The sequence below is a fragment of the Pseudomonas sp. OV226 genome, assembly GCF_003148705.1.
GTDB lineage: Bacteria > Pseudomonadota > Gammaproteobacteria > Pseudomonadales > Pseudomonadaceae > Aquipseudomonas.
On sequence record NZ_QGGS01000035.1, the window covers coordinates 1 to 46,299 of the forward strand.

The following is a 46,299-nucleotide window of genomic DNA, read 5'->3' on the forward strand; positions in this document are numbered from 1 at the left end:
ATTTCGGGGTCGACGCGACGTTCGCCCATCATGACTTCCACCGGGTCGCCTGGAATCATGCGAATCAGCGCGAAAGTCAGCAAGGTGATGCCGAAGAACGTGGGGATCAATAACCCCAATCGGCGGGTAATAAAACTCAGCATTAGGGCTTATCACTCTTTATTATTTTTGTAATGCCGGTCAGCGTGCTGGCCGTTCTCAGCAATTTAGGCTGCGTGAGTAAAGGCTCCGGCTCGACGTTTCCCGGTGTGGCGCTTAATTTTTTTCGTTGTAGCAGGTGAGAAAGTCCTCGCCGGTCTGGCGCCGGCTCGAGGAAGGCGAAGGGGGCCGTTTGGCCGGCCCCTGTCGCTCACTGTTCGTTGTAGACGCCGTAGAAGCTACTGAGTCCGAAGGGGCTGATCTGGAAGTCCTGCACACTGGTGCGCATCGGCTGGTAGACCGTGGAGTGGGCGATCGGGGTCATCGGCACCTGCGCTTTCAGGACATGCTGTGCTTCTTTGTACAGCGCAGTGCGCTTGTCCACATCGGAGGTGGCCTCGGCGGCCTTCACCAGTTTGTCGTAGCCAGCATCGCACCACTTGGAGAAGTTGTTGCCGTTGACCGCGTTGCAGGTGTAGAGGGTGCCCAGCCAGTTGTCCGGGTCACCGTTGTCGCCAGTGAAGCCGATCAGCATGGCGTCGTGCTCGCCGGCGTGGCCGCGCTTGATGTACTCGCCCCACTCATAGCTGACGATGTTGGCCTTGATGCCGATTTTGGCCCAGTCGGCCTGGAGCATTTCGGCCATCAGCTTGGCGTTGGGGTTGTAGGGGCGCTGCACCGGCATGGCCCAGAGGGTGATTTCTGTGCCTTCTTTCACGCCTGCAGCCTTCAGCAACTCCTTGGCCTTCTGCGGGTTGTAGCCGGCGTCCTTGATGGACTCGTCGTAGGACCACTGGGTCGGCGGCAGGCCGTTGACGGCCAACTGGCCGGCGCCCTGGTAAACGGCTTCGATGATGGCTTTCTTGTTTACCGCCATGTCTAGCGCCTGGCGTACTTCGAGCTTGTCGAACGGCTTGTGGGTGAAGTTGTAGGCGATATAGCCAAGATTGAAGCCTGGTTGACTAGGCATCTTGATGTTCTTGTCTTCCTGCAGCGGCTTGATGTCGGCCGGGCGCGGGAAGGAGGTGATCTGACATTCGTTCTTTTTCAGCTTTTGCATGCGCACCGAGGCGTCGGTGGTGATGGCGAAGATCAGATTGTCGATCTTCACGTCTTCAGGCTTCCAGTAATCCTTGTTGCCCTTGTAGCGAATCTGGGCGTCTTTCTGGTACTTGCTGAACACGAACGGGCCAGTGCCGATCGGCTTTTGGTTGATGTCCTGGGCCTTGCCTTCCTTGAGCAACTGGTTGGCGTATTCGGCCGACTGGATCGAGGCGAAGCTCATGGCCAGATTCTGGATGAAGGCTGCGTCGACACCCTTGAGGGTGAACTTGACGGTACGGTCGTCGACTTTTTCGACCTTGGTGATCTTTTCGTTCATCCCCATGTCGGTGAAGTAGGGGAATTCGGTGGGGTAGGCCTTGCGGAACGGCATGTCCTTGTCGAGCATGCGGTTGAAGGTGAACAGCACGTCGTCGGCGTTGAAGTCGCGAGTCGGCTTGAAGTAGTCGGTGGTGTGGAACTTGACCCCGTCACGCAGGTGGAAGGTGTAGGTCAGGCCATCGGGAGAAACGTCCCAGCTGGTTGCCAGGCCCGGGATGACCTTGGTGCCGCCACGTTCAAACTGCGAGAGACGGTTGAATACGGTTTCGGCTGAGGCGTCGAAGTCGGTCCCCGTGGTGTATTGGCCTGGGTCGAAGCCAGCTGGGCTGCCTTCGGAGCAGAACACCAGGTTGCTGGCGGCGTGGGTGAAGCCGGAACCGAGGATCAGGCCGGCGGCGATCATGGTCTTGAGCGTGGTTTTTTTGCGCATGCGAACCTCATTGTTGTTATTTTTGAGGGCGGCAGATCAGGTAGTCCATTCCTGGGGGGATGCACCTGACCCTGCGGCTTTACGGGCTGTAGGCTGCCTGTCATTTGCGAACAGGCAGCCGAAGGCCGACGTCCTGGCTCGGGCGGTAGCGCTGAAGTGGGGAGAGGGACGCTCGCGCCGCCACCGGCCGAGGCAAAAATTAAGTCAATCTAAAATTAATTTCAACTTAAATTAAGTAATACTTACATTTTAAGGGCGCACGGTCAGGCCGCGGGGTGATCGTCGAGCAGGCCGCCCATGGTGGTGACGACCAGCACTTCGGCAACTTCGTTGCCAGAATTGGCGATGGAATGTTGCTTGGTGGAGTCAAAATGCACCGATCCCCCCGGGCCGAGCGGGTAGGTGTGGCCTTCGATGGTGTAGACGATTTGCCCGGAAAGCACATAGGTAAACTCTGCGCCTTCGTGGGAGATGAGCTCGGACTGGTAGCCCACTGCCATGGTCATCTTCATCGCATTGATCAGGTTGCCGGGGAAGTTGCTGGACAGGCGCTCGTAGACCAGCGGCTGGCTGCCGATGGAGTACCGCACGCGCTGGCCCTGGTGGGAGTCGGGCTGGGGCTGGGTGGGCTGGTCGAACAGGGTGTTGAGCGGAATGCCCAAGGCATTTGCGATTCTCGCCAGCGAGGAGATGGACACGCCAGTGAGGTTACGCTCCGCCTGGGACAGGAAGCTGGCTGTGAGGCCTGTTTCAGTGGCGACTTGATTCAGGGTCTTGTTGGCGGCACGGCGGTAGCGGCGCAACCGTTCCCCGATCTGTTCTGCGGTCATTGGCGTGGCTCGTGTGCTGAAAGGCGCCAGTATAACGGGCAGCGCATTGTCGAAAAGGCTTTTCGCCATATTGAAATTAAGTGGGGCTAAAAAAACGTCTTGACCGCTTTTTAAGTCAGGCTTAAATTTCGCGCACTGCAACATAACTCAGGAGAACGAGATGACAGTGGGTGTAGGTGGCAAAACTCCGGAACAGGCGCTGGCCGGCCTGGCGAAGATGACCGCGGGCATGCAGCCCATCGGCCTCGACGAATACCAGTCACGCATTGCCAAGGCCCAGAGCCTGATGCTCGAGCAGGGTATCGCTGCCCTCTACCTGAACGCTGGCAGCAACCTGTGCTACTTCACCGGAGTGAAGTGGAGCCCGAGCGAACGCATGGTCGGCGCCGTGCTGCCCGCCAACGGCCCGCTGGCCTATATCGCCCCGGCCTTCGAAGAGGGCACCATCCGCGACTTCCGCGAGGTGGATGGGGTTATCCATGGTTGGCATGAGCACGAGAGTCCCTACCGCCTGCTGCTCGACATGCTCGCTGGAATGGGCATCGCCGCCGACGCAGTGGTGGGCCTGTGCCCGTCCCTGGCGTTCTTCATGTTCGACGCAATCCGCCGCCTCGGATCGGGCTTCGAGTTCGTAGACGCTTCTTGCGTGATAAACCAGTGTCGCTATCACAAGTCCGCTACAGAGTTGGCGCTGATGCAGCGCGCCAAAGACATGACCCTGGAAGTGCACAAGGCTGCCGCCAGCATCCTGCGCGCAGGTATCAGCACCACCGAGGTTGCCGAGTTCATCCGCGAGGCGCACCGCAAGGTGGGCGCGCCGGGTTCGACCTTCTGCATCGTTCTGTTCGGCGAGGCCAGCGCCTTCCCCCACGGGGTGAAGCACGCGCAGGTGCTCAAGGACGGCGACATGGTGCTGATCGACACGGGCTGCCTGCTCCACGGCTACCAGTCGGATATCACTCGCAGTTACGTGTTCGGCACCCCGAGCGACCGCCAGCGCGCCATGTGGAACCTGGAAAAGGCCGCCCAGCAGGCCGCCTTCGACGCCGCGCGCCTGGGCGAACCCTGCCGGGTGGTGGATGCCGCTGCGCGGCTTAGCCTGGAAGCCGCCGGTCTCGGCCCGGACTATCAGTTACCCGGCCTGCCGCACCGCACCGGACATGGCATCGGCCTGGACATTCACGAAGGGCCCTACCTGGTGCGTGGTGACCAGACGCCGCTGGCCGAGGGCATGTGCTTCTCCAATGAGCCGATGATTTGTGTACCGGGCGAGTTCGGTATTCGCCTGGAGGATCATTTCTATATGACCGCCACTGGCCCGCGCTGGTTTACCCAGCCGAGTCATTCCGTAGACGACCCGTTCGGGTTGGAGGCCTGAGGGAAGGCGATTGTTCGAGGTGGCTCGCTGCCTGTCACGAAGGGTCGGTAGCGGCCCTTCACTTCAGACAGCTATCGGCAAGGAGTGGACACTCGGAAACTCAACCGCGCACCAGGTAGGCCCCTGAAGGAACCCGATATCGCAGCTTCTTGCATTTGCCGGATGCAGGCTGATGCCCCGGCGGGCGATCAGGAAACCAAATTCGGCATTTGCCCGGAGGCGGCATATGGCCGCGGGGAATCTCAAGCTCAGCGTACGCCCGCTCTGGCTCGACATTCACCATTTGCAAGTTTCCTTCGGCCCCGGTTCTGCCAGCCGTCGGTACATCCGAAACCCGATCTGCCCCTGCACTAGCGAAGTTGCCAGCGTCACGCCCGGTGTCCGGAGTGGATGGTTCAACAACCGCCATCTGCGCTTCGCGGCGCCTTTGGGTCTCCTCCTCCAGCCCCTTCTGCACTGCGACCTGGTCCTCTTTGCCAATGGGTGGGGTACCCGAGGATTGGGCCTGCTGCGCCGCCTGGATCAATTGGAAGTTACGGTTGCGCAACTCGACGTTGCGACCAACCCTCATGTTCGAACGCGCCGCCAAGGTTTCAGCCTGCTGGTATTGCCCCTGCTGAAGACGCAATACACCGAGGTAATGCAGCGTCGCGGGATTGTTCGGCTGGATATGCAGGGCACGCTCCAGCGTTGCGGCGGCCTGGTCCAGATGGCCATTTCCATACTGCCGCGAGGCTGTTTCGATCAAGGTGGTTGATGCGCTGTTGCTTTGCGCGGGTGCTCTTCGCTCGGCAGCGACAGAACAAAACGACGCGACGGCACAGAACACCAGGATGAGGCCTGGCAGAAAACTCTTGGTTGGCATCAGGGGGCTGACTCGACTGAACTCGGACGGCGTAAAACAGACCACAGCGCTGCTCGGCATTTCCGATACAGGGCCGCTATTGACCTGGCCAACACCCTGAAGTTCCTGGGGCAACGGGGACTATTTAAGCAACGGTTTCCTAGAACTTTTCCCTATTTATCGGTCTATGTGGATAGGCACATCCGCTCGTAAGCACGCCCCCCCGCAGGCTTACCACAACCAGATCGCCACACGTCCAATTGTCCATCAGAGGTTGCCTTCGCTCATGAAATTCCATGTCCCACGGATAGTGCTCGTCGGCCTGTTCGCGTTCGCGGCAGTGAGCTCGGCATCAGCCACACAGATGAAAACCTCAACCCCGGTTTTCGCCACTGAAGTCACAGCCATTCAATCGCCTGTCCAGGCCGCCGGCAACCCTTGGCCGACCTTGGCCAGTATGACCGGCAAGCAGCCAGGGCCGTTGCTAGCCCATGACGATCGATACTGGCATGACGGCCGTTGGCACGATCGTAGAGACGATTGGCGCCGAGATGAATGGCGCAGAGATAATTGGCGTAGAGAGCAAGCCCGCCGAGAAGCTGAACGTCGTGATTGGGAGCGCCACCAGGATCGGGCCATGCGGCATCGTTACGAGGACGATCACCGTTACTATCGTCGCTAGTGCGAATCCACGGCGTAGAGGACGCTGAAGTTCACGGCTGGGGTAAGCCTGAGGTGGTCACCCCGGCGAAAGGCCCCGCTCAATCCGCAGCCTGCGACGCCGTCGCCACCTCGGCGCCGCCCCCGGCGTGCGTGCCGCGCTCCTTCCTTAGACCCGTGCCTTCAGCTTTGAACGCCAATAGGAGAGGCATGGGACCGTACCCTCACAAAGGCAGCGGTCTATCTGATCTGTTACGCTCGTTCCTTCCTTTCTCTTTCGCCACTTGTGGCCTTTTCAATGACAATACTCACCCCATGACTAACCAAACGCCTGAGCCTCAATCCGTCTACAGCCCCATCTCCAGCAGCGCGATCTTCATCGTTGCAACGGTGGCTCCGGGTAGCGACTGCGCGGAGAAAGTACGGGGCTAGTGCGCAGACATCGCGGCCCTTACGCGATCAGTCGGCAAACGGGTGCCCTCCGGAAAATTGTCGTGCGTCTGCGGCTTTGGTTCCAGTGCCTGGGACTTACTCTTTGGTCAGCCGCGCCCCGCCTCACTCCACCCGTTTCGCGAGTTTGGCACTGAGGGACGTCGCGCGATGGCAACGTCGGGGGACGTTTTGCTGCACATTCGTGCGGACCAGATGGACCTGTGTTTCGAATTGGCGACGCAGTTGCTTTCGGCGCTGGGCGATGCGATTTCAGTCGTTGATGAGGTCCAGGGTTTCCGTTACTTCGACATGCGCAACATGGTCGGCTTTGTGGATGGCACCGAAAACCCGGTGGGTCGGCATGCAGTCGACTTCACAATCATTGGCGATGAAGATCGGGCGTTCAGCGGCGGTAGCAACCTGCCGGATGCCAGCGTGCTCGCCCCCCTGGGCGTGGTCATGCGCAAAACCGAACCGCGCTCGGCCATCGCCGAAAAATGTTTTGCTGAAGCCCGAAAACTGTTTGCAGCAAAGAACCCGATCTAAAGTGTCGCCTGAATTGCCCAGGCCATTTCTTACAATGGTCCCACCTTGCCGAACCCCTGACCTGCAAAAGCCTCAAAACAATCGTTAAATGGCAGAATTGCCTTAACTTGATCCTTTTTGAGGCCACCATGCTTCGCGTGCTTGAACGAAGACTCGACCCTTTCCCACCCGATGAAGCACCGCCGCCACCTGTCGGCCTGGTGCGGTTCCTGTGGGCCTGCACCCGCGGCGCCCGCGGTTATATCCTGGCGTTTGCGCTGCTCAGTGCCAGTGTGTCGATTTACGAAGCCTGGTTGTTTTCCTTTCTCGGGCAGGTCGTGGACCTGCTCTCCACCTGGCAGGCCGGCGGCGATGCACAGGCGCAGGAAAGTCGAGTGCTGTGGGGCATCGGCATCGTACTGATCACCAGCATCGGGTTGGTAGCACTACGCACCATGGTGCAGCACCAGATATTGGCGATTAATCTGCCGCTGCGGCTGCGCTGGGATTTCCATCGCCTGATGCTGCGGCAAAGCCTTTCATTCTTTTCCGATGAGTTCTCCGGCCGGGTGACGACCAAGGTGATGCAGACCGCACTCGGCGTGCGCGAGGTCCTGTTCACCGTCATCGAAATCGCCCCCGGGATCGGGGTTTATTTCATCGCGATCATCGCACTGGCCGGCGGCTTCGACCTGAAACTGATGCTGCCTTTTATTGCCTGGATCGCCTTGTTCGGCCTGGCCATGCTGTACTTTGTGCCACGTTTGGGGCAAGTCGGGCAGGAACAGGCCCATGCGCGGTCGTCGATGACCGGGCGCATCTCGGACGCCTACACCAACATCACCACTGTGAAGCTGTTCTCGCACTCCAATCGCGAGGCACACTTCGCGCGCGCGGCGATGGAGGATTTCAAGCTGACCGGCTTTCGCCAGATGCGTCTGGTCAGCCAGTTCGAGATCGTCAACCAGGCGCTGGTGGTCGCGCTGATTATTGGAGCTGGCGGCTATGCCCTGTGGCTGTGGCACCAGGGCGAAGTCGGCACGGGGGCCGTTGCGGCGATTACCGCCATGGCGCTGCGTATCAACGGCATGTCGCATTGGATCATGTGGCAGATGACCTCGCTGTTCGAAAGCATCGGCACCGTGCAGGATGGCATGGCGACCTTGACCCGTGGCCCCAAGGTGCAGGATGCGCCAGACGCCGGAGTGCTGGTGCCCGCCGGCGGCGCGGTGACCTTCGACAATGTCGGTTTCAACTACAACGGTGAACGCCAGGTGCTCGATGGCCTTAGCTTGAACATCTTCCCGGGCGAAAAAATCGGCCTGGTGGGCCGTTCCGGAGCCGGCAAGTCCACGCTGATCAACCTGCTGCTGCGCTTCTACGACGTGGACAGTGGCGAGATTCGCATCGATGGACAAAACATCGCTCAGGTGACACAAGACAGCCTGCGCAGCGCCATCGGCATGGTCACTCAGGACACCTCCCTGCTGCACCGTTCCATTCGCGACAACATCGCCTACGGTCGCCCGGATGCGACCGACGCGCAAGTCCGCAGGGCCGCCGCCAACGCCCAGGCCGATGGTTTCATCAGTCAACTGAGCGACCGGCAAGGCCATACCGGTTATGACACCCTGGTGGGTGAGCGCGGTATCAAGCTTTCGGGTGGCCAGCGCCAACGCATTGCCATCGCCCGGGTGATGCTCAAGAACGCCCCGATCCTGTTGCTTGACGAGGCCACCAGCGCCCTGGATTCGGAAGTCGAAGTCGCCATCCAGGAAAGCCTCGATGAAATGATGGAGGGCAAGACCGTCATCGCCATCGCCCATCGGCTGTCAACGATCGCGGCCATGGATCGGCTGATTGTCATGGATGACGGACGCATCATCGAACAGGGTACCCATGCCGAATTGCTGCGTAAAAACGGCACCTATGCGCGGCTTTGGCATCATCAGAGCGGTGGGTTTCTGGGCGAGGATCAGGGGGTGGCTGAGACGATGGAGTAGGCATGAGCGGCCGTTGCTGGCGAGACAATCATCCAGCACGACACCCAATCGGACACCCTCAAGAACGTCAGGATGGGTCGAGCGCTGCGCACTTCGAGAGGCAGCAGTCGGCCGATTGTGTTGAAAAAGTCGGCCATGGTTTCCGCAGCTGAAAAGTACGCGTCCGAGATTGAAATCTTTACTTTCGTCAGAGGTTTTCAGACGCAGATTTCACGTAGCAGCGTGTAAAAAAGGCGTTTTCACCGGTCAATGATCAGGCAGTTTTGGATGGCCGACTTTTTCAACAGAATCGGCCAGAAGCGGACACTCACCGATCCCCAGTTATTTTCAGAGGGCGACGGCTGGTAGTAATCGACCGAACAGGATGGAAGGAGCAACCTTTAAGGCTCCTCTTCCCCGCCCTCACTCCCACCAGAGATATTTAAGACAACCGATAGTCGACCTGATGTCGCGCGATGCGTGAATTACCCAACTCCCCTTTCACCCGTAAATGTTCGGGATGGGAAGCGTAGGCGTCCAAGGCTTCCTGGGATTCGAATTCACTGTAGAGCACCACATCGCACGCATAGTCGATGCGGCTGAAGTCGACGCCAACCTCGATTTTCAGAAGCCCAGGTATCAGCCCGGCCAGTCCTTCGAAACGCTCCTTTAGAAACAGGCACGCCTGCCTGTGCGCTTCAGGCGTTTCCCCTTCCAGTTTCCACATCACGATGTGCTTGATCATCGCGGACTCCCCCATCGTGTCGGTCATGCCAGCCATTTCAAACCTTGCTCTTCTGGTAAACATCCACGAATACCGCCGCCAGTAACACGGCGCCCTTGATCATCTGCTGGTAGTCGATGCCGATGCCCATGATCGACATGCCGTTGTTCAGCACACCCATGATGAACGCACCGATCACCACACCGACGACCTTGCCTACCCCACCGGAAGCGGAAGCGCCGCCGATGAACACTGCCGCAATGACATCCAGTTCGAATCCGGAGCCCCCGCGTGGTGTAGCGCTGTTCAGCCGGGCTACAAAAATCAGGCCTGCCACCGCTGCCAGCACGCCCATATTGACGAAGGCAAAGAAGGTCACTCGCGACGTGTTAATCCCCGACAGCTTCGCAGCCTTGAGATTGCCGCCCACAGCGTAAATCCAGCGGCCGATCACGGTGCGGTTCATGATGAAGGTGTACACACCGATCAACACGCTCATGATCACCAGCACCGTAGGTATGCCGCGATACGTAGAAAGCAGGTAGCAGAAGTAAACGATGAGCGCCGTGATCACGCCGTTTTTCAGCGCGAACAACGCCATCGGGGCAGCGTTGCCACCGCTCTTGAGTGTACGTCTGCGACTACGGTATTCGACGATCCAGAACGCTGCCGCAACGGCAATCCCCACCAGCAAGGATGTAATGCGCAGGTGTTCATTGGCAAAGATGTCGGGAATGAAGCCCGAGCTGATCGCCGAAAACGCCGGAGGGAACGGCCCGATCGACTGCCCCTGGGAGATCGCAATGGTCGCGCCACGAAAGATCAGCATGCCCGCCAGGGTGACGATGAATGAAGGCATGCCCCAAATCGCGACCCAGTAGCCCTGTGCGGCGCCAATCAGCGCGCCAGTGGCGAGGCAGATGATGGTGACGGTGAAGAAATCCATCCGGTACTGGACCATGAGTACGGCGGCAATCGAACCGATCACACCGACGACAGAACCAACCGAAAGGTCGATGTGACCGCAGACGATCACCATCAACATCCCCAGCGCCATCACCACGATGTAGCTGTTTTGCAGCAACAGGTTGGTCAAATTGAGCGGCTGCATCAGCGCCCCACCGGTGGCGACCTGGAAGAACACCATGATGACGATCAACGATGCCAGGAGACCGTATTCACGCGCGCCGCGCTTGAATGACGTGAGCGCTGATGGTTTGGATGCGAGAGGTACGCTGACTTCGTTCACTGGATCACCTCGTTTTTCATGATTGCGTGCATGATTTTTTCCTGCGATGCCTCTGCGATCGGAAACTCGCCGACAAAACGCCCTTCGTTCATCACATAAATCCGGTCACAGGTACCGAGCAGCTCCGGCATCTCCGAGGAAATCATCACGACCCCCCTGCCCTCGCTAACCACCTGATTGACCACGCCATAAATCTCGTACTTGGCCCCCACATCGATGCCACGGGTGGGCTCGTCGAGGATCAACACCTTCGGATCGGAAAACAGCCACTTGCCCAGCACCACCTTCTGCTGGTTTCCCCCCGACAGCTTGTCCACCGACTGCAATACGTTGGGGGTACGAATGCGCAGGCGCGTCTGGTAGTCGACGGCCACTTTGGTTTCGGCCAGTTCGTTCATCACCCAGCGTTTGGACACCGCGGCCAGGTTGGCCATACTGGTGTTGCGGGTGATGCTCTCCCCCAGCACCAGGCCGGCACCCTTGCGGTCTTCGGTGGCGTAGGCAAGGCCTTGATCGATGGCCTTGCGCACGGTGCCAAGGTCAACTTCACGTCCTTCCAGGCGAGCCTTGCCGCGAATGTTGGTGCCGTAGGTGCGGCCAAACACACTCATGGCGAACTCGGTACGGCCAGAGCCCATCAGCCCGGCGATGCCCACCACTTCGCCACGGCGCACGTGGAAATTGATATTGCGAATGCGGTCGCGGCCCGGGCGTTCGGGATCGCCCACCGACCAACCTTCGACCTCGAATAGCGTTTCGCCGATCTCGCTGACACGCGACGGGTAACGATCCGACAACTCGCGACCGACCATGGAGCGGATGACCCGAGCTTCGTCGATCGGTTCGGCGCGGCAGTCGATCACGTCGACAGTGCTGCCGTCGCGAATCACCGTGATCTCGTCAGCCACTCGACCAATCTCGTTAAGCTTGTGCGAGATGATGATCGAGGTAATGCCACGCCCCTTGAGTTCAAGCATCAGCTTGAGCAAGGTGTCGCTGTCTTTTTCGTTGAGGCTGGCGGTGGGCTCGTCAAGAATCAGCAGGCGCACGTCCTTGGCCAGCGCCTTGGCGATTTCCACCATCTGCTGCTGACCGATGCCGAGTTTGCCCACCAGGGTTTGTGGGCTTACATCAAGGCCGACACGGGCGAGCAAATCACGGGCCCGCCGGTGCGCCTGGTTCCAGTCGATGACGCCATGCCGGGCAATCTCGTTGCCGAGAAACAGGTTCTCGGTGATCGACAGCATCGGCACCAGCGCCAGCTCCTGGTGAATGATGCAGATACCCAGCGCCTCGCTGTCGCGCAATCCCTGGAAAGTTCTTGGCTTGCCGTCGAAAACAATCTCGCCGGTGAAGCTGCCGTGGGGATAGACCCCGCTGAGGATCTTCATCAGGGTCGATTTGCCGGCACCGTTCTCACCGCAGATCGCATGGATTTCGCCATCGCCGACCTTGAGGTTGACCCGGCTGAGCGCCTTCACCGGGCCAAAGCACTTCTGGATATCACGCATGTCGAGAATTGTTGTTGTCATGTTCTCTCTCCTGCCCGCACGCACCGTACGCCGATCGTCTTAGCGCAACTGTTCCGAGGTGTAGAACTTGGTGTCGTCCACCAGGACTTTCTGCCAGTTGTTGCCGTCGACCAGTTGCGGCGTCAGCAGTTGGGTCGGCACGACCATCACGCCGTTGTCGTAAGACGTGGAGTCATTGACCACCACCGTCTTGCCGCTCAAGGTGGCGTCCATCATCTGCGCAGCGGCTTCAGCCAGTGCACGGGTGTCCTTGAAGATGGTCGAGGACTGATCGCCGCGAATGATTGACTTGATACTGGCGACCTCGGCGTCCTGGCCGGTCACGATCGGCATGGCCGCCTTGCCCGAGCCATAACCCACGCCTCGTAATGAAGACACCACGCCGGTTGCGATTTGGTCGTTCATCGCCAGCACGGCGTCCAGGTGCGCGGTGCTGTAGAAGGCGCTGAGCAGGTTATCCATGCGCGCCTGTGCCTGGGCGCCATCCCAGTTCGGGGTCGCTACCTTCTCCATCGCCTGCTGGCCGCTGCGAATCACCAACTTGCCGCTATCGATGTACGGCTTGAGTTGCGACATCACCCCCGCGTACACCACGTGGGCATTGTTGTCGTCGGTGGAGCCGGCAAAGATTTCCAGGTTGAACGGGCCCTTGCCCTGCGCGAGTTGCAACTTGTCGACGATGGACTGGCCTTGCAGTACACCGGTGCGGTAGTTGTCGAAGGTGACGTAGTAATCGAAATCCTTGGTGTTGCGGATCAGACGGTCATAGGAAATGACCTTGATGCCTTTCTCCTTGGCCTGCTTTAGCACATCGGCCATGGTCGTGCCGTCGATCGGCGCGACAATCAGTCCCTTGATGCCCTTGACCATCATGTTTTCGATTTGCGAGAGCTGGGTCGGTGCTTCGTACTGGGCGTACTGCAAGTCGGTGTCGTAACCGAGCTTCTTCAACGAATCGACGATACTGCTGCCATCCGAAACCCAGCGCGCCTCGGTTTTCGAGGGCATGGCGACGCCGATGGTGCCTTTGGTGCTGGTAGCGCTTTTGTCGCAGGCACTGACGGCCAGTCCCAACAGTAATGCGCCGGCAAGCTTGATGATCGTGTGCATGGTGACCTCTTCTTTTTGTTGTTGGCATTTCTCGGGATGCAGGTCCCCTTCCGACCCTGTAAACAGAGTCGGCCGGGGTATTCGCTAACGGGACTGCGTGTAGCCGATTACTGGGCCAGGATGACTTCCTGGCCGTTCAATTCAGCGGACTCGAACAGCGCTTCGAGAATCACATTGATGTTGTGTGCCTGAGTGGCCGGCACGGTCGAAGGGCTGCCGGTGCGCAACGACTGGACGAAAGCGGCGGCTTCGCGGTCGAAATACACCGGGTTGCCGATCTCGGCGATTTCCGGGGAATAAACCGTTTTGCGCACGGCCCAGATTTCCGGGAAGCTGTTCTCGTTCCAGTGGGTCCAGCCTTGCTGATGGCCGTTCTTGCCATCGTGGTACAGCTTGTACGACGCTGGCATTGGCGTTGAGTGCATAACGCCATGAGTACCGTAAGCGGTAATGTCCCAACTCTCAGTCCAGGGCATTGGGTCCCAGGACATGAAGTCGATGGTGATTAACTTGTCATCGTAGTTGAGCACTGCGCCCACGGCGTCTTCGCGCGCCGAGTCGCTCATCTGCCCGGCGAACTTAGTGATCCGCGCATTGACCGAGTTGGGCATGCCGAAGTGCAGCAGCAAACGATCGATGGTGTGGCAGCCAATCACGTAGAAGGCGCCACCGCGGTCGCCCGGTTGTTTCATGTGGTTGGTGTCGGCTTCATCGTGGGAGCAACCGGCATGGGCGCGCACTTGCAGGACCTTGCCGATTTCTCCGCTTTGCAGCACTTGCTGCATCTTTTCCACCGACGGCGCGTAGCGCCAGCAGTAGCCCACCTGGAACAACCCACCGGTGCGCTCAACCGCTTCGACGATACGCGTGGTATCGATGGTGCCGCGACCCGCCGGTTTTTCGCAAAGCACCGCCTTGCCAGCTTCCAGGGCTTCGATGGTCCAGTCGGCCATCAGGTAGCTTTTAGGGTGTACCAGTACGACGTGCACATTCGGGTCGGCGAGGATTTCTTCCTTGCTGCGCGCCTGCAAGCCCAGGGCATCGCAGAATGGCTCAAGCAAAGGGCTGTCGTCGTAAGCACCGAGGAACTGCGCGCCAGGTATGCGTTTGAACGCTTTGACGCGGCCCGACGTGTGCGGGTGAGTAATCCCCAGGCAGGCCACACCGATGGTGGCGCCACTCTCAAGCTTGTAGGACATGGTGTTCTCCTGATGTTCTTGTCCGAATTGGCGAATGACCGTTCAAGCTCAGAGACGGACTGCGCGCCCGGTCTTGACCGACTCGACGGCGGCATCGGCCAGCTTCAGGGCCTTGAGACCGTCCTGTACGGTGGTCGGCATTGGGCTGCCTTTGACCAGTGCATCGATGTAGGCATCCAGTTCGGCCTTGTAGGCTTGCTGATAACGCTCAAGGAAGAAGTTCAGCAACGGCTCGCGAGCGTCGGTGACGTCCTGGGTCCAGCGACGGATGGTGGTCGGACGCAGGTTGTCCATTTGCAGCATGCCTTTGGAGCCGAACACCTCAATGCGCTGGTCGTAGCCGTAGACCGCCTGACGGCAGTTATTGATGTGGCACTGTTTGCCGGATGCGGTCTGCATCTGCACCATCGCAGTGTCGTAGTCGTCATACTTTTCCATCATTTGCGGGTCGATCAGACGGCTGCCAATGGCAGTCAGTTCGACCGGCTCCTCACCCAGCAGCCAGCGGCCGATGTCCAGGTCGTGGATGGTCATATCGCGGAAGATGCCGCCCGAATGTTCAATATAGTCTTCCGGCGCCAGACCCGGATCGCGGCTGCTGATGATCACCTGACGCACTTCGCCGATATCGCCGGCTTCAATCGCCGCGCGCATTTCTGCGAAGGTGGTCTCGAAGCGGCGGTTGAACGCCAGCATCACCCGGCCGTTGAGGCGCTCCACTTCTTCCACCGCGGCCAAGCTCTTGGCCATGTCCAGATCGATGGGCTTCTCGCACAGCACCGCTTTGCCCTGGCGCACGGCACGCAGCATCAGGCTGATATGAGTGTGGGTCGGGGTGCCGATGACGATGGCCTGAACGTCGTCGCGATCGATCGCTGCTTCACAGTCGGTCATGGCGTCAGCGCCGAGTGCACCGGCCAATTGCTCAGCAGCACTACCAAATGGGTCAGCCACCACCACCAGTTTCGCGAACGGGCTGGCCGCAACGTTGGCTGCGTGAATCTTGCCGATGCGGCCGGCGCCGAGAACTGCGATACCTACCATTGTCTTTCTCCTGAAAAATCTGTTGTTCGTTGTTGAGTACGAGCAAAAATTGACGTCGTGGACCGGTGCATCAATTCGGGAACTTGATGCCTTCGAATTGCGCGATGGTCGTTTCAAAGGTTTTCTTGGCCACCACATCCAGCGGCAGCTTGCGCAGTTCAGCGGAGATCAGCTCCACGCCCCAAGGCCCGTCGTAACCGACGTTGACCACTTGCTGGATGAACTCCGGCACGTCCAGCTGGCCTTCGCCACAGCATTTGCGGTAGTGCGTAGAATCGTTGAACAGGGTTTCGACGATGGCGTGATTGGCGTCGTCCAGTTCGATGGACTTGATCAACTCCAGTGGGATCTTGGCGATTTCATCGAAGCTCATGCCGCCACGCGCCACGTGCCAGGTATCCACCAGAAGGCCGCCGTTGGGGCGCACACCTTCGGCCACGGCGATGGCGAGATCGATGGTATTCACGCTGGAAAACGGCAGGAATTCGATCACCACATTGGTGCCGAAAGGTTGGGCCCGATCGCACAACAGCGCAAAGGTGTCACGCATACGGGCGATGTCGGGCGGCCCGTCTTCGAACAAACCGGCAGCAACCTTGAGGCTACGCGCGTCGAGTTCGCCAGCGACTTCCAGCAATTCATCGCGAACCTTGTCCGACGCCGCACGACGTTCGCCCTCCAGATGCCAGTCCGTCAGGAACTCGACTTCGAGGTGTTTGATGCCGTTGTCCTGAAAGATATTGCGTACGGTGGAAATACCCAGCTTTTCAACGTTGTGCAGGATGTCGGCATGCACCAGCCCCATGCCGCGCCAGCCGGCTTTCGAAGCCGCCTCTGCACGTGCTTGCAGGGAAAACGGGCTGATCTCGCTCGGAGCGCCGGGGTAGGTGTCGCCAGCGAGTGTCCAGTAGGCAGCAAGCAGTTCAATGTTTTTGTTTGGCATGGCGATCACTTATGAGTGAGTGGTTTCAGGACGGTCGATAACAGATGTTGATGATTCAGGCCTGGGTCAGGACAAAGTCCCAATTCACCGCCAGGAACGGCACCTGCAAGTCATAACGACTGGCAAGTTGCGGGTCGGTTTGGGTCGTAAACTCGGCAATCAATTCCTTCTTCACGCCGAACACCGTGTCCTCGTGCAAATACGGGCAATCGGGGGTGAAGATGTGGGTGATGACCTGGTCGTAACCTTCGGCGGTCACAATGAAATGCAAATGCGCGGCGCGGTTGGGATGCCGCCCCAGATCCCCCAGCAACTTGCCTACCGGACCGTCGGCGGGAATCGGGTAGTGACGCGGCTTGACGGTACGGAATGCGTAATAACCATCAGCATCGGTGGTGAACAGACCGCGCAGGTTGTAATCCGGTTGTACGCCTTTTTGCTGCACGTCGTAAAAGCCGTCGTCGTTGGTCTGCCAGATGTCCAGAGTCGCGCCGGCGATCGGGTTGCCCGCGATATCGAGCACCCGACCGCTGACCAGCGTCGGCTCGCCCTTGCCGTCCAGGCAGATGTTCGCGCCATTCTCGTAGCGCGGTGCATCGGCTACGTAGAAAGGCCCAAGGATCGTGTTAGGCGTCGCGCCCTTGGGCCGCCGATGGTTGATCGCATCCACCAGCATGGTCGCGCCCAGCACGTCCGACAGCAGAATGTATTCCTGGCGCCAGTCAGTGCACATCTGCCCGGTCTGGGTCAGGAACTCGATAGCCTTGAACCACTCATCATGGGTCGGTTCGATTTCCTTGATGGCTGCATGCAGATGCCGGGTCAGCACCGACATGACCTCGACCAGCCGCGGGTTCGCGTCGACCGAATTACGGGCATTGACGATCTCGGCGGAGTGTTCCTCTTCGAAAAGGCCGCCGATGGCGATGTCGGTATCCAGATGAGCAGTCATGACTTTTAATCCTTGTTTCATTGTTCTTGAAGGCCGGCAGGCTCTTGATATTTGGACTGCCGGCAGACGCTGGTCGTTCTCAATAAGCTTGAGCGTCGACAGCGCGCCATTTGCGGCCATTGAAACGTTGCTTCATTTGCTGCTCGATTTCTTCCAGGGTCAGGCCCTTGGTTTCCGGCAACCACAACGTGCAGAAGATGATCGAGCCAATGTTCACCACGGCGAACAGGAAGAAGGTCATGCCGCCCAGCACGCTCAGCAACACCGGGAAGACGAAGGCAACGATGGCGTTGAAAATCCAGAACACGCTCACCGAAATGCCATTCATCAAACCGCGTGCATGGGTCGGGAACAGTTCCGACATCAGCAGCCAGTAAACCGGGCCGATGCACATCTGCATGAAGAACAGGAACACCAGCACGCCGGACAGTGCCAGGTAGCTTTGCAGCAGCGAGTGCGGCATGAAGTTGAGCACCACACCGAGGAAGATCTGCGCCAGTACGACGACGGTCAGCCCCAGCAACAACATCGAGCGACGGCCCATGCGGTTGATCACCCACATGCCAATCAACGTGGCGATCACCGAGACCACACCATTGCCGATGGTCGCGATCAGGGCGGCGTTGATGCCCATGCCGGTCTCTTTGAGAATCATCGGCGTGTAGTACATGAACGCGTTGACGCCGGTGAACTGGATGACGAAGCCAAGACCGATACCAATGGCGAGCAGCTTGAGCAGCCAGGGTTCGTTGAGCGTGGCGAGCACACTGGTCTGGCGCGCTTCGACTTTGCACTGGGAGATGATTTCCTTCAGCTCGCGGTCCGCTTCATGCTGCGTATCACGGATGCCGGCTAGTACTGTCTTGGCTTCTGCAACGCGGCCTTTGCTGACCAGCCAGCGCGGCGAGGTGGGGACGAAATGCATGCCGACATAAAGCAGCGCCGCCGGGATCAAGGCGATGGCCAGCATGTAGCGCCAGATCGTCGAGCTGTCGAACAGGTGCGCCAACCCGGCACTGGCGACGTAAGCCAGGCATTGCCCTGAAACAATCATCAGTTCGCTCTGGCACACCAGTCGGCCGCGATGTTTGGGGGCTGCCAGTTCTGCAATCAATACGGGAACGGTGGAAGATGCACCGCCAACGGCGATGCCGAGAATGAAACGCGTAACGACCATGGACCACATATCCGGCGCCAGCGCGGTACCCAGGGCGCCCAATGCAAACAGCAGGGCCAGCGCCTTGAGCACGCCGAGACGACCATAACGGTCGGACAGTTGCCCGGCGAACAGCGCACCTACGGCGCCGCCAAAGATCAACGAGGACGCGACCAGACCTTCCGAGACCGGGGTCAGACCGAGGCCGCCCTGGCTGGCATCCAGTGACATGAAGGGCAGCGCTCCGGAAATGACACCTGTGTCATACCCGAATCCCAATGACCCCATGGTAGTGATGGCTGCAATTCGCCAGAGAATCTTCGACGAAGCACCGACAGTTTGACTGCTAGACATGAGGTCAACCTTTATTGAAGTTATGTGTGCTCTCAGTGGAATCGAGACTACTGCCATTGAATCGGAAAACAAACGCCCTAACGGCAAATGTGTTTTCCACTAGATGGAAAACTGAGAATTCCGGCAGTTAAGTCGCGCGAACGCGCGACTTGGGGGGATGGAGCGGAACGCAGTATCAGCGCGTCCAGAAGCGCTCATATTCATGCTCGGCAAAGTCCGCGAGCAGAAAATCGATGAACACGCGCAGCTTGGTAGGCATGTAGCGTCGGCTCTGGAACGCCATGTTGATCGTCAATCGCGGCAGGTCCCAGTCATCCAGAACCGGGATCAGGCGCCCCGCCACCAGATCGGCGTTGATGATGTACTTGGGCTGCACCAGGATGCCGCCACCGGCCAGGGCCGCTGCCCGGACGATCTGCCCATCGTTGGTTTCCAGCATGGGTTCGACCTTGATCGCGACCTCTTCGTCGCCTTTGGTGAAACGCATGACCCGGGGCTGGTTGGCATGGCTGTAGATCAGTACATCATGTTTAGCCAGATCTTCGATGGTCTTCGGCGTGCCCATGCGTTGCAGGTAACCCGGTGAAGCGGCCAGCACCCTGCGCGTTTCGGCCAGGCGGCGAATGGTGATGTTGGAGTCAGGCTCGTATTCCTTGGTCCTGATCGCCAGGTCTATCTCGCTGTCGATGATGTCGAAATAGCGGTTCTCGCCCAGGACCTTGACGTTGATGTGTGGATATTTCTTGCGAAACGCCGGGATCAGCGGCGCGATATGCAGCATGCAAAACGAAATGGACGAGGTAATGGTCAAGGTGCCGACCGGCTGTACCAGCGATTCGGTCAGCGAAGCCTCGGCTTCCTTCAACTCACCGAGCAGGCTTTTGCAACTGGTATAGAACTGATGACCAGAATGGGTCAGCGCAAGACGACGTGTATTACGATCGATCAACCGGACGTTGAGTCGTTGCTCCAGTGCTACCAGGTGTCGACTGGCGGCGGCGTTCGATAAGCCGAGCAGTTCTGCCGCCTTGCTCAAGGTACCCACTTCCGCCGTCGTGACGAAAAGCTCCAGTTCGGTTAACCGATCCATTGAGTGCTCCGCTTCTACTTTTTCATATATGAAATAAAGATTTTCTTTATCAGTCTTTTTTTGCGTTGTCCGGAACTATAACGTGCAGCGCTATAGCCTGAACAGAGCCGTTGGCGGCACACCCGCGACAGGCAGACAGGGCACAAAAAAACCAAAAAATCCCGGAGTCACGATGCGTAATCTGGACGAAGCCTCCATCACTCAAGCCGTACTGGCGCGCAACAGTGGCACCACGGATGCGCGCCTTTGCGAAATCATGACCAGCCTCGTGCAACATCTGCACGCCTTTGCCCGCGACACCAAACTGACCGAACAGGAATGGCAGCGTGGCATGGACTTTCTCGCCCAAGCGGGCCAAATGAGTTCAGCGGATCGTCAGGAGTTCGTGTTGCTTTCCCATACTTTGGGGCTGTCGACACTGGTGCTGGCACAGAACGACAAGAACCCCAAGGGTTGCACCGAGCCGACAACCTTTGATGTGTTGCAGGCAAAGAACGCCAGAATCTTCGATCTGGGCGCTGACATCAGCGCGGGCCTTGCCGGGCCCAAGTGTCATGTGCGCGGCGTGATTCGCGATGTCAGAGGCAACGTCGTTCCAGGCGCCACCTTGCAGATCTGCATGGCCGGCGGCAGCGGTGCCGATAACTGCAACCAGGCGCTGATTCAAGCCGAGCAGGCGGGTGAGTACCATTTCTGGACCGTCGTACCCGACTGTCAGCCCATCCTCGACGACGGTCCGGTTGGCCAGATGCTTGCGTCGCTCAACCGCCACCCATGGCGCCCCGCGCACCTGCAATTCACCATCAGTGCTCCCGGTTATCAACGCCTGACCACCCAGGTATTTCGTGAAGGCGACCCGTATCTGGATTCCGATGCGGTATTCGGCGTGCGCTCTTCATTAATTACCGAGTGGACTGCCCACGAACCCGGGCTGACTCCCGACGGCACATTCAGCAGTGATGCCTTCCATACCCTCGCCTTCGATTTTGTCCTGACCAAACGTTGAATCGCACCCGTGCGCGAGGAAATCATGCTCGACGAACCTTCCATTACCGCAGTCATCAGTGCACTCGAAGCAGCACGTTACCTGGCCATGCGCCAAGGTGACTTGCAAACCTTCGAACGCCTGTCGCATCCCGAGTTGACCTATGTCCATTCCAATGGGCTCAAGGACAGTCTGGACAGCTATTTGAACAAGTGCCGTGAAGGTCTCTACGTTTATCACCGCATTGATCATCGGCTTGAGGAAGTTCGCTCGTCAGGGAATACCGCCCTCGCCTTTGGTGAAATGTCAGCCGACATCACGTCCCACGGCATCGACAAAACCATTCGCAACCGCACGCTGACGGTCTGGCTCAAGACCGGCCTGCAATGGCAGCTGCTCGTCTATCAACCCACGCCTATGGCAAAGCCCTCAGCGCTTTGATCGCCCCCGGAGAACTGTCTCATGTCCACCCTGCCCTTCATCTACAACGGCCAGCCCTCGCGCGTCATATTCGGCAAAGGCTCGCTGCAACAACTGGAAGCGGAAATCGATCGGTTGGGCGCCAAACGAGCACTGGTGCTCTGCACCCCGGAACAACGGTCCCAGGCTGAACATATCGCGCAATTGCTGGGCAATCGCGCCGCCGATATTTTCGACAAGGCCGTCATGCATGTACCCATCGAAACCGCCCGCCAAGCTCGTGAAGTGGCGAATAAACTGGGTGCCGATTGCGCCATCGCGATCGGCGGTGGCTCGACCACGGGCCTGGGCAAGGCGATCGCCATGGACTCGGGTCTGCCGATCCTGGCGATCCCGACCACCTACGCCGGTTCTGAAATGACACCGGTATTCGGCCTGACCGAAAACGGTCTCAAGCGCACCGGCAAGGACCCGCGCGTCCTGCCAAAAACCGTGATCTACGACCCTGAACTCAGCGTCAGCCTGCCCCTGGACATGTCCATCACCAGCGGCATGAACGCCATCGCTCACGCGGCCGAAGGCCTGTATGCCCAGGATGGCAATCCGGTAATGTCATTGATGGCCGAAGAAGGGATTCGCGCTCTGGCCGAAGGCATGAAAAAGATCAAGCAAAACCCGGCTGATCTCGACGCGCGCGGCGATTGCCTCTACGGTGCCTGGCTGTGCGGCACAGTATTGGGCAACGTCGGCATGGCACTGCATCACAAGCTGTGCCACACCCTGGGCGGCAGCTTCAATCTGCCGCATGCACAAACCCACACCATCGTGCTGCCCCACGCCATTGCGTACAACCAGCCTGCCGCACCAGCACTGTCACGCATCAACCGAGCGCTGGGCGTCGACCATTGCAGTCCCGCCGCCGCATTGTTCGATCTTTCCAGCTCCCTGGGCGCACCGACCCGACTCAAGGATCTTGGCCTGACCGAGGCGGATCTGGATCGCGCCACCGATATCGCTTTGTCCAACCCATACTGGAACCCGAGACCCATCGAAGCGCAGGCAATCCGCCAGTTGCTTCAGGACGCCTATGACGGCGTTCGTCCACAGTAGACCGAATAATGAACACAAAGTCAGATCGAGTGCTTTGTGCACTCGGTTTGCACTCGAACGGACATCCCTAGATAGCTTGCCAAGGATCACCCACCAAAAAGTAGCTGATAGAAAAGCGTCTTCTAAGTCGGATCATTACAAACGACGCTCTACCGTGTCTGTAAGCGCCCATTATGAAAGGCAGCAATCGGCCAAGAGCGGACAGTGACCGAATACATCATTAGGCAAATAGCAACATGCTGGCGTGATCAGCGAGTAGCGCCTTGAACATTAAAGTGGTTGTCGATAATTTCGATGCGTTGATGGCAAAGTGACTTGAGCCGAACGATTTACAAATCCATCGGACTCCCTAGGCTCAGAATGCAGATCCTCGATACGAATAACAGGCTAGACACCTATCCACGGCCGATGAAAACAGGCTGGAATCCGTCTGCGAGCGTTTAACTCCGTCGTTGCGAGCAGCCCATCGACTGCTCAAGGTCGCGCGCACACTGGCGGACCTTGAACAAGCCGACGGGATCAGACGCGAACATTTGGCCGATGGGCTGCAATATCGGCCGACAATGCTCTAGCCGGTGTCACCCCTTGGTCAGATCAACCAACGGCGTCTGCCGCACCTCAGTCTCCCGCCCACCCTGAATCTCGCTCACCTGCTTCAAGGCCTTATCCACAGCAGCCTTATCCGCCAACAAGCTGTAGCTGATGCGGAACTGCTTGTGTTCCTTCGGCCCAATTGTTGGTACCAGGTTCAGTGGCCGCTGATAACGGCGGTTGTAGGAAAAACTTGTCCCTGGCTCCAGCCCCGTGACATAGCCCTGGCCTTGGGTATCGGTGTTTTTCCACAGGGAAAACACGGGCAGTGTCTGAGTGTTGAAGCCGACCGAAACGCCCAGGCTGCCGGCCTTGTTATGCAACACGGTCAACGTATCGCCCTTTGCATCGGCATACGGCACCACGTTGTAAACCGTTTCGTCGTAGTCCTTGGTCGGTGCGCGGTAGGTTTGCCAGTCGGGCAGATCGCCCTTGGCCTTGTCGTTGAACGGCGACACCTGTTTCACCGGCGCGGCGAAATGAGCGCCCTGCTCCAGGAACGGGGTGCTGAAGTTACTGTGATACAGCGCCTGGTATTCCTTCGGATAGTCGCCGTTGTTGGCCAGGGTGTCGTTGAGGGTGAACACTACGCTGCCGGGTTCGGTGACCAGTTCGGTCGCGACGGAGAAGTCGACCTTCTTGAACGCCTGCTCTTTCAGTTCGCCGCGCAGGGTGATGGCGTACGGTGGTTTTTCATCGATGTGCAGGGTGACTTTGTTCGCAGGAATGTTGGCGGCCCGACCGTGCAGGGTCAGCAGTTCGCCGTTGTCGACGCCGGGGTGGCCGACCCATTCGTATCCGCAGCGGGTGACCAGCTCATTGAAACCTTCCAGCCAGCCCAGACCACCGCGGCCATTGAGTTCGATGAAGGACGGATTGACCACTTCCTTGACCGGCGAATCCCAGCCCATGCGCACATTGCCGACCGAGGCCTGCAAGACGTTCATTCCGCGAGTCGGCACTACCGAGAGTTTCATCGTGCCGTTATCGATGTCAACGATGCTGACGCCCTCCTGCCGACCGCCGTGCAAGGTGCGTAGGGTAACGTTGAAGGGTTTGTCGGTTTTTATGCTGAGTTGCTGGCTGGTGATCTGCCAGTTCTGGGCGGCTTTGTCGGTGTCGAGCAAAACGTAATCCCAGGCCATGGCGTGGGAGGCAGCGGACAGTGCGCTGAGGGCAACAAAGAGTTTGAGCGGGGTCATGGCAGCAGCCTTTCTTGGAGTTGTGCCATTTTTATAGACTTGATGAAACGTTTCAGCAAGCTTAAAAAGCGATACCACGCCGGCAAATGCCAAGAAAGATTTGGGACAAATCGAAAAATTGAGTCGATGCCATCGCGAGCAGGCTCGCTTGTATGTTTAGACTTGAAGGTGAGCACAGGTTTTGTGAACATTCGAGATCAACTGTGTGCGAGCCTGCTCGCGATGGCAATCTCGGCAACGACTCAACGGAACCGATCAACCTCATGCCGCAAATCCGCCGCAAGCTTCTCCAGCTCTTTGGCAGTCACCGCCACCGGTTCATCCGGATGCACGCTCAATCCGGCACTGAAGCGTTTCTCGAACAGGCCGCTAAGGCGCTGGGTACTTTCACGCAACGTGCCTTGAAAAGTGCTCAGTTAATCGGCCAGTAACCGCGCCTCGCTCGCCAGATGCTCTTCGCGGGTGGCGAGGTTGGCAGCGTCCAGCGAGCGCAGGGCAAACACGGTAATGCCTCTGATAGCCGAAAGCAGACCTTCGTGAATGTCCGCTTCGGGTCGTTTACTACCCTCCGCGACAGACAGAAAACGGCCCGAATCAGTCAGCATGCCCAGAAACGGCTCGAAGCGATTTTTAGCACCGTCCTGCTACGCTTTTTAATTTCTCGAGTAGATTTAAGGTAATCACTCACAAAATCTTGTTGAGGTTGCGAAACGTGAGAGCCGGATTGATTGGGGCCGCCGTCATCATCACGGTGATGGGTGTAACAACGCAGAGGTTCATGGAGTGGAAATCGTTCGAGAACGAGCGAAAGGAGGCCCTGTGCAGGTCAGTACAGCAGCATATGAAAACCCTGGAAACTCGAGCACGAGCGATGACTGCGGGGCTGTCTATGGAGGCTTACGCCGAGGCGGAGAGTTCTGAGGTGGATGAATTGGTCAGCGCGCTGGATACCGCAAACAATGACGCGGAGGTTGAAGCGGTCATAGACGCACACGCCGCAAAATTGGAGGCAAAGGACGCAGCGACCGATGCAGAACTGAAAAACCTGGGGAGTCAGCATTTTCTCGAACAGCAACTCAAAGAACAGCGAATAACCACGGACATCAAGCAGGAAATCAAACGCACCGAGAAGGCTGTAACTGAGTCCTGTAATTAGTCCTGGCTCCAAGGAGTGAATTCACTATGACCCTGGCCCATAAACTGTTTGTTGGCGTTGCAATGGCCAGCCTGCTACTTGGCGGTTGCACCTCCCAGGTCACTGAGCGCGAGCAGTACTCCGGCTTCCTGTCCAACTACAACAACCTGGAAGAAGTGACCACCGCCACCGGTGAGAAGGCAATGCGTTGGGTGAGCCCGTCCTGGAACCCGAATGCGTATGACACCATCGCGTTCAGAACGCTGGAGTTTTACCCCGCGCCGAAGCCCAATGAACAGGTCAATCAGCAGACGCTGGTCGAATTGCAGGACTACATGTCCAGGAAGGCCAAAATCGTGCTGGGCCAGAAATACCGGAGGGTATCTAACGCGGCCGCTGCACCGGCCGGCTCACGCCCCCTGATCCTGCGTGCGGCGATCACGGGCGTCAGCGCCTCGAACGAAGGCATGAAGTGGTATGAAGTGATGCCGATCGCAGCCGTTGTCGGAGCGACACAGGCAGCCACCGGGCACCGGGATCAAGACACGAATATCTACTTCGAAGCCGAGTTCATTGACGCGAGAACCAATCAGACCATGGCCAAAGTGGTACGCAAGGTATTCGGCAGCCAGCTAGAGAACGAGAGCCAGCGCATCACCACCAAGGACTTTAAAGCCGCTATCGACAAACTGAGTACTGATCTCTGGACGTTCATCCACAGTTGACCGTTACAAACCTTTCAGCTTTTTTTCTCCCTCCTCTGGCATCCTGCCGACGCGGCTAAAGGAGTGTGAGGCTCATGATGAAAACCACTGACAAGTCGGGCGGTACTTCCACTCCTGCGCCAATCCAGAAGGCGTCAACCGGCAATGTCTGGCGCACCCTGCCTGGTGGCATCTGGGCGCTCGGTTTCGTCTCGATGCTGATGGACATCTCCTCAGAGATGATCCATGCATTGTTGCCGCTCTACATGGTGACAATACTGGGTACCTCCGTCCTGGCGGTGGGTCTCATCGAGGGAATAGCCGAGGCTACAGCCTCGATCACCAAGGTATTCTCCGGGGCGCTCAGTGATCGATTGGGCAAACGCAAGCTGCTGGCGGCGCTGGGTTATGGACTGGGGGCGCTGTCCAAACCAATCTTTCCTTTGGCGGGCTCGCTGGACTGGCTGACCGGGGCTCGCTTTATCGACCGTATCGGCAAAGGGATTCGCGGTGCCCCGCGCGATGCATTAGTGGCCGACATCACACCACCCGCGGTACGCGGGGCGGCTTTCGGCCTGCGTCAGACGCTGGATACCGTTGGTGCATTCCTGGGGCCGTTGCTGGCGATTGGTTTGATGTGGCTGACCGCGAACCACTTCCAGACCGTGTTCTGGGTGGCTGTCATCCCGGCCTTCCTCGCCGTCGCTGTGCTGCTTTTGTTCGTTCATGAGCCCAGACAAGTGCAAGGGCCGCAACGGGTGCGTACGCCCTTGAGTCGGCGGGAACTGGCCCGACTGGGCGCCGGTTACTGGTGGGTGGTGGGTGTCTCTGCGGTGTTCACCCTGGCGCGCTTCAGCGAGGCCTTTCTGATCCTGCGCGGCCAGGCTGTTGGGCTGGCGCCGATGTGGGCGCCAGCGGTACTTGTCCTGATGGCAGTGGCGTACTCGCTGTCAGCCTATCCCGCCGGGGCATTGTCTGATCGTGTCAGCCGCGTGCCGGTGCTCGGCATAGGTCTGATATTTCTGATGGCTGCCGATTTGACGCTGGCGTTTGTGCCGGGTATTGCGGGGCTGGTCGTCGGCGTCGTTCTATGGGGGCTGCACATGGGGTTTACCCAGGGGATATTCGCCGCCCTCATCGCCGATTGCGCGCCGGCTGAACTGCGTGGGACGGCATTTGGCATGTTCAATTTGTTGACCGGACTGGCCTTGCTGATGGCGAGTGTCATCGCGGGGGCGCTATGGGATACGGCAGGCTACCAAGCGACCTTCTTGATGGGAGGGGGCTTTGCTGTTTTGACTTTTTTGGGGTTGTGGGTGATCCGATCGAAAGTCCAGGTTCGATAACAACGCCCAGTCACGACCATCAGGACGACAAGTCCGTCTGACGTTGGTCGATTGCAACCCCTCACGACAGGGAGCAAACGGCCAGAAACCGTCAGTGGCCGGAGCAATAACAAATGAGTAGCTATGCTTGGTGTGTTGCCAGACGCTGGTAACGACTTCGTGAATGGAGGGGTTTGAGATGCAACTCATCACGTTGAAAATCGATAAACCGGAAGTGACGAACTTCATTTTAGGTCAGACGCACTTCATCAAGTCCGTCGAGGACATCCACGAAGCGCTGGTCAATGCTGTACCAGGTATCCAGTTTGGCGTGGCCTTTTGTGAAGCCTCTGGCAAATGCCTGGTGCGATGGTCTGGCACCGATACCCCAATGATTGAACTTGCACAGAAGAATGCGAAAGCCATCGCCGCAGGCCATAGCTTCATCATTTTCCTGGGCGACGGTTTCTATCCGCTGAACGTGTTAAACACCATCAAAATGGTTCCAGAGGTCTGCCGTATCTTTTGTGCAACAGCCAATCCAACCGAGGTGATTCTCGCTGAGACGGAACAAGGGCGAGCAATCCTGGGCGTAGTGGATGGCTTTTGTGCCAATGACATTGAAGGCGATGAAGACATTCAGTGGCGCAAGAATCTGTTGCGACAAATTGGCTACAAACAGTGAGTTGCAGGGTTGTCCGATCGACCTATCAGGATGTTCAGGGAACCCAATCGATGGCAAACGATGCAAAAGTCGAATCCAAAAACGAGACGTTTATCGCGCAGGAAACTGAGGCGCTGAGCGCCCCCTCCCCTATCTGGCACAGACGAATCAGAGTCCAGGCGCGCAATCTGAGTCACTCGACCCAGTTTGTCATTGCCGCTGCGGTGATCCTGGGACTGACCATGTTCTTCGTCGGCAATTTGGTGAGCCTACGAATAGAAGGTGCCGCGGTACATAGCGCGGCAGAAGCCGCTGCTCAGTACATGGACACGTTTCTGGAGCCCTATGTGCAGGAGATGAGCCGGGACAACAACCTCTCGGCTGAAAGTGTCCAGGCCCTGGACCGCCTCACGCAAAGTCGTGCGCTAAAACAGCACATTGTTTCGATCAAGATCTGGCGGGCGGATGGCACAGTTGTCTACAGCACGAATAAAGCCATCACCAACCACCAATTCCCCGTGGATGAGATCACCGAGGCATTCAAAGGCAAAGTGGTCACCGACCTTGAAGAGCTGAGCCAGCAGGAGAACGAGTTCGAACGCAAGCTCAACCTGCCGCTCTATGAGATCTACGCGCCTCTGCGGGATTCAAACTCCAGGAAAGTCATCGCGGTGGGCGAGTTTTATGAAAAGGCCGAGAGCCTCAAGCGCGAGATCAATCGTGTCCGACAGCAGGTATGGGAGGTTGTCGGCGCCGCGACGCTGGCAATGCTGACGCTGCTTTTCTTCATCGTGCGACGCGGTGACAAGATTATCCAGCGCCAACAAGTGGCACTGCACTTACGGCTGCAGGAGCAAACCCGTTTACACGTCAGCAATGTCGAACTCCAGCGCAAGATGGCGACAGCGACCCAGGAGTTTTCCCGGGTCAACGAACTCACCTTGCGGCGCATTGGTGCAGACCTGCACGATGGGCCGGCGCAGTTATTGACCTTGATTCTGATCCGGCTCGACGACTTGGCCGAAAACTGCTCCGCAGTCGATCAGGAGTCGATGGAAACCATTCGTGGCGCCGCCACCGACGCATTGCGGGAGGTCCGCGAATTATCACGAGGCCTGGCACTTCCGGAAATCAACGATTTGAGCCTGGTGGAAGAGTTGCAATTGGTGGCGCAACGGCACGAGCAACGCACGGGCACCAAGGTCACGTTAGCCCTGGGGCGACTACCGAAGGCCGCGTCACTACCACTCAAACTCTGTTTGTACCGTTTTGTGCAAGAAGCCCTCAACAACGCTTACCGTCATGCCAACGGCGAGGGTCAGGTCATCCAGGCGCAATACATTGATGAAGTATTGAATATCAGCGTCAGGGACAGGGGTCCCGGCATGACGGAGGACGCCATGCTGCTCGAGACATCCGGCAGAACCCGATTGGGGCTCGCCGGTTTGCGTTATCGCGTTGAATCGCTGGGCGGGTTGTTCAGCATCGACTCTTGCGCCTCGGGTACGTCGGTCAATGCACAGTTCAAGATCTAGTCAGGAGCCATTCCCGGCATCCGCTTGTGTTTTCCCTGCGTCGATGTGAAGCCGCCCGACAGCTTCGTGCGCTCTGTAATGCCGTAGGGCCGTGACCGCTTCGACACGATTTCGGGCGTGCAGTTTCTGCATCACGCAGCCCATGTGATGCTTGACGGTTTTTTCGCTGATCGACAGCTTTGACGCAACCTCTCTATTGGTCAGCCCCTTTGAAACTTCACAAATGACTTCCTCCTCGCGAGGGGTGAGATCAAACGTTTGATTTTCCGCTTTGTGTTTCTTGATGTTATTGAGCAGTTTATTGGCGAATTCGGGGGTGATGTATGACTCGCCCTTGGCAACCGACCTGATCGCCAGGACCAGTTCCGGTCCACTGACACCTTTCAACACATACCCGCGCGCACCGGCCTCCAGTGCCGAAAAGGCGTCATCTTCGGATTCCGAAACGGTCAGCATCAGCACCTTCACTTCCGGCAGCTCAGTGGCAATGAATCGTACCGCCGCGAAAACATCGCCCGGCATATTGACGTCCATCAACATCACGTCCGGACGAACCCTCACGGCAATATCCCTGGCTTCATCCGCATTGGCGCCCTGCTCCACGACCTGAAGATCCGCCCGCCTTTTCAACGTATTGGCAACGCCCTCACGCAACAAAGGATGATCGTCGGCAATGCCGATGCGAATGGATGGACTCATAACGCGCTCCCGAAAGGATTAGCACTCGAACACTCATTGATTAATAGCAGGGAACCAGGGACCCCGCTGGTTATCCGTCGAGTGTCCAAGGCTCCTGGCGTCAAGAAGTCAGACTTAGGTCGGATAAATTTCGATCCTCAGTAAGCAATCACGACGTGGGGATTCTGAACCTCTGTACCCCAACCCATTGTTTTAAAAGGCCGCTACGCCCATCAAAAAACAGACAGTCTCATTCACCCGGATTCATCATTCATTCGACCAACCGTCGCTCTTCTTCGATCAGGCACATACAGCGGCAGCACCGGCCCCGCCTGGACTTGCGTCGACGGGCTACTCGAGTGCGCCCCCAGTGAAATGCGGGTTCACTCTCGCAATCTTGCGGACACAGCCTTGCGCTTTTGCCGCGCCGGCTCATCCTCCGCCAGCGCCTGGCGGACGAGCGCTCGAGCGGCCCAAACGCAGGTGTCGAGCGATTCTTCGATGCTCGCGCCACCGATATCGCGCACGGCGATCAACGCTTCGGTGCCGATCACGATCGACAGCGCCTGTTTCAGTCGCTTGCGTGCGCGGGGTGAGAGCACGTCTTTCAGCGAGTCGACAATCGGCTCGATGTAGCTCATGCGTCGCCCCGGCCGCAAGGATTCGTGGGGTTCCGTTTCGAGCCACACCGTCATGAACGAGCGCTCCATCACATGCAGGCCAATCTCGTCGTCGAGCAGCAGTGTGTTCAACGCGTTCGCCGCCAGGCCGATGCCCTTTACCGGATCATCTCCCGGCCGCCAGAGGTTCTCCAGCGGCGTCATGTCGCGATCGGCCGCCGTCTCGCTGATCAACGCCTCAGGCGAGGGAAAGTAACGATACGCCGTGGCCCGCGACACCATCGCGCGCTCGGCGACTTGCGCGACAGTCGGGTTGTGGCCCTCGTCGCGTAAGGCGATGGCGGCATCGATCAGCGCTTGACGCGTGCGTTGCCGCTGGTTGGCGCGGCCTTGCGTATCAGTATCACGGACAGGCGGGCTTGACTTCGAGGTCGACATGGAATAAATGATACTCCGTCTTGTAATGAGACTTGAGTCTCATAATAGACACGCAACGCAGGATATGCCAATGGCGCTTTGCGAAGCACAATCGGCGCGCCGGGCATAACGATTCCACATCGTTTTTTCAGCAACTGAGCGCGCCTCAGGGCGCATGAGGTGAATGCCATGAATCACAATCCCCGTTCACGGACCTGGTTTCGGCTCGCGGCCCTCTACTTTGCCAGTGGCGTGGCGCTGGGCGTGACGATGGGCGCTTCCGGCGACCATTCACTCTTCGCGGTACATGCCCATATCAATCTGTTGGGGTGGGTGTCGATGGCACTGTTCGGGCTGTTTGGCACGTTGCACCCGTCAATCACTGAAGGACGCATCGCTAGCGCACAGTTCTGGACGTACAACGTTGGCGTACCGGTGATGCTCGGCGCACTGACACTGCGTATCAAGGGCTTCCTCTCAGTCGAGCCATTGATTGCGTTCGCATCAATTCTCATCGGTTTCAGTGTGCTGCTCTTCGTGTGGCAGGTGTTCTCGCGCATCGGCGTAACATTCGAAAATTTTAGCGGTGCGAACGGTGAATCGCGTCAGTCATGACGCAGGTTACTTCTAGTCGTATTTAGGCAGCGTATCGGTGCAGGGTGTGTCCTCCCTGGATCGGATGCTGCCCTTTGCGACCGGGAATCATAGTGATTTCTCACTGTTCTTTGAACACGTCAAAGCGTAGGACGCAGGCGATGATACCGACAGACAGTGATGGTGCAGCCGCTTTCCGCTTATCTCCAGCAGCCCGCGCCACCTGCAGCACCCGCGATTGATTTCCCGAAGATCGATAAAGACCTGGTGAAGACTGACTTCTTCAAGTATCTGGGCTTTGCCTTGCAGTTCGACCCGGCCACACCGGACGAAGTAGCGATCCGCGAGAAACTTGCCCGAATCGGCGTCGGCAAGGACTTCAACTTCCAGAACCTGTCCGCCGAACAGAAAACCGCGGTGGTTCAAGGCCTGCAGGCTGGGTATGCAAAGGTTGAGGAAGGGATTAAAAATCTGGGCACCAGGATTAATGGCTGGAACGTTGTCGGTGCCGGCGGCGACAACGCCTTCTACAATGGCGACTGGCTCAAGCGTGCTGCTGTTGCGCAAGCAGGCATATACGCCAACGATGCCGATGAGGCCACGTACCCGCTGGCCAATACCTTGCCAAATGGCGAACCGCTCGACGGCAACAAGCACAACTACACGATCACCTTTGCTGCCGGACAACTTCCACCGGTTAATGCCTTCTGGTCAGTGACGATGTACGACGGCAAGACGCAATTGCTGATCGAAAACCCGATCAATCGCTACCTCATCAACTCACCAATGTTGCCCGGTATGAAGAAGAATGCGGACGGCTCACTAACGCTCTACCTGCAGAAAAACTCACCCGGCGTGGACAAGGAAAGCAACTGGCTGCCCGCACCGAATGATCGGATCTACCTGGTGATGCGTCTCTATTGGCCGAAGACGCAGGCGCCTTCCATCTTGCCGCCTGGCAAAGGAACGTGGAGCCCGCCGCAGATCGTCAAGGCTTCATAACGTCCGCGACCGTTTGCCATGCGTCGATTGCTGTGCAACGAACCCTCCTCTAACGTCCCTCTCCTTCGGCAAGGCGTATATAGAGATCAGCCCCTTGGACTTCGACACTGTGCAGCTAAAAGTGCGCAGTGTCCGCCTTGGCGACTGGCAGGCTGGTCGAGAGAGGAACGCTCTGCGTGACCTTGGCCATCTGGGTAATTTCCACCTGCAACTGATCCTTGCCGAGCAGGTAGTCGGCCAGCTTCTGCGAAAACGGCCAGTAGTTCAGTTCGGCAGTCACGGTGATCGGCCCGACGGCGTCGGCCGGCACCAGGAAGGAGAACTCCCCAATATCGTAGCCCTTGGGCAGAATGCGGTTGTCCGAGAGAATTTGCGTGGCATTCCAGACTTCGACGTCCAACGGATTGCCGTCCTTGTCGCCAATGTGCACTTTGAAGTTTCGGGTGTTGTCCTCGGTCTTGCCGTCCTTGATCGAACCCAGCCGATAGAGCTCGCGACCACTGGCATCCAGTACCCGGAAATCAATCCACATCTCCCGTCCCTCTGGAAAGCCGGTCGGTAGCTTGTGCCCTGCGCCGACATTCGCAACTTTGACCGCAACCGAGGTGTATTGCCCGGGAATGACAGTTGCCGGCAGTTGCTGGAATTGTATTTGCGCCGCACGCACGAGCATGTCGCGCGCGCGTTGCGCACCCTCGTCCTGACCGAGGTGCTTGAGCATCATGGCGTTGGCTCCGCTGAACCAATGCGAGGCGACTTGCTCGCGGTCCGGCCCCATGATCGCGGCCTTACCCGCAAAACCCTGCATATGGCAACTCTGGCAGGTTACATCGTTAAGGCTGTAGGCACTCTCCTGCCATTCGTCATAGGTTCGCTCGACCGCCACACTGCTGAACGGGTGCGTGACGTTGTGACAAGTGCCGCAAAAGTCCGAGCGCGTGTGCAGAGCGGAATACACGGTGTCGTGATAAGGCGAAACGGCATCTTTACGCGGGCCGAACTTGGTGGGTTTACCGTGCGCTCGAGGGCTCAAGACATAAGCGCCGTTATCGAGGCCCGTGCGGGCACTGATGTTGTGACAGGTCTCGCAATCGACCCCGGGCATTGGATGATGTTGGGTGCTGTCTTCAATCGATGAGCGGTTGATTTCCGAAGTGATCTGACCGGTCGTGAGACCAATCGGGGTATGGCAGCCGGTGCAGAAGTTATCGACCTTCCCGTCGGTGGCCGAACTCGCACGCTTGAGCAAGGCTCGATAGATGGGCTCATCCCAGGCTTGGGACATCATCGAGGAGCGCCACTGCTTGTAAATCTCCGTATGGCAAGCGCCACATACCTGGGCATTGTCGAAGTCCTTAACATTCAAAACCAGGTTGCCAGTGGTATTGGCCCGGTGCGGAAAGAACGGCATCCCACCATTCACATGCATGAGCTTGGAGCGTTCCGGCTCCAGCCACTTCTCATTGGCTTGAGTGTCATTGCCCTGAGGTTCATCGGCCACAACCAGAGTGACCGTAAGCAGGCAAGCCAGAAAGCACAAAAAACGGCGAACGAAAGGTTTGATCACCAGGAAAAACAGTATGAACAATATCGTGAGCGAAATACTCAAGCCGACAAGGGCCAGCTTGACGCCAGCCGAGACATTGAACGAGGCCGTGCAAGAGCCGGCGCACATTACCCATAGAACCATCAAGGCCGATAACCAGCGCAACGCTGCCGGTGTACACGTACGTTTAGAGTGATTCATAAGAATTCCCCCTAGACGGTTGCAGAGGATGACTGCGGCACTTCTATTGAGTAGCCAGGGGAATTTTATGACGCAAACCGATGGTTATATGTAATCACTCAACGGGGGTACTTTCAGCTCCAAAGCTTCCCGACTCTGCGCCTTTGGTGGATGGGATAAGCTGACGTAGCAATTACTTTGCCAGCACTGCGGCAAACATGTGCGATGAACTGAACGCCCCGCACACATTGGCCACTGGCTGAAATAGTGTGTTGATGGAGACGCGAATGCTGCCGGGGAATGGCGCTCATTAGTGGGGGGGGACTCACGCCGAAACCGGGGGTGGCGTCGCGTATGTGGACATGCCGCGTTTTACGCAAATTCCCCGTGATTACAGCCCGATTCGTTGAAGACCACCACTCCACGGCCTAAAAGACGCCCCTAGGGGGAAGGTTATGCCCGCCCCCCTGGTTGAAACAAAGTTTCCACTAGTTCTGACTCTGCACCCGCGATCAATCGCCATGCTTGTGTTTATGTTTATCCTTATATTTATTCTTATGCTTGTAGTCAGAACTGTGGTGGTCGTTGTCATCGGCCATATTGTTGCCGACAGCCCCCCCTGCAGCACCGCCCAGTCCAGCGCCGATCAGGCCACCGGTTGAGCCACCGACGCTGTTGCCAATCACCTGGCCACCCGCTGCCCCGAGCCCCCCACCAATAGCTGATTCAGTCTTCTTGCCGCTCTTCGCCGTCATTGCGCCCCCAGCCGCGCCACCTACTCCCGCTCCGATCGCGGCGCCCGTGCTACCGCCCATGGCCTGACCGACCACGCTTCCAAGGGCGCCGCCGACACCGCCACCGATAGCCGTGTTGGTCGTTTCGCCGGCGAGGGAGTACTGCGATACAAGAAGGCTAATTGCAACGATGGAGAATGATTTACGCATCAGACAGACCTTAAGAAATACACAAAAGAAGAAAAGTCTGTTGGTACGAAACAGTCAGGTCAATACTTATTCGGCCGTGCAGTAACCTGGATCAATCAATCGGTGAGTTGTAAAACCGTTTATCGATGAAATATGACCTGTGGGCGACCCCGCTAAACCGGGGGGTCGATAGCGCGCCGGGGGATGAGCGCACGTCTTTGCGCGAGTCGACAATCGGCTCGACTCGGATCATGCGCCGCCCGGTTGTATTCCTTACGACTGAAGGTCTATACGGTCACGCTCGGCACCGCCCTCCCCCCAAAGAGAAAGACCGATGCCGAGCATCACGTAGCCACTACTCAAGCAGCTGATCAATCAAAACCGCGTTGGTATAGATCAAGCTGCCATCGCTCGCTCGGTGCCCGACCATATGGAACTGACCGCGTTCGTGCTGCAGATAGACACGCATCTGGCAGTCGGACAAGGGGGCGTATCCCTCGGGCATTCTTAACTCCATCGAGCTCATATCGACATCGACCATGGCTTCAGGCTCTTGGGTCTTCTGCAAGCGCTCTTCGGCCTCTTCCAGACGGAGATGGAGAGGTCCGTCGACGTAGAAATGGACTTCCCCCATCGGGGTGGACTTTTGGGCGCCGCTGGATTTGCACCAACCTTCGATCGTCAGGGCACTCATGACGAAACCTCCCATGTGGATTGCTGGACTCTGTAGCTATCGTCCCTGCTCAATGCCATCACTTACGTTTGATGACTGCACAAGGGCAGAGTTCGTCTTTTTTGGCGCCGCTTCTGGCCGAACCCTGCCGTCCGTCATCAGAAATTCAGTATAGCTGGTCGCCGGGCCTCGCTTGCCAGCCTCACGGTACAACTCGATGGTTCTATACTTCTTACTGACTTTGCCACCCGGACGGGTGGTATTTGTCTTCCCTGCTTGGATGTCAGTGGCGATGCTTTTGCATAACCAATGAACAACAGGAATAGGATGAAGAGGAAATGGCAATAGCAATTGTCCTGATACTAATCGTTATTGCGTCAGTGCTATTCGACATACTAGCGCCCTGGCAGGCGACACCGGCCGCTTCCAACTGGGGCTCCATAGACACCACCCTGTTCATCACCCTGATTATTTGCGGGATATTTTTCATTGCCATCACGGTATTCATGGCTGTAGCGGTGATGCGCTTTCGTCACAAGGAGGGTGTCAGGGCGGCCTACCAGCCAGAAAGTAAAAAACTGGAATTATGGTTAATCATCGTTACTTCCGTAGGTATTGCCGCGATGTTGGCGCCAGGTCTGGTTGTTTACAACGATTTCATCCGGGTGCCGAAAAATGCTTACGAACTTGAAGTGGTCGCCCAGCAGTGGCAGTGGGCCTTTCGTTTCCCCGGCCAAGACGCAAAGCTGGGCAAATCGGATGTCAGGTTTATTGATTCCGCCAATCCCTTTGGCCTTGACCCCAAGGATCCTGCAGGGCAGGACGATGTGCTTGTAATAAACAATGAAGTTCACCTTCCACTCGACAAGCCGGTGAAAGTTTTACTGCGCTCAAAAGATGTGCTGCACGATTTCTATGTACCGCAAATTCGCAGCAAGATGGACATGGTGCCCGGCATGGTGTCGTACTTTTGGTTTACGCCAACTAAAACCGGGAACTATGAAGTCCTTTGCGCTGAGTATTGTGGCGTAGGGCATTACAACATGCGCGGTCATATGATCGTGGTAGAACAGGATGTCTTCGATCAATGGCTAAAAGGCCAACCGACTTTTGCGCAGACATTAATGACCGCTGCCAAGCCGAGTCGAGACAGCGTGCTGGAAAAAGGCCGCCAGTTGGTCGAACAACATGGCTGCAAGGCCTGCCATAGCCAGGATGGTACTGCCAGTCTCGGCCCGGGATGGAAGGGGCTGTACGGCCGCACTGAACAACTCGCCGATGGCACCCGTGTGCAAGTCGACGAGGCCTACCTGAAAGAGTCGATTCTCGATCCGAAGGCCCGACTGGTACAGGGCTACCCGCCGGTGATGGTGGCCTATACTCTCAATGACGATGAACTGGGTGCTGTCATCGCCCTGATCAAGTCACTAGGTGCTGCGCAGCAAGGCGATGAACCTTCGACCGGCGAAGCATCGGCCCCAGGTGAAGACCTGGCGGCTCAGGGTCAGCGGCTGGCCGGGTCGCTTGGCTGCCTGGCCTGCCACAGCGTTGATGGCAACAAGGGCGTGGGCCCCAGTTGGCTGGGCCTGTATGGCAAGACAGAAACCCTCGCCGACGATACGAGTGTAAAGGTCGATGAGGGCTATCTAAAAGAGTCGGTTCTTCATCCCAACGCAAAAATCGTCAAAGGCTTTGCAGCCGTCATGCCGGCCTTTGCTCCGAGTGATAAGGACTTGAACGCACTGATCGCCTTTATCAAATCCAAAGCGAACACCGAAACTGATACGAGCAAAGCGGAGCCAGGAAAGCAGCCGTAAGGAGCCAGAAACACACTGAAACTTCAGCAGGAGGATGACGTGATGGCCTATGCGGAGCATGCCGAAACAGAAGTACTGCACGAACCCAAAAGTTTCCTGACCAAATACATCTGGAGTCAGGACCACAAGGTCATAGCCATTCAATACTCCTTGACGGCTCTGTTCGTGGGTCTTATCGCTTTGGTGTTGTCCGACTTGATGCGCATGCAGATAGGCTTCCCCGGTAGTTTGTCGTTCATGGACGCCAGTACTTACTATCAGGCGATGACCATGCACGGCATGATCATGGTTATCTACTTGCTGACGGCCTTGTTTCTGGGTGGCTTCGGCAACTATCTGATCCCGCTGATGGTGGGCGCCCGCGACATGGTCTTCCCCTACGTCAATATGCTCAGCTACTGGTTTTACCTGGTGGCGGTACTGGTGTTGCTCAGCAGTTTTTTTGTCCCTGGCGGCCCCACTGGTTCGGGCTGGACGCTCTATCCGCCACAGTCCATTAGCCAGGGGACACCGGGGGTCGAGTGGGGCATTGTCCTGATGTTCATCTCACTGGCGATTTTTATTGTCGCGGCCACCATGGGCGGGTTGAACTACGTCACCACGGTGTTGCAGGCGCGCACGCACGGTATGACATTGTTCCGCATGCCACTCTCGGTATGGGGCATCTTCATGGCCTCGATCATGGCCTTGCTGGCCTTCCCGGCATTGTTTGTCAGTGCGGTCATGATGCTGTTTGACAAGCTGTTGGGCACCAGCTTCTTTATGCCGGCGATGATCTCTCTGGGGCAGCAGCTCAATCACCAAGGTGGCAGCCCGATATTATTCCAGCACCTGTTCTGGTTCTTCGGCCACCCGGAGGTCTACATCGTTGCTCTCCCGGCATTTGGCCTGGTCTCCGACTTGATCAGCACGCATGCGCGTAAAAACATCTTCGGCTACCGAATGATGGTGTGGGCCATTATTGCAATTGGCGTGCTCAGTTTTGTGGTCTGGGCGCACCATATGTATGTCAGCGGAATGAACCCGTACTTTGGCTTTTTTTTCGCCATCAGCACCTTGATTATCGCGGTGCCGACCGCGCTGAAAGTCTATAACTGGATACTGACCCTGTGGCAGGGCGACATTCACCTGACCGTGCCGATGCTGTTTGCCCTGGCCTTTATCGTCACCTTCCTGGTCGGCGGTCTGACCGGGTTGTTTCTGGGCAATGTGATCGTGGATATACCGCTTTCGGACACCTATTTCGTCGTAGCCCATTTTCATATGGTCATGGGGGTTGCGCCGGTACTGGTGGTGTTCGGCGGCATTTATCACTGGTTCCCGAAAGTCACTGGGCGCATGTGGAACGACACCCTGGGCAAGCTGCATTTCTGGATTACCTTTCTGGGCACCTACGCCATCTTCTTCCCCATGCACTACCTGGGTTTCCAGGGCATGCCACGTCGCTACTACGCCTATGAAAACTACGCGTTCATCCCACAGTCGGCGCAAGAATTGAATGCCTTCATTACGGTGGTCGCATTGACTGTCGGGGTTTCCCAGCTGCTGTTCTTGTTCAATATGGCCTGGAGTGTGTTCAAGGGTAAGCCCGCAGGCAGTAATCCCTGGGGCGCGGCCAGCCTGGAATGGCAAACGCCGGACACCCCGCCGAAACACGGTAACTGGGGAGAGAAGTTGCCGGTCGTGCATCGCTGGGCCTATGACTACAGTGTGCCGGGGATAGAGCAGGACTTCGTTCCGCAAACGGTTTCCGCTGAGGAGCTGGAGCACATGCGACAACTCGGTGCCGGAACTAAAATAGCGGACGCCAAGACATGAACAGGCTGCTATTGAGAAACGCCGACCGCTCTGACCCCGGCGGCAGTTGGAGTCGCGGCCCTGAGGGTATTCACGCCACCGAGGGCGCCGACAGAAGGCAAACCGCAAGAGTCGGCCTGCGCTTGTTTCTGGTGGTGGTGAGTTCGTTATTCTTTCTCTTCCTGATCGCCTTTATTGCCCGTTCGCAAATGGCCGACTGGCTCCCCCTGACAGAGCCTTTGGCGCCGTTAGGCAATCTCCGTCCACTCTGGCTGAATTCGGCTTTTCTGGTGTTGAGTTGCATCGCACTGCAGTGGTCACGCATGACCGCCCGACAGGCTCGACTGAACGCTACTGTCATTGGTTTTACATTGGGGGGCGTCTTTGCAATGGCCTTTCTGGCCGGGCAACTCTGGGTCTGGCAACAGTTTGTCGCCTGGGGCTACTTTGTCGCCAGCAACCCGGCCAACAGTTTCTTCTACCTGTTGACCGGCCTGCATGGGCTCCACCTGCTGGGCGGGCTGATCGCCTGGTGCTGGATCGTCGCTAAATTCCTGCGTCATGTGCCATTGGCGCAACTGAGCGCCAGCGTAGAGCTCTGTACCATCTATTGGCATTACTTACTGGGTCTTTGGTTCGTGCTATTCGCACTGCTGGCCAGCACGCCTCAAACCTATGACGCCATCGCCAGATTCTGCGGCCTGAGGTGAAAAGCCATGGCATCGCACCCACAAGCCCCAGTCGAATCCAGTTCTTCCAATCCACCAGGCTCGCCGCCTGCACCGGGATGGCAGAGCATCGCCAGCGACTGGTCCTCGGATAGAGAGGCCTTTAAGCAGGTGCCCTGGGGCAAGGCGATGATGTGGATATTCCTGCTCAGCGATACGTTTATATTCACCTGTTTCCTGACCGGCTACATGTCGGTACGCATGACCATCACCACCGCCTGGCCGAACCCCAGTGAAGTGTTCGCATTGACGATCGGAGGCAGAGAAATCCCGCTTATTCTGATCGCCATCATGACCTTTGTACTGATCAGTAGCAGCGGCACCATGGCCATGGCCGTCAATTTCGCCTATCGCCGTGATCGCGCGAAAACCACGGCCCTGATGCTGACGACTGCAGCCTTGGGTGTGACGTTCGTCGGCATGCAGGCATTTGAATGGAGCAAGCTCATCGCAGAAGGCGTGCGTCCGTGGGGGAATCCCATGGGGGCGGCGCAATTTGGTGCCAGCTTTTTCATGATTACCGGTTTTCACGGACTGCATGTATCGATCGGCGCCATCTACCTCAGCATTGTCGCGCTGAAAGTATTTCGGGGAGATTATGAGCGCTCCGGAAACTATCAGAATGTCGAGATAGCCGGGCTTTACTGGCACTTCGTGGATTTGGTGTGGGTATTTATTTTTGCTTTCTTCTATTTATGGTAGAGGAGCACGGGTGATGGCACATGCTCAGGGTCAGCAACATCCAATCAGTTTGTACCTTAAGATCTGGGGGCTGTTATTCGTCCTCAGCACGCTGTCGTACCTTGTCGACTATTTCCACTTCCATGGTTACCTTCGGTGGTCCCTGATTATCACGTTCATGTTGTTGAAGGCGGGTTTAATTGTCTCCATCTTCATGCATATGGCTTGGGAGCGGCTGGCCATGGTCTACGCGATATTGGTGCCACCGTTGTGTTTACTGGTGCTCGTCGGGCTGATGGCCAGCGAGGCAGACTATGTTTTCCTCAGCCGGGTCATATCCTTCGGCCAATAAATGGCTTTCGGAAATAGCTTTCGGATGGCCCGGAGTCTGCGGGAGCTAACCCGATATTACTCGCTTGAACTGATGCCATTTGTGCTGCCAGGCCACTGTCCAGTGGGGGGCTGCCGCTCCCATGCCGGCGACCATCAGCGTTGGATGATGCTCGATTACCCGGTCCAGAACCGATTCCTGATGCGGTTCGACATCAACGAAGAAGACATGTTTGCCCTCCTCAACTATCTGTTTAAAGCTGCGGAAGTGAGCGTTCGGCACCTGGATACCAAACAATCCGCCTTCCCAGATGCAAAAGCCAAATACAACAATGGCAAGGAAGATAAACGGCACCCAGCCGGCGGCGGATTCGGTCCACCCCATCCAATAGGCGCCACCCAGGATCAGCAGCGCGAGAGGCACTCCGACCACCGCACCAATCTCTCCAGAGTGAACCGTATCTTGTTTCATTAACGAATTAACTTCGTGGAGGTGATGCTCTTCAACTTCAGCAACTTCTTCACTGAGCACATGAATTTGTTCGGAATTAATGCCGCTGGCTTCCAGTTCATTTTCAACAGTTTCAAGATCGTTGAGATTGTCACTGATGTAATAGTGCCGATTCATGTCACACCTCCCATCTCGAGTTTGCTGTAGACCTCCTCTGTCCGGCAGCCGCTAACTGAGATTTGCAGTCGATGTACCGCGAGGAACGTCGCACACTTCATGCAATCTGAAAAAAGTATAGCAGTCCACAGTATGCGGATCAGACGATCTGATGAGCCTCACTGGCGCTGCCTAAGCCCACCGCTGCGCCTGGACCCGTGGGGAATCAGTAGGTGTGGCTGAACAACAGTCCAGCCTCGCCATCCGGGCTGGCGTCGGAAAAACCCTTGACGGCATACAACTGAATCTTCCAGTTCTGATTGAGCTTGTGCGTGAGAAAAAGAGTGAGTTCCTTGATCCGGTCGCCCGTGGAAACGACCTTTTGCCGCCAGTCGTAGGACACGCCCGCCGTGGTGCGCACGAACACGGGCATGGCGAAGCCCAGGCCGGCGAATATCGGGTTATCGAAGTTGGTGTCCGACGGGTCGCCGTATTTTTTCCAGCCCAGGGTGGCAAACCCGGTCACAGCACCGAAGGCTTTGGCGACATCGACCTGAGCGGAATAGTCGGTTTTGCCGGTGCCCAGGCACTTGTCTTCGTCGGCCGTGGGTAGCTTGACCTTGCCGATCAAGTCCACGAACAACCCGCCAACGCTGCCATCAATCGCGGCATAGCTTGCACCGGCAACGGTGTCGCCCAGACCGCTTTCCACTTTGCCGCAACCGCCGGGCAGCGGGTCGCCATCAGGGCCGACCGAAGGATTGGTGATGCGCAGCCAGGGCACCGTGAGCTTGTAGGTCATGGGACCGGTTTCGTATTTGCCCACCAGCGGGACATACCAGGTTTCAGAAGTAGTACCGGTACCGTAGTCGCCTCGAGAGTAGTCGGTTCCGATTGAGGTCGTGAAGGTATCGGCCAGGACTGGCATGGCCAGACAGGCAAGCAAGCCGACGAGCAGGATGCGCTTGGGGCCCATGTTCACCTCGTGTGTTCCGTCTTCGAAGTTCACACGCATGCTGAGTTGCGTGACTTACCCAGCCTAGTTACTTATGACAATAGTGCATCATGCCTGCACGGTTTAACCCGATTTGCCAGAGTGATCGACTTTTTCAACCTTCTCGACTTTCTCGACCTTCTCTACTTTCTCTACCTTTTCGACTTTCTCGACCCTCTCTACCTTCTCGACTTTCTCTACCTTCTCGACTTTTTCTGGCCGATCAATTTTCTCGACTTTCTCCGGACGCTCGACCTTTTCGACTTTATCGACCTTCTCTACCCTCTCCACCTTCTCGACTTTGCCGGATTGCTCGACCTTCTCGATACGCTCTGACTTACCGGACTTGTCCACGTCCACGCGCTCTGTCTTCTCGCCACCGCCATGACTGTCATTGCCCCCGTGGCGAGTATCGTCGACAACGCTGCCCTCGCTCTCGGAGCGCCCGCTCCTGTCACTGCCTGAACTCCCTGAATTCCCCGAACCGCCAGAGTTGCCAGAGTTACCGGAGCCGCTCGAGTTGCTCGAACCACTTGAATCGTCCGTGCTCTGCTCGCTGGTGCCAGGTGGTCCGTGCCGGTTGCTGGCCGGAGAATCGGCGCGCTCGCGGGGCAATTCGATGCGCGTTGCCTGCACCTCCCGCGCGCCGGTGAACACGCCGCTGACCCGCACGCGTCGATCCAGCGCCAGCCCCGAAGGCTGCACACCGACAAACACGGTGTCGTTCGCCAGCGTCACCTTAAAGCCACCAACCATCAATTGGCGGTCCTGTCGGCCCTGTACCAGGCCCTCGATCACCGCATTGCGTGCCCTGCCATTGAAGGGCAGGCTCGGGTCGGGACGGCTTTGGGTGACGTCCAACTCGCGGCCGGTCCACTGGCCGCGTACCAGCATTTCCTGCGCCGGGCGCGGTTGATTGCCGAGTTTGAGCCCCTCGAGATAGCCGCTGCGATCCACCGAGCCGATAGCACTGGCCTCCTTGAGGCCGGGCGCTCGGTCGATGCGGCTGGCCACTACTTCGCCGCGAGCATCGCGCAGCCCACTGACCCGTACCGGATCACCCGGACGCAGACCAGCAGCGACTTGAGCACCGTTGGCCAGGCGTACCGGTTGCCCCATGACACGCATGGGCATGGAATCGCGTGGCAGAGCGGTCAAGGGGCCTTCGTAGACGTGCAAGATGGAAATGCGCCCGGCTTCCAGGCCACGCCGGGAATTGAATGCTTCCACGGCAACAACTTGGCCTACCGCCAGGTGGGTACTGGAGGCGGCAACGCCGTTCTCGCTGATCGGAACGTTTTGGGTGAAGTGCACTTCCACGCCATTGACACAAATCGAGGCGAACCCGGTGATGGTGCCGACAATGCCGGTGCCACCGATGCCGCCGTTGTCGTTGCTGATGCCCGTGCCACCCACACCGCCTGCAACGGCACCGGTGCCGCCAATGCCGCCAGGGTGCTTTTTCAGCGGTGCGCCGGTACCACCGACCCCACCGTTGTCGGTGCTGATGCCGGTGCCACCCATGCCGCCAGGTGCTGCGCCCGTGCCGCCGGTGCCACCCGGGGCATTGATGATCGGCACTTCACTTATGCCGGCATCATTCTGACTGACACAGGCTGGGGCGGCTTGCAACACAATGGGAAGCCCGAGGCCCAGAACGAGGGCGATTGCACGAGTCAGGCGCACATGGACGGTCATGGTTTAGGGGCTGTTGGCGGATTGGGATCAGAAGCTTCAGTGTAGAAGTACAAGCCGACCGTGATGCGCTGGCGCGGTTCAGGGCTGGGCAGGTCCTGGAATTCCAGCTCGGCGGCAAGTCGGTTGAAGCTCAACAGGGCCTGCATTCCCTCGCTGGCAACGGCCTCGCGCAACGCCTCGACGCTCGTCGGGGCCAGTGCGTCATAGTGAACGCTGCGTTCAAAAAAGGCCGGACCTTCGCTGCTCAGGTTGTGTACCGCGGCGCAGGCATGATCGTGCAAGTTATGCCCCAGGTACGCTGTTTTCTCATCGAAGCCTTTTTGCGGCACAAAGGCCTGGACTTCGAGGTGCACGCACTCTTGTTCGTCAAGACGTACGACGCCCAGGCGCAGCCACTCGTCCAACACCACCCGCGCCCTGATGTCCGTGCTGACCATCGCCACCAAGGCATCGAAGGAGCGGTCGCCACCGACACTGGCCAATCGAGGCAGAGGCAGTGGCTGTCCCGCGTTGTCACAAAAGGGCGCGCTGGACCAGGCGTTGACCAGTTGCGCACCGAAGGTGACGTTTGCCGGAAGCGTGGAGGAAGCGGGGTCGCTGGTGTTGCGCAAGCGCCGTACATCCTTGCGGTGCACACCGGTGAGCAGACTGATACGGCTGTCGGTTGGAGCCTTGTCGTCCAGACGGAACTCACGGTCCGCGACATCGACAAAAACCTCTTTGAGCAGGTCGGCGAACACCAGGTAGGTGACGCCTTTGCGCAGCATCAAACGAACCAGCGGCCGCATGACATGCCGCAGGGCTTTTAGAAGGGACATGGGCAGGGTAGACGATTGCATTCAGCGCATTCCTAGACAGTTAACCCCAGTATAGCTGCGTGGGAAATAATCCCATGAACACAAGCGCGTATTTTTTGCCATACCTCATACAAAACCGGCCCCCTGGGTCTTGTATGAGGTCGTCAAGCCGCGTCAGATACGGCTGTTGTCGTCACCGGGTTCGTCACCAACATGGTTGCCATTGTCGTCACCAGGCTCGCCGCCTGCGTGTACGCCATGATCGTCACCAGGCTCGCCGCCTACGTGGACACCGTGGTCGTCACCGGGTTCACCGCCAACATGAACGCCATGATCGTCACCGGGCTCGCCGCGGGCGTGGTTGCCGTGGTCGTCACCCGCTTCTGCGTGGGTACCACCGCGACCGGAGTTCGAGCTTCCGGAACTGGCATGGCCTGAATTCCCATTCCCGTTCCCATGGTCGCTACCACTGTGGCCACTGTTGCCGCCATTACCGCCGCTGTTTCCACCGCCACCATTACCGCCACCGCTGTTGCCGCCACCGCCGCCACCATTACCGCCACCACCACCACCACCACCACCACCACCACC

General features: G+C 57.8%; 42 protein-coding genes and 5 pseudogenes. 21 read left to right on the plus strand and 26 right to left on the minus strand.

The genetic code is table 11. The features are described 5' to 3' along the window. The 3 genes and pseudogenes from C7534_RS30770 to C7534_RS30780 form a co-directional block, all read right to left on the minus strand. Positions 1-143, minus strand: a pseudogene (locus C7534_RS30770) (peptide ABC transporter permease); the annotation flags it as partial. A 206-nt stretch (positions 144-349) separates the two neighbouring features. Then, positions 350-1,951: an ABC transporter substrate-binding protein gene (locus C7534_RS30775; RefSeq protein ID WP_046032421.1), complete on the minus strand. Its 1,602-nt coding sequence runs from the start codon at positions 1,949-1,951 to the stop codon at positions 350-352. A 263-nt stretch (positions 1,952-2,214) separates the two neighbouring features. Next, positions 2,215-2,781, minus strand: coding sequence for a helix-turn-helix domain-containing protein (locus C7534_RS30780; RefSeq protein WP_109788097.1), 567 nt, complete (start codon positions 2,779-2,781; stop codon positions 2,215-2,217). A 160-nt stretch (positions 2,782-2,941) separates the two neighbouring features. On the opposite strand from C7534_RS30780, the gene C7534_RS30785 reads away from it, so the two are divergent. After that, a complete protein-coding gene (locus tag C7534_RS30785; protein WP_109788098.1) occupies positions 2,942-4,159 on the plus strand; it encodes a M24 family metallopeptidase in 1,218 nt (405 codons plus the stop codon). A gap of 100 nt (positions 4,160-4,259) precedes the next feature. Here the strand turns inward: C7534_RS30785 and C7534_RS30790 are convergent, their stop codons facing one another. After that, on the minus strand, positions 4,260-5,024 hold the full coding sequence (locus C7534_RS30790; protein ID WP_109788099.1) for a tetratricopeptide repeat protein: 765 nt from the start codon (positions 5,022-5,024) through the stop codon (positions 4,260-4,262). Positions 5,025-5,289: 265 nt separating this feature from the next. Here C7534_RS30790 and C7534_RS33025 point away from each other — a divergent pair, with 265 nt between their 5' ends. The 4 genes and pseudogenes from C7534_RS33025 (at position 5,290) to C7534_RS30805 (ending at position 8,623) form a co-directional block, all read left to right on the plus strand. Further along, positions 5,290-5,685: a hypothetical protein gene (locus tag C7534_RS33025; protein ID WP_109788123.1), complete on the plus strand. Its 396-nt coding sequence runs from the start codon at positions 5,290-5,292 to the stop codon at positions 5,683-5,685. Positions 5,686-5,978: 293 nt separating this feature from the next. After that, a pseudogene (locus C7534_RS30800) lies at positions 5,979-6,512 on the plus strand (Dyp-type peroxidase); the annotation flags it as partial. Then, positions 6,513-6,641: pseudogene (locus C7534_RS33030) on the plus strand (LysR family transcriptional regulator); the annotation flags it as partial. Positions 6,642-6,769: 128 nt separating this feature from the next. Continuing rightward, positions 6,770-8,623 carry an ABC transporter ATP-binding protein gene (locus C7534_RS30805; RefSeq protein WP_109788100.1) on the plus strand — a complete coding sequence of 618 codons (1,854 nt, stop codon included), beginning with the start codon at positions 6,770-6,772 and terminating at the stop codon, positions 8,621-8,623. 421 nt (positions 8,624-9,044) lie between these two features. Here the strand turns inward: C7534_RS30805 and C7534_RS30815 are convergent, their stop codons facing one another. From C7534_RS30815 to C7534_RS30860, 10 genes are all read right to left on the minus strand, one after another. Next, positions 9,045-9,347 carry a Dabb family protein gene (locus C7534_RS30815; protein ID WP_109788124.1) on the minus strand — a complete coding sequence of 101 codons (303 nt, stop codon included), beginning with the start codon at positions 9,345-9,347 and terminating at the stop codon, positions 9,045-9,047. Positions 9,348-9,384: 37 nt separating this feature from the next. Next, complete coding sequence (mmsB, locus tag C7534_RS30820; RefSeq protein ID WP_109788101.1) at positions 9,385-10,575, minus strand: multiple monosaccharide ABC transporter permease; 1,191 nt, start codon at positions 10,573-10,575, stop codon at positions 9,385-9,387. Further along, a complete protein-coding gene (mmsA, locus tag C7534_RS30825) occupies positions 10,572-12,107 on the minus strand; it encodes a multiple monosaccharide ABC transporter ATP-binding protein (protein ID WP_109788102.1) in 1,536 nt (511 codons plus the stop codon). Before mmsA ends, mmsB begins: the two co-directional genes overlap by 4 nt. 39 nt (positions 12,108-12,146) lie before the next feature. After that, positions 12,147-13,217: a multiple monosaccharide ABC transporter substrate-binding protein gene (gene chvE / locus C7534_RS30830; RefSeq protein ID WP_109788103.1), complete on the minus strand. Its 1,071-nt coding sequence runs from the start codon at positions 13,215-13,217 to the stop codon at positions 12,147-12,149. A 107-nt stretch (positions 13,218-13,324) separates the two neighbouring features. Continuing rightward, complete coding sequence (locus tag C7534_RS30835; RefSeq protein ID WP_109788104.1) at positions 13,325-14,416, minus strand: Gfo/Idh/MocA family protein; 1,092 nt, start codon at positions 14,414-14,416, stop codon at positions 13,325-13,327. Between the two features lie 48 nt (positions 14,417-14,464). Then, on the minus strand, positions 14,465-15,460 hold the full coding sequence (gene iolG / locus C7534_RS30840) for an inositol 2-dehydrogenase (RefSeq protein ID WP_109788105.1): 996 nt from the start codon (positions 15,458-15,460) through the stop codon (positions 14,465-14,467). Positions 15,461-15,530: 70 nt separating this feature from the next. After that, positions 15,531-16,403, minus strand: coding sequence for a sugar phosphate isomerase/epimerase family protein (locus tag C7534_RS30845; protein ID WP_109788106.1), 873 nt, complete (start codon positions 16,401-16,403; stop codon positions 15,531-15,533). 55 nt (positions 16,404-16,458) lie between these two features. Next, positions 16,459-17,355: an intradiol ring-cleavage dioxygenase gene (locus C7534_RS30850; protein ID WP_109788107.1), complete on the minus strand. Its 897-nt coding sequence runs from the start codon at positions 17,353-17,355 to the stop codon at positions 16,459-16,461. Between the two features lie 79 nt (positions 17,356-17,434). Beyond that, positions 17,435-18,865 (minus strand): sugar porter family MFS transporter, encoded by a 1,431-nt coding sequence (locus tag C7534_RS30855; protein WP_109788108.1) that lies wholly within the window; start codon positions 18,863-18,865, stop codon positions 17,435-17,437. A gap of 175 nt (positions 18,866-19,040) precedes the next feature. Then, a complete protein-coding gene (locus tag C7534_RS30860; RefSeq protein ID WP_109788109.1) occupies positions 19,041-19,955 on the minus strand; it encodes a LysR family transcriptional regulator in 915 nt (304 codons plus the stop codon). Positions 19,956-20,127: 172 nt separating this feature from the next. On the opposite strand from C7534_RS30860, the gene C7534_RS30865 reads away from it, so the two are divergent. The 4 genes and pseudogenes from C7534_RS30865 to C7534_RS30880 all read left to right on the plus strand — a co-directional run. Beyond that, positions 20,128-20,961: a dioxygenase gene (locus C7534_RS30865; RefSeq protein WP_109788110.1), complete on the plus strand. Its 834-nt coding sequence runs from the start codon at positions 20,128-20,130 to the stop codon at positions 20,959-20,961. Between the two features lie 24 nt (positions 20,962-20,985). Continuing rightward, the gene (locus C7534_RS30870; protein WP_109788125.1) at positions 20,986-21,381 is read left to right on the plus strand and encodes a nuclear transport factor 2 family protein; all 396 of its coding nucleotides are present in this window, start codon (positions 20,986-20,988) and stop codon (positions 21,379-21,381) included. 21 nt (positions 21,382-21,402) lie between these two features. Beyond that, positions 21,403-22,470, plus strand: coding sequence for a maleylacetate reductase (locus tag C7534_RS30875; protein ID WP_109788111.1), 1,068 nt, complete (start codon positions 21,403-21,405; stop codon positions 22,468-22,470). A gap of 395 nt (positions 22,471-22,865) precedes the next feature. Next, positions 22,866-23,042 (plus strand): annotated as a pseudogene (locus C7534_RS30880) (YifB family Mg chelatase-like AAA ATPase); the annotation flags it as partial. Positions 23,043-23,048: 6 nt separating this feature from the next. Here C7534_RS30880 and C7534_RS30885 read toward each other — a convergent pair. Together C7534_RS30885 and C7534_RS30890 are read right to left on the minus strand one after the other, a co-directional pair. Next, a complete protein-coding gene (locus C7534_RS30885; protein WP_046032430.1) occupies positions 23,049-24,263 on the minus strand; it encodes an aldose 1-epimerase family protein in 1,215 nt (404 codons plus the stop codon). A 305-nt stretch (positions 24,264-24,568) separates the two neighbouring features. Next, positions 24,569-24,805 (minus strand): annotated as a pseudogene (locus C7534_RS30890) (methyl-accepting chemotaxis protein); the annotation flags it as partial. Between the two features lie 170 nt (positions 24,806-24,975). On the opposite strand from C7534_RS30890, the gene C7534_RS32670 reads away from it, so the two are divergent. The 5 genes from C7534_RS32670 (at position 24,976) to C7534_RS30915 (ending at position 29,626) form a co-directional block, all read left to right on the plus strand. Next, a complete protein-coding gene (locus C7534_RS32670) occupies positions 24,976-25,419 on the plus strand; it encodes a hypothetical protein (protein WP_175648994.1) in 444 nt (147 codons plus the stop codon). Between the two features lie 26 nt (positions 25,420-25,445). Then, positions 25,446-26,123, plus strand: a complete 678-nt coding sequence (locus C7534_RS30900) for a DUF3313 domain-containing protein (protein ID WP_046032432.1) — start codon at positions 25,446-25,448, stop codon at positions 26,121-26,123. A 77-nt stretch (positions 26,124-26,200) separates the two neighbouring features. After that, a complete protein-coding gene (locus C7534_RS30905) occupies positions 26,201-27,448 on the plus strand; it encodes an MFS transporter (RefSeq protein ID WP_109788126.1) in 1,248 nt (415 codons plus the stop codon). 178 nt (positions 27,449-27,626) lie between these two features. After that, positions 27,627-28,112, plus strand: a complete 486-nt coding sequence (locus tag C7534_RS30910) for an adenosine-specific kinase (RefSeq protein WP_046032433.1) — start codon at positions 27,627-27,629, stop codon at positions 28,110-28,112. A gap of 50 nt (positions 28,113-28,162) precedes the next feature. Next, positions 28,163-29,626 (plus strand): sensor histidine kinase, encoded by a 1,464-nt coding sequence (locus C7534_RS30915; RefSeq protein WP_109788112.1) that lies wholly within the window; start codon positions 28,163-28,165, stop codon positions 29,624-29,626. On the opposite strand, the gene C7534_RS30920 is transcribed toward C7534_RS30915, so the two are convergent. Together C7534_RS30920 and C7534_RS30925 are read right to left on the minus strand one after the other, a co-directional pair. Continuing rightward, complete coding sequence (locus C7534_RS30920; protein WP_109788113.1) at positions 29,627-30,325, minus strand: response regulator; 699 nt, start codon at positions 30,323-30,325, stop codon at positions 29,627-29,629. Between the two features lie 362 nt (positions 30,326-30,687). After that, positions 30,688-31,362 (minus strand): TetR/AcrR family transcriptional regulator, encoded by a 675-nt coding sequence (locus C7534_RS30925; RefSeq protein ID WP_109788114.1) that lies wholly within the window; start codon positions 31,360-31,362, stop codon positions 30,688-30,690. 168 nt (positions 31,363-31,530) lie between these two features. Between C7534_RS30925 and C7534_RS30930 the strand changes: the two genes are divergently transcribed. Together C7534_RS30930 and C7534_RS30935 are read left to right on the plus strand one after the other, a co-directional pair. Then, complete coding sequence (locus C7534_RS30930) at positions 31,531-31,956, plus strand: hypothetical protein (protein ID WP_109788115.1); 426 nt, start codon at positions 31,531-31,533, stop codon at positions 31,954-31,956. Between the two features lie 159 nt (positions 31,957-32,115). Further along, positions 32,116-32,937, plus strand: coding sequence for a DUF1254 domain-containing protein (locus tag C7534_RS30935; protein ID WP_256594853.1), 822 nt, complete (start codon positions 32,116-32,118; stop codon positions 32,935-32,937). Positions 32,938-33,052: 115 nt separating this feature from the next. Here the strand turns inward: C7534_RS30935 and C7534_RS30940 are convergent, their stop codons facing one another. From C7534_RS30940 to C7534_RS30950, 3 genes are all read right to left on the minus strand, one after another. After that, on the minus strand, positions 33,053-34,684 hold the full coding sequence (locus C7534_RS30940; protein WP_109788116.1) for a multiheme c-type cytochrome: 1,632 nt from the start codon (positions 34,682-34,684) through the stop codon (positions 33,053-33,055). Between the two features lie 491 nt (positions 34,685-35,175). Next, positions 35,176-35,607 carry a glycine zipper domain-containing protein gene (locus C7534_RS30945; RefSeq protein WP_046032439.1) on the minus strand — a complete coding sequence of 144 codons (432 nt, stop codon included), beginning with the start codon at positions 35,605-35,607 and terminating at the stop codon, positions 35,176-35,178. A gap of 334 nt (positions 35,608-35,941) precedes the next feature. Further along, on the minus strand, positions 35,942-36,280 hold the full coding sequence (locus C7534_RS30950; RefSeq protein WP_109788127.1) for a hypothetical protein: 339 nt from the start codon (positions 36,278-36,280) through the stop codon (positions 35,942-35,944). A gap of 317 nt (positions 36,281-36,597) precedes the next feature. Here C7534_RS30950 and C7534_RS30955 point away from each other — a divergent pair, with 317 nt between their 5' ends. From C7534_RS30955 to C7534_RS30975, 5 genes are read left to right on the plus strand one after another with little or no spacing between them, the layout of a single operon-like run. After that, positions 36,598-38,076, plus strand: coding sequence for a cytochrome c oxidase subunit II (locus C7534_RS30955; protein ID WP_109788117.1), 1,479 nt, complete (start codon positions 36,598-36,600; stop codon positions 38,074-38,076). Between the two features lie 42 nt (positions 38,077-38,118). Next, entirely contained in the window at positions 38,119-39,894 is a 1,776-nt protein-coding gene (gene ctaD / locus C7534_RS30960; RefSeq protein WP_109788118.1) for a cytochrome c oxidase subunit I, read from the plus strand. Continuing rightward, entirely contained in the window at positions 39,891-40,583 is a 693-nt protein-coding gene (locus tag C7534_RS30965) for a cytochrome c oxidase subunit 3 (protein ID WP_109788119.1), read from the plus strand. The genes ctaD and C7534_RS30965 overlap by 4 nt, the downstream gene beginning before the upstream one ends. Positions 40,584-40,589: 6 nt before the next feature. Further along, positions 40,590-41,303 carry a heme-copper oxidase subunit III family protein gene (locus C7534_RS30970; protein ID WP_046032444.1) on the plus strand — a complete coding sequence of 238 codons (714 nt, stop codon included), beginning with the start codon at positions 40,590-40,592 and terminating at the stop codon, positions 41,301-41,303. 13 nt (positions 41,304-41,316) lie between these two features. Further along, complete coding sequence (locus C7534_RS30975) at positions 41,317-41,634, plus strand: cytochrome C oxidase subunit IV family protein (protein ID WP_046032445.1); 318 nt, start codon at positions 41,317-41,319, stop codon at positions 41,632-41,634. Positions 41,635-41,679: 45 nt separating this feature from the next. On the opposite strand, the gene C7534_RS30980 is transcribed toward C7534_RS30975, so the two are convergent. The 5 genes from C7534_RS30980 to C7534_RS33035 form a co-directional block, all read right to left on the minus strand. Then, positions 41,680-42,240 (minus strand): hypothetical protein, encoded by a 561-nt coding sequence (locus C7534_RS30980; RefSeq protein WP_046032446.1) that lies wholly within the window; start codon positions 42,238-42,240, stop codon positions 41,680-41,682. Positions 42,241-42,445: 205 nt separating this feature from the next. After that, a complete protein-coding gene (locus C7534_RS30985) occupies positions 42,446-43,195 on the minus strand; it encodes a hypothetical protein (RefSeq protein ID WP_109788120.1) in 750 nt (249 codons plus the stop codon). Positions 43,196-43,297: 102 nt separating this feature from the next. Then, entirely contained in the window at positions 43,298-44,911 is a 1,614-nt protein-coding gene (locus tag C7534_RS30990; protein ID WP_109788121.1) for a DUF5666 domain-containing protein, read from the minus strand. Continuing rightward, complete coding sequence (locus tag C7534_RS30995; RefSeq protein WP_046032449.1) at positions 44,908-45,750, minus strand: DUF6502 family protein; 843 nt, start codon at positions 45,748-45,750, stop codon at positions 44,908-44,910. Before C7534_RS30995 ends, C7534_RS30990 begins: the two co-directional genes overlap by 4 nt. A gap of 132 nt (positions 45,751-45,882) precedes the next feature. Next, positions 45,883-46,299: hypothetical protein (locus C7534_RS33035; RefSeq protein WP_256594854.1), on the minus strand; the 417-nt coding region annotated here is incomplete at its 5' end.

Bases quoted from the DNA above. Each gene is read 5' to 3' on its own strand.
- C7534_RS30775 (WP_046032421.1), bottom strand. From the start codon at position 1,951: ATGCGCAAAAAAACCACGCTCAAGACCATGATCGCCGCCGGCCTGATC.
- C7534_RS30780 (WP_109788097.1), bottom strand. From the start codon at position 2,781: ATGACCGCAGAACAGATCGGGGAACGGTTGCGCCGCTACCGCCGTGCC.
- C7534_RS30785 (WP_109788098.1), top strand. From the start codon at position 2,942: ATGACAGTGGGTGTAGGTGGCAAAACTCCGGAACAGGCGCTGGCCGGC.
- C7534_RS30790 (WP_109788099.1), bottom strand. From the start codon at position 5,024: ATGCCAACCAAGAGTTTTCTGCCAGGCCTCATCCTGGTGTTCTGTGCC.
- C7534_RS33025 (WP_109788123.1), top strand. From the start codon at position 5,290: ATGAAATTCCATGTCCCACGGATAGTGCTCGTCGGCCTGTTCGCGTTC.
- C7534_RS30805 (WP_109788100.1), top strand. From the start codon at position 6,770: ATGCTTCGCGTGCTTGAACGAAGACTCGACCCTTTCCCACCCGATGAA.
- C7534_RS30815 (WP_109788124.1), bottom strand. From the start codon at position 9,347: ATGATCAAGCACATCGTGATGTGGAAACTGGAAGGGGAAACGCCTGAA.
- mmsA (WP_109788102.1), bottom strand. From the start codon at position 12,107: ATGACAACAACAATTCTCGACATGCGTGATATCCAGAAGTGCTTTGGC.
- chvE (WP_109788103.1), bottom strand. From the start codon at position 13,217: ATGCACACGATCATCAAGCTTGCCGGCGCATTACTGTTGGGACTGGCC.
- C7534_RS30835 (WP_109788104.1), bottom strand. From the start codon at position 14,416: ATGTCCTACAAGCTTGAGAGTGGCGCCACCATCGGTGTGGCCTGCCTG.
- iolG (WP_109788105.1), bottom strand. From the start codon at position 15,460: ATGGTAGGTATCGCAGTTCTCGGCGCCGGCCGCATCGGCAAGATTCAC.
- C7534_RS30845 (WP_109788106.1), bottom strand. From the start codon at position 16,403: ATGCCAAACAAAAACATTGAACTGCTTGCTGCCTACTGGACACTCGCT.
- C7534_RS30850 (WP_109788107.1), bottom strand. From the start codon at position 17,355: ATGACTGCTCATCTGGATACCGACATCGCCATCGGCGGCCTTTTCGAA.
- C7534_RS30855 (WP_109788108.1), bottom strand. From the start codon at position 18,865: ATGTCTAGCAGTCAAACTGTCGGTGCTTCGTCGAAGATTCTCTGGCGA.
- C7534_RS30860 (WP_109788109.1), bottom strand. From the start codon at position 19,955: ATGGATCGGTTAACCGAACTGGAGCTTTTCGTCACGACGGCGGAAGTG.
- C7534_RS30865 (WP_109788110.1), top strand. From the start codon at position 20,128: ATGCGTAATCTGGACGAAGCCTCCATCACTCAAGCCGTACTGGCGCGC.
- C7534_RS30870 (WP_109788125.1), top strand. From the start codon at position 20,986: ATGCTCGACGAACCTTCCATTACCGCAGTCATCAGTGCACTCGAAGCA.
- C7534_RS30875 (WP_109788111.1), top strand. From the start codon at position 21,403: ATGTCCACCCTGCCCTTCATCTACAACGGCCAGCCCTCGCGCGTCATA.
- C7534_RS30885 (WP_046032430.1), bottom strand. From the start codon at position 24,263: ATGACCCCGCTCAAACTCTTTGTTGCCCTCAGCGCACTGTCCGCTGCC.
- C7534_RS30900 (WP_046032432.1), top strand. From the start codon at position 25,446: ATGACCCTGGCCCATAAACTGTTTGTTGGCGTTGCAATGGCCAGCCTG.
- C7534_RS30905 (WP_109788126.1), top strand. From the start codon at position 26,201: ATGAAAACCACTGACAAGTCGGGCGGTACTTCCACTCCTGCGCCAATC.
- C7534_RS30910 (WP_046032433.1), top strand. From the start codon at position 27,627: ATGCAACTCATCACGTTGAAAATCGATAAACCGGAAGTGACGAACTTC.
- C7534_RS30915 (WP_109788112.1), top strand. From the start codon at position 28,163: ATGGCAAACGATGCAAAAGTCGAATCCAAAAACGAGACGTTTATCGCG.
- C7534_RS30920 (WP_109788113.1), bottom strand. From the start codon at position 30,325: ATGAGTCCATCCATTCGCATCGGCATTGCCGACGATCATCCTTTGTTG.
- C7534_RS30925 (WP_109788114.1), bottom strand. From the start codon at position 31,362: ATGTCGACCTCGAAGTCAAGCCCGCCTGTCCGTGATACTGATACGCAA.
- C7534_RS30930 (WP_109788115.1), top strand. From the start codon at position 31,531: ATGAATCACAATCCCCGTTCACGGACCTGGTTTCGGCTCGCGGCCCTC.
- C7534_RS30935 (WP_256594853.1), top strand. From the start codon at position 32,116: ATGGTGCAGCCGCTTTCCGCTTATCTCCAGCAGCCCGCGCCACCTGCA.
- C7534_RS30940 (WP_109788116.1), bottom strand. From the start codon at position 34,684: ATGAATCACTCTAAACGTACGTGTACACCGGCAGCGTTGCGCTGGTTA.
- C7534_RS30945 (WP_046032439.1), bottom strand. From the start codon at position 35,607: ATGCGTAAATCATTCTCCATCGTTGCAATTAGCCTTCTTGTATCGCAG.
- C7534_RS30950 (WP_109788127.1), bottom strand. From the start codon at position 36,280: ATGAGTGCCCTGACGATCGAAGGTTGGTGCAAATCCAGCGGCGCCCAA.
- C7534_RS30955 (WP_109788117.1), top strand. From the start codon at position 36,598: ATGGCAATAGCAATTGTCCTGATACTAATCGTTATTGCGTCAGTGCTA.
- ctaD (WP_109788118.1), top strand. From the start codon at position 38,119: ATGGCCTATGCGGAGCATGCCGAAACAGAAGTACTGCACGAACCCAAA.
- C7534_RS30965 (WP_109788119.1), top strand. From the start codon at position 39,891: ATGAACAGGCTGCTATTGAGAAACGCCGACCGCTCTGACCCCGGCGGC.
- C7534_RS30970 (WP_046032444.1), top strand. From the start codon at position 40,590: ATGGCATCGCACCCACAAGCCCCAGTCGAATCCAGTTCTTCCAATCCA.
- C7534_RS30975 (WP_046032445.1), top strand. From the start codon at position 41,317: ATGGCACATGCTCAGGGTCAGCAACATCCAATCAGTTTGTACCTTAAG.
- C7534_RS30980 (WP_046032446.1), bottom strand. From the start codon at position 42,240: ATGAATCGGCACTATTACATCAGTGACAATCTCAACGATCTTGAAACT.
- C7534_RS30985 (WP_109788120.1), bottom strand. From the start codon at position 43,195: ATGGGCCCCAAGCGCATCCTGCTCGTCGGCTTGCTTGCCTGTCTGGCC.
- C7534_RS30990 (WP_109788121.1), bottom strand. From the start codon at position 44,911: ATGACCGTCCATGTGCGCCTGACTCGTGCAATCGCCCTCGTTCTGGGC.
- C7534_RS30995 (WP_046032449.1), bottom strand. From the start codon at position 45,750: ATGCAATCGTCTACCCTGCCCATGTCCCTTCTAAAAGCCCTGCGGCAT.